This is a genomic window from Amycolatopsis sp. NPDC045836, from assembly GCF_056431745.1.
The window spans coordinates 112,850-160,475 of sequence record NZ_JBWKKF010000005.1 but is presented as its reverse complement, the minus strand read 5'-3'; the positions used below and the strand labels follow the sequence as shown (position 1 = coordinate 160,475).

General features: G+C 71.9%; 46 protein-coding genes (1 of these 46 only partly in view). 17 read left to right on the top strand and 29 right to left on the bottom strand.

The window, feature by feature from the left end; all coding sequences use genetic code 11:
* Positions 1 to 3,904, bottom strand: a 3,904-nt coding sequence (locus AC07EG_RS10470; RefSeq protein ID WP_478252769.1) for a sensor histidine kinase, incomplete at its 3' end; no start/stop codon positions are given.
* Between the two features lie 788 nt (positions 3,905 to 4,692).
* On the opposite strand from AC07EG_RS10470, the gene AC07EG_RS10465 reads away from it, so the two are divergent.
* The 5 genes from AC07EG_RS10465 to AC07EG_RS10445 are packed head-to-tail and all read left to right on the top strand — an operon-like array spanning position 4,693 to position 9,070.
* A complete protein-coding gene (locus tag AC07EG_RS10465) occupies positions 4,693 to 5,103 on the top strand; it encodes a DUF485 domain-containing protein (protein ID WP_478252768.1) in 411 nt (136 codons plus the stop codon).
* Positions 5,100 to 6,674 (top strand): solute symporter family protein, encoded by a 1,575-nt coding sequence (locus AC07EG_RS10460; protein WP_478252767.1) that lies wholly within the window; start codon positions 5,100 to 5,102, stop codon positions 6,672 to 6,674. Before AC07EG_RS10465 ends, AC07EG_RS10460 begins: the two co-directional genes overlap by 4 nt.
* 15 nt (positions 6,675 to 6,689) lie before the next feature.
* Positions 6,690 to 7,835 carry a type III PLP-dependent enzyme gene (locus AC07EG_RS10455; protein ID WP_478252766.1) on the top strand — a complete coding sequence of 382 codons (1,146 nt, stop codon included), beginning with the start codon at positions 6,690 to 6,692 and terminating at the stop codon, positions 7,833 to 7,835.
* Entirely contained in the window at positions 7,825 to 8,217 is a 393-nt protein-coding gene (gene speD, locus AC07EG_RS10450) for an adenosylmethionine decarboxylase (RefSeq protein ID WP_478252765.1), read from the top strand. The genes AC07EG_RS10455 and speD overlap by 11 nt, the downstream gene beginning before the upstream one ends.
* Position 8,218: 1 nt before the next feature.
* Positions 8,219 to 9,070 carry a spermidine synthase gene (locus tag AC07EG_RS10445; protein WP_478252764.1) on the top strand — a complete coding sequence of 284 codons (852 nt, stop codon included), beginning with the start codon at positions 8,219 to 8,221 and terminating at the stop codon, positions 9,068 to 9,070.
* Here AC07EG_RS10445 and AC07EG_RS10440 read toward each other — a convergent pair.
* Both AC07EG_RS10440 and AC07EG_RS10435 read right to left on the bottom strand, forming a co-directional pair.
* Positions 9,056 to 9,232, bottom strand: a complete 177-nt coding sequence (locus AC07EG_RS10440) for an SbtR family transcriptional regulator (RefSeq protein ID WP_478252763.1) — start codon at positions 9,230 to 9,232, stop codon at positions 9,056 to 9,058. The two genes, AC07EG_RS10445 and AC07EG_RS10440, sit on opposite strands and share 15 nt — an antisense overlap.
* A gap of 148 nt (positions 9,233 to 9,380) precedes the next feature.
* Complete coding sequence (locus tag AC07EG_RS10435) at positions 9,381 to 9,917, bottom strand: TetR/AcrR family transcriptional regulator (protein ID WP_478252762.1); 537 nt, start codon at positions 9,915 to 9,917, stop codon at positions 9,381 to 9,383.
* Between the two features lie 145 nt (positions 9,918 to 10,062).
* Here AC07EG_RS10435 and AC07EG_RS10430 point away from each other — a divergent pair, with 145 nt between their 5' ends.
* Positions 10,063 to 11,493 carry an MFS transporter gene (locus tag AC07EG_RS10430; protein WP_478252761.1) on the top strand — a complete coding sequence of 477 codons (1,431 nt, stop codon included), beginning with the start codon at positions 10,063 to 10,065 and terminating at the stop codon, positions 11,491 to 11,493.
* Here AC07EG_RS10430 and AC07EG_RS10425 read toward each other — a convergent pair.
* From AC07EG_RS10425 to AC07EG_RS10395, 7 genes are all read right to left on the bottom strand, one after another.
* Entirely contained in the window at positions 11,459 to 11,800 is a 342-nt protein-coding gene (locus AC07EG_RS10425) for a DUF3817 domain-containing protein (protein ID WP_478252760.1), read from the bottom strand. The genes AC07EG_RS10430 and AC07EG_RS10425 overlap by 35 nt on opposite strands.
* Positions 11,801 to 11,803: 3 nt before the next feature.
* Positions 11,804 to 12,187, bottom strand: a complete 384-nt coding sequence (locus AC07EG_RS10420; protein ID WP_478252759.1) for a hypothetical protein — start codon at positions 12,185 to 12,187, stop codon at positions 11,804 to 11,806.
* Between the two features lie 65 nt (positions 12,188 to 12,252).
* On the bottom strand, positions 12,253 to 13,077 hold the full coding sequence (locus AC07EG_RS10415) for a lytic transglycosylase domain-containing protein (protein ID WP_478252758.1): 825 nt from the start codon (positions 13,075 to 13,077) through the stop codon (positions 12,253 to 12,255).
* Positions 13,078 to 13,165: 88 nt separating this feature from the next.
* Positions 13,166 to 13,651 (bottom strand): helix-turn-helix transcriptional regulator, encoded by a 486-nt coding sequence (locus tag AC07EG_RS10410; protein WP_478252757.1) that lies wholly within the window; start codon positions 13,649 to 13,651, stop codon positions 13,166 to 13,168.
* Between the two features lie 331 nt (positions 13,652 to 13,982).
* The gene (locus tag AC07EG_RS10405) at positions 13,983 to 14,150 is read right to left on the bottom strand and encodes a hypothetical protein (RefSeq protein ID WP_206809537.1); all 168 of its coding nucleotides are present in this window, start codon (positions 14,148 to 14,150) and stop codon (positions 13,983 to 13,985) included.
* A 258-nt stretch (positions 14,151 to 14,408) separates the two neighbouring features.
* Positions 14,409 to 15,554 carry a CaiB/BaiF CoA transferase family protein gene (locus AC07EG_RS10400; protein ID WP_478252756.1) on the bottom strand — a complete coding sequence of 382 codons (1,146 nt, stop codon included), beginning with the start codon at positions 15,552 to 15,554 and terminating at the stop codon, positions 14,409 to 14,411.
* Position 15,555: 1 nt separating this feature from the next.
* Complete coding sequence (locus AC07EG_RS10395) at positions 15,556 to 16,704, bottom strand: acyl-CoA dehydrogenase family protein (protein ID WP_478252755.1); 1,149 nt, start codon at positions 16,702 to 16,704, stop codon at positions 15,556 to 15,558.
* Between the two features lie 106 nt (positions 16,705 to 16,810).
* Between AC07EG_RS10395 and AC07EG_RS10390 the strand changes: the two genes are divergently transcribed.
* The 3 genes from AC07EG_RS10390 to AC07EG_RS10380 all read left to right on the top strand — a co-directional run bounded on the left by AC07EG_RS10390 (position 16,811) and on the right by AC07EG_RS10380 (position 20,214).
* Positions 16,811 to 17,413, top strand: a complete 603-nt coding sequence (locus tag AC07EG_RS10390; protein ID WP_478252754.1) for a TetR/AcrR family transcriptional regulator — start codon at positions 16,811 to 16,813, stop codon at positions 17,411 to 17,413.
* Positions 17,414 to 17,506: 93 nt separating this feature from the next.
* Entirely contained in the window at positions 17,507 to 18,454 is a 948-nt protein-coding gene (locus AC07EG_RS10385; protein ID WP_478252753.1) for a hypothetical protein, read from the top strand.
* Between the two features lie 149 nt (positions 18,455 to 18,603).
* A complete protein-coding gene (locus AC07EG_RS10380; RefSeq protein ID WP_478252752.1) occupies positions 18,604 to 20,214 on the top strand; it encodes a succinic semialdehyde dehydrogenase in 1,611 nt (536 codons plus the stop codon).
* Positions 20,215 to 20,254: 40 nt separating this feature from the next.
* On the opposite strand, the gene AC07EG_RS10375 is transcribed toward AC07EG_RS10380, so the two are convergent.
* From AC07EG_RS10375 to pyk, 6 genes are all read right to left on the bottom strand, one after another.
* Positions 20,255 to 23,257 carry a helix-turn-helix transcriptional regulator gene (locus tag AC07EG_RS10375; RefSeq protein ID WP_478252751.1) on the bottom strand — a complete coding sequence of 1,001 codons (3,003 nt, stop codon included), beginning with the start codon at positions 23,255 to 23,257 and terminating at the stop codon, positions 20,255 to 20,257.
* A 70-nt stretch (positions 23,258 to 23,327) separates the two neighbouring features.
* On the bottom strand, positions 23,328 to 23,510 hold the full coding sequence (locus AC07EG_RS10370; RefSeq protein WP_478252750.1) for a hypothetical protein: 183 nt from the start codon (positions 23,508 to 23,510) through the stop codon (positions 23,328 to 23,330).
* Between the two features lie 159 nt (positions 23,511 to 23,669).
* A complete protein-coding gene (locus AC07EG_RS10365; RefSeq protein ID WP_478252749.1) occupies positions 23,670 to 23,876 on the bottom strand; it encodes a DUF397 domain-containing protein in 207 nt (68 codons plus the stop codon).
* A 12-nt stretch (positions 23,877 to 23,888) separates the two neighbouring features.
* Positions 23,889 to 24,752 (bottom strand): helix-turn-helix domain-containing protein, encoded by an 864-nt coding sequence (locus AC07EG_RS10360; RefSeq protein ID WP_478253081.1) that lies wholly within the window; start codon positions 24,750 to 24,752, stop codon positions 23,889 to 23,891.
* A 600-nt stretch (positions 24,753 to 25,352) separates the two neighbouring features.
* On the bottom strand, positions 25,353 to 26,258 hold the full coding sequence (gene tesB / locus AC07EG_RS10355; protein ID WP_478252748.1) for an acyl-CoA thioesterase II: 906 nt from the start codon (positions 26,256 to 26,258) through the stop codon (positions 25,353 to 25,355).
* 42 nt (positions 26,259 to 26,300) lie between these two features.
* Positions 26,301 to 27,725, bottom strand: coding sequence for a pyruvate kinase (gene pyk, locus AC07EG_RS10350; protein ID WP_478252747.1), 1,425 nt, complete (start codon positions 27,723 to 27,725; stop codon positions 26,301 to 26,303).
* Positions 27,726 to 27,835: 110 nt separating this feature from the next.
* On the opposite strand from pyk, the gene AC07EG_RS10345 reads away from it, so the two are divergent.
* Positions 27,836 to 28,912 (top strand): hypothetical protein, encoded by a 1,077-nt coding sequence (locus tag AC07EG_RS10345; RefSeq protein WP_478252746.1) that lies wholly within the window; start codon positions 27,836 to 27,838, stop codon positions 28,910 to 28,912.
* Here AC07EG_RS10345 and AC07EG_RS10340 read toward each other — a convergent pair.
* Positions 28,890 to 29,555, bottom strand: coding sequence for a DUF2461 domain-containing protein (locus tag AC07EG_RS10340; protein WP_478252745.1), 666 nt, complete (start codon positions 29,553 to 29,555; stop codon positions 28,890 to 28,892). The genes AC07EG_RS10345 and AC07EG_RS10340 overlap by 23 nt on opposite strands.
* Before the next feature lie 102 nt (positions 29,556 to 29,657).
* Positions 29,658 to 30,914: a glycoside hydrolase family 18 protein gene (locus AC07EG_RS10335; protein WP_478252744.1), complete on the bottom strand. Its 1,257-nt coding sequence runs from the start codon at positions 30,912 to 30,914 to the stop codon at positions 29,658 to 29,660.
* Positions 30,915 to 31,117: 203 nt separating this feature from the next.
* Here AC07EG_RS10335 and AC07EG_RS10330 point away from each other — a divergent pair, with 203 nt between their 5' ends.
* Entirely contained in the window at positions 31,118 to 32,560 is a 1,443-nt protein-coding gene (locus AC07EG_RS10330) for an aromatic amino acid ammonia-lyase (RefSeq protein ID WP_478252743.1), read from the top strand.
* A gap of 48 nt (positions 32,561 to 32,608) precedes the next feature.
* Here the strand turns inward: AC07EG_RS10330 and AC07EG_RS10325 are convergent, their stop codons facing one another.
* Complete coding sequence (locus AC07EG_RS10325; RefSeq protein ID WP_478252742.1) at positions 32,609 to 33,634, bottom strand: 6-phosphofructokinase; 1,026 nt, start codon at positions 33,632 to 33,634, stop codon at positions 32,609 to 32,611.
* A 100-nt stretch (positions 33,635 to 33,734) separates the two neighbouring features.
* Between AC07EG_RS10325 and AC07EG_RS10320 the strand changes: the two genes are divergently transcribed.
* Positions 33,735 to 34,058, top strand: a complete 324-nt coding sequence (locus AC07EG_RS10320) for a hypothetical protein (protein WP_478252741.1) — start codon at positions 33,735 to 33,737, stop codon at positions 34,056 to 34,058.
* 171 nt (positions 34,059 to 34,229) lie between these two features.
* Complete coding sequence (locus tag AC07EG_RS10315; protein WP_478252740.1) at positions 34,230 to 35,303, top strand: 3-deoxy-7-phosphoheptulonate synthase; 1,074 nt, start codon at positions 34,230 to 34,232, stop codon at positions 35,301 to 35,303.
* Positions 35,304 to 35,753: 450 nt separating this feature from the next.
* On the opposite strand, the gene AC07EG_RS10310 is transcribed toward AC07EG_RS10315, so the two are convergent.
* Both AC07EG_RS10310 and AC07EG_RS10305 read right to left on the bottom strand, forming a co-directional pair.
* Complete coding sequence (locus AC07EG_RS10310; RefSeq protein ID WP_478252739.1) at positions 35,754 to 36,254, bottom strand: polyadenylate-specific 3'-exoribonuclease AS; 501 nt, start codon at positions 36,252 to 36,254, stop codon at positions 35,754 to 35,756.
* Between the two features lie 32 nt (positions 36,255 to 36,286).
* On the bottom strand, positions 36,287 to 37,048 hold the full coding sequence (locus AC07EG_RS10305; protein WP_478253080.1) for a lysophospholipid acyltransferase family protein: 762 nt from the start codon (positions 37,046 to 37,048) through the stop codon (positions 36,287 to 36,289).
* A gap of 225 nt (positions 37,049 to 37,273) precedes the next feature.
* Here AC07EG_RS10305 and AC07EG_RS10300 point away from each other — a divergent pair, with 225 nt between their 5' ends.
* Genes AC07EG_RS10300 through AC07EG_RS10290 form a run of 3 tightly spaced genes read left to right on the top strand, consistent with a single transcriptional unit; the run spans position 37,274 to position 39,700 of the window.
* Positions 37,274 to 38,044 (top strand): alpha/beta hydrolase, encoded by a 771-nt coding sequence (locus AC07EG_RS10300; protein ID WP_478252738.1) that lies wholly within the window; start codon positions 37,274 to 37,276, stop codon positions 38,042 to 38,044.
* Entirely contained in the window at positions 38,041 to 38,538 is a 498-nt protein-coding gene (locus AC07EG_RS10295) for a hypothetical protein (RefSeq protein ID WP_478252737.1), read from the top strand. Before AC07EG_RS10300 ends, AC07EG_RS10295 begins: the two co-directional genes overlap by 4 nt.
* Positions 38,539 to 38,560: 22 nt before the next feature.
* Entirely contained in the window at positions 38,561 to 39,700 is a 1,140-nt protein-coding gene (locus AC07EG_RS10290; protein WP_478252736.1) for a glutamate--cysteine ligase, read from the top strand.
* A 455-nt stretch (positions 39,701 to 40,155) separates the two neighbouring features.
* Here the strand turns inward: AC07EG_RS10290 and AC07EG_RS10285 are convergent, their stop codons facing one another.
* From AC07EG_RS10285 to AC07EG_RS10255, 7 genes are all read right to left on the bottom strand, one after another.
* A complete protein-coding gene (locus AC07EG_RS10285) occupies positions 40,156 to 40,974 on the bottom strand; it encodes an NUDIX domain-containing protein (RefSeq protein WP_478252735.1) in 819 nt (272 codons plus the stop codon).
* Positions 40,975 to 41,044: 70 nt separating this feature from the next.
* On the bottom strand, positions 41,045 to 41,995 hold the full coding sequence (locus AC07EG_RS10280; protein WP_478253079.1) for an ROK family protein: 951 nt from the start codon (positions 41,993 to 41,995) through the stop codon (positions 41,045 to 41,047).
* A gap of 66 nt (positions 41,996 to 42,061) precedes the next feature.
* The gene (locus AC07EG_RS10275; protein ID WP_478252734.1) at positions 42,062 to 42,484 is read right to left on the bottom strand and encodes a hypothetical protein; all 423 of its coding nucleotides are present in this window, start codon (positions 42,482 to 42,484) and stop codon (positions 42,062 to 42,064) included.
* Positions 42,484 to 43,626: an ArsA family ATPase gene (locus AC07EG_RS10270; RefSeq protein ID WP_478252733.1), complete on the bottom strand. Its 1,143-nt coding sequence runs from the start codon at positions 43,624 to 43,626 to the stop codon at positions 42,484 to 42,486. The genes AC07EG_RS10275 and AC07EG_RS10270 overlap by 1 nt, the downstream gene beginning before the upstream one ends.
* Positions 43,627 to 43,628: 2 nt before the next feature.
* The gene (locus tag AC07EG_RS10265; protein WP_478252732.1) at positions 43,629 to 44,066 is read right to left on the bottom strand and encodes an SRPBCC family protein; all 438 of its coding nucleotides are present in this window, start codon (positions 44,064 to 44,066) and stop codon (positions 43,629 to 43,631) included.
* A 26-nt stretch (positions 44,067 to 44,092) separates the two neighbouring features.
* Positions 44,093 to 44,881 carry a metallophosphoesterase family protein gene (locus AC07EG_RS10260; RefSeq protein WP_478252731.1) on the bottom strand — a complete coding sequence of 263 codons (789 nt, stop codon included), beginning with the start codon at positions 44,879 to 44,881 and terminating at the stop codon, positions 44,093 to 44,095.
* 18 nt (positions 44,882 to 44,899) lie between these two features.
* Entirely contained in the window at positions 44,900 to 45,301 is a 402-nt protein-coding gene (locus AC07EG_RS10255; RefSeq protein ID WP_478252730.1) for a polyketide cyclase / dehydrase and lipid transport, read from the bottom strand.
* A 119-nt stretch (positions 45,302 to 45,420) separates the two neighbouring features.
* Here AC07EG_RS10255 and AC07EG_RS10250 point away from each other — a divergent pair, with 119 nt between their 5' ends.
* Entirely contained in the window at positions 45,421 to 47,217 is a 1,797-nt protein-coding gene (locus tag AC07EG_RS10250) for an AMP-dependent synthetase/ligase (protein WP_478252729.1), read from the top strand.
* Positions 47,218 to 47,221: 4 nt separating this feature from the next.
* On the opposite strand, the gene AC07EG_RS10245 is transcribed toward AC07EG_RS10250, so the two are convergent.
* Positions 47,222 to 47,626, bottom strand: the 3' portion of a protein-coding gene (locus tag AC07EG_RS10245; protein ID WP_478252728.1) for a TetR/AcrR family transcriptional regulator. It continues 306 nt past the right edge of the window; 405 of the gene's 711 nt are visible here — the last part of the coding sequence; the start codon falls outside the window, past its right edge; it ends in the stop codon at positions 47,222 to 47,224.

Genomic DNA, 47,626 nt, shown 5'->3' with positions numbered 1-47,626 from the left:
GGTCCGGCTCTGCCGTTGGCCCGGGTTTCGCGGTTCGGCCCGCCTCTGCAGTGGCCTCGGCTTTTGCGCTTCGGCTCGGCTCGGCGGTGGCCTCGGGTTTCGCGGCTCGGCCCAGCTCAGCGGTTGGCTTGAGCTCTGCGATCGACTCGGCCCCTGCACTTCGATCCAGCTCAGCGGTGGGCTCAGCTTTTGCGGTTCGGCCCGCCTCTGTAGTCGGCGCGGCTTTTGCCCTTCGGTTCCGCTCTGCGATGGCCTTGGGTTTCGCAGCTCGGCCCAGCTCAGCGGTTGGCTCCGGATTCAGGGCTCGGCCCGACTCTGCGGCTGGCGCGGCATTCAGGGCTCGGCCCGGCTCGGCGGTTGGCTTGAGAGCTGCGGTTGGCTCGGTCCCTGTGGTTCGGTCCAGCTCCGCGGTTTGGTCCAGCCCTGCGATCCGGCCCGACTTCGCGGTTCGGTCCGGCGTTGCGATGTGGTTGGCGCGGTCCGGTTTCGCGGTTTGAGCCGGGGTGGCTGGCTCCCCGGTCTGCTCGGGCTTCGCGGTTTGGGTCGATGTGGTCGGCTCCGTGGTTGGCTCAGGCTTCACGGCTGGCGCGGGCTCCGGCTTGGCGGGCTGCTCGGACTTCGCGGGCTCAGCGGACTCGGCGGGCCCGGCCTGACTCGGCTTTGCGGCCTGCTCGAGTTTCACGGCCTGCTCGGGTTGCGCGGCCTGCTCGAGTTTCGCAGCCTGCTCGGGTTTCGCAGCCTGCTCGAGTTTCGCAGTCTGCTCGGGTTTCACGGCCTGCTCGGGTTTCGCAGCCTGTTCCCGCTTCACAGCTTGGCCGGGCTTCGCCCGCTTGGGCAGCGCTGCTCGTTTCGGCTTCGCTGTCTGGCCGGGCACCGCGGCCTGACCGGTCGGCGTGGGCGACTCGGGCTGTGCGGCTGCCACAGGAAGTTCTGGCTTCGCGGCGGGCTTCGGCGTGGCGGCCTGGTCGGCTGGGGCGGTGCCATTCACCGGCGACTCGGGCTTCGAGGCCGCTGCCTGGCCGGGTTTCGTCCGCTTGGGCAGGGCGGCCGACGCGCCTGCCGCAGCCTGTTCCGGCTGAGCTTTCGGCTCGGTCCCGGGCTTCGCGGAGGCGCCGGGTTCCGGGGCGGGTGCCGGGCCGAGGGTGGACTGGACGGCGGCGGGCTCCCCCACCAGCCTCCCCGTTTCCTTCCGGCCCCGGTTCACGCCCTGCTGGAAGCTGCTCAACCGCCCGCGGATGTTCGCCGGGTCGCGGACCGGGAGGTCGGTGCCCTTGGCGACCGGCGCCGGCGCGGCCGCGGTCGCCGCGCTGCCCGGGAGCAGCTGCTCGCCCCGCCGCCGGCGCGGCAGGCCGGCCGCGGTGAAGCTCGACGGCTCCGATTTGGACACCGTCTCCACCGCCCGCCAGCTTTCGTCCGACGGGAAGTCCCAGTCCGGCTCCGACGCGGCTTCGGGCGCTTCCTCCGCCTCCGGCTCGCTCTTGCGGAACCAAGCCGAGAGCATCGCGTCGAAGATGGGGGTGTTTTCCGGCTCCGCCGGTTCGGGCTCCGGCGGCACCGCGGCGGACCACCAGTCGCTGAGCACGCCGCTGCTGCTGCCCACCTCAGAAGACGACACGAACAGCGCCTTCCCGGCGGGCAACGTCACTTCGGCCTCGCTCTCGGCGGGCTTCGGCTTCGAAGTCAGCGGAGCGGCAGGCGGTTCCGGCTCGGCGGTCGGCTCCTCGTACGGCGTGACCGGTTCGAACAACCCGGTCCCGGAAGACTCCTTCGGAGCGGGCACCTCCGCCCCGCTCAACCGCCGTTCCAGCGCACCGCCCTGGGCGGGCACGGACACCGGCAGCACCCCGGACCGGCTGACCCCGTTGGGCTTCCGCCGCGGCAGCGCCCCGGCCGGCTGGGTGGCCGGAGTGGACGTTGGCGCCAGCCGCGGCCGGGTGCCGGTGCCGGGCACCGCCTCCAGCACCAGTTCCGACGGCACGGTCACCGTCGCGCGCACCCCGACGATGTCGCGGCCGCCGTGCAGCAGCACGCCGATGCCGTGCCGCCCGGCCAGGCGCCCAACCACGAACAGGCCCATCCGCCGCGAAGTGGCCAGGTCGATCGAACCGGCTTCGGTCAGCCGCGTGTTGGCCTCGGCGACCTCGGCCTCGTTCATCCCGATGCCCTTGTCCAGGATGTCCACCGAGAGCACGCGGTCCTCCGACAACCGGGTCGCCACGGTCACCTGGGTTTCCGGCGCGGAGAACGCGGTGGCGTTGTCGAGCAGTTCGGCGATCAGGCGCATCAGGTCGCTGGCCGCGTACCCGACCACCCTGGCCGGTGGCGGCGGCTGCACGACCACCCGCTGGTACTGCTCGATCTCCGAGACCGCCGCACGCAGCATGTCCGCTGTGGACACCGGCTGCCCGGACCGCCGCGCGGGCTCGGCACCGGAGAGCACCATCAGGTTCTCGTTGTTGCGGCGCATCCGGGTGGCGAGGTGGTCGAGCTGGAACAGCGTGGCCAGCTGGTCGGCGTCCTCCTCGTCGCGCTCCAGCCGTTCGATCAGCTGCAGCTGCCGCTGCACCAGGCTCTGGCTGCGCCGCGACAGGTTGACGAAGACGCTGCTGTACCCGGTGCGCATCGCCGCCTGCTCGACCGCGAGCCGCAACGCCTGGCTGTGCACCGCGTCGAACGCGCGGGCGACCTCACCCACCTCGTCCTCGGCCGTCACCGGCACGGGCTGCACGTCGGTGCTCTGCGGACGGCCCTCCTGGATGTTCTCCACCGCCGCGGGCAGCTGCTTCTCGGCGATGTCCAGCGCACTGGCCCGCAGCACCCGCAGCGACCGCAGCAGCTGCCGGGTGATCAGGAACACCACCGCCGCGGCCAGCACCAGCGCGGCGAACAGCAGCACGGTGAGCACCCCGGCGCCGGTGCTGGCCCGGTCGGCCAGGGTCGCCGAGACCGAGCTCAGCCGGTCACCGAGCCTGCCGCTGACCTCGGAAAGCCTGCTGCCGACGGCGGTCGAACTGTCCGCCCACTGCTGTGCCGAGGTCTCGCGCAGCGCTTCCTCCGGCGACCGGCCCTGGTCCCCGAGCGCGGTGCGGACCAGGGTGTCCCTGGTCTCGAAACTGGGCCCGGCCACCGTGGTGTCGAAGTCCTGCCGCTGCTCCTGCGACGCCGCCGCGCGGAAGTCGGCCAGCCGGTCGGTCAGGCGCACCTCGGTGGTGCGCAACTGGTTCAGCTCGGCAGGCGAGAGCGTGCGCCGGGCGATGCCGTAGCCGACCAGCGCCTGCGCCTGCGACACCTGCTCCTTGGCCACCAGCAGGTCGTGCAGCGCGCTCGGGGTGCCGCCGACGGCGTCGTCGCTGATGCTCGCGGTCAGCGCGGTGTGCAGCTTGAGCAACCCCGTGGCCACGGCGGTGTACTCGGTGATCGCCTGCGCCGGTTCCAGGCCGCCGTCGTCCACCTGCTCGCGGATCTGGCCCAGCCGGGACAGCTGGTCGTCGGCCTCCCGCGCCGGGCTGACCACACCCTGGTCCAGCGCGGTGGCCCGCTCCACGGCGGCGTCCAGGCCGGGCAGCGCGCCGTCGGTGCGGGCCCGCAGGTCGGCCAGCTCCGGCGAGCCCGCCGCGGTGGTCTGCACCAGCAACTCGGCCGTGCGCACCCGCTCGGCCTGCAACTGTTCCAGCGTGGTGCGGAGCTGCCCGCCCAGCGCGACCAGCCGGTCCATCCGCTGGTAGCTGCTCGACCGCTCGACCTGGCTGCCGATGGTCAGCACGCCGAGCACGATGGCGAGCAGGATCGGCACCAGGGTCACCGCGGCCAGCTTCACCGGGAGGTTCCAGTCGCGCCACCGGGTCAGCGAACGCCACCTCGACGGCCGCCGGGGCGGCCTGCCGAGCAGCTTTCCAACAGGCACTTGGCCTTCTCCTGCACCGGTCACGAAAGTGACTCCCTGTTCGGCGTCGTCGCTGCTGTGGCGCGTGCATCGCCCCGCGCGGATGCACGGCACGACGCAACATGCCATCTGCACGTGCACGGGGACAACAGCAGCACCCAATCGATCACAAAGTCAGCGTGGTGCCGGAATCGTACACCAATAGTGTGATTGTTCGAACGCGTCAGCAAACACCTACTGACCTGCAAAAATGGTGCTCGTCGGGGGCCGGCGGCCAGGACGGGCGCACCCGGACGGGCGGCAGCGCCAATTCCGGTTACAGTCCTCGTCCTTTCCCCGAACGCCATGTCACCCACATAGCCCATCACCCGCCGTCACCGCCGGCAAACTCATACCTACCGTGCCACTGGAACCGGACTTGAGCTGCAATTTGTCCCCGAAGATGTGGTGTTGATCCTGGTTCAACGGAGATCGGGACCTTCTTTCCACCCACTGTCGCAAATGGAGAATCATTCCCTGCGGCCGTGCGGTAGCACCGGCGCCGCGGTACACACAACCACCATCACCTGTGGTGATCCAGCCGGGTGACACTTATCCGGAACAGCGCACAGATGCCGCAACGCGCCTCGAAGAATGGAACAGCCCGTCACCGGCGGACTCACTATTTCGTGTGACGAAGGCCATTCTTCTGCGCTTTCCCCGTCCGTAAAGATCGTTTCTCCGCTGCCTCGATTCAGCCCCGGTCGCTTTCCGGCCGCCGATTCGGCGTGGCTACGATGACCGCCGCCCCCGCTCGTGTAGGAGGAACGATGCCGGCCAACGAGCCCGATCCGAGGAACGCGCTGGAGGAGACCGGGCAGCTGCCGCTGATGTTCGGCGGGCCGGGGTCCTCGGCGGCGGCCGGTGCGCCCCGGCAGGCCGGCCCGGACTACCAGGCCATCCAGCGCAGCCCCGAGTTCACCGCGCTGCGCTCGCGGCTGCGGCGGTTCGTCTTCCCGATGAGCCTGCTCTTCTTCACCTGGTACCTGGGCTACGTGCTGCTCGCCGCCTACGCCCACGAGTTCATGAGCACCCCGGTCTTCGGCGCGGTGAACGTGGCCATGCTGCTCGGTCTGGCCCAGTTCGCCTCGACCGTACTGATCACCGCCGCCTACCTGCGCTTCGCCAGCCGGCGGGTGGACCCGCAGGTGGCCGCGCTGCGGCGGGGCCTCGGCCGGTGAACGCGCCCACCGAGAGCGACCCGGTGGTCAACATCGCGGTGTTCGCCCTGTTCGTCGCCATCACCCTGTTCGTGGTCTACCGCGCCAGCAGCCGCTCCTCGTCCACTTCGGACTACTACGCCGCGGGCAGCGCGTTCACCGGGCGGCAGAACGGGATCGCTCTTTCGGGTGACTTCCTGTCCGCCGCCTCGTTCCTCGGCATCGCCGGGGCCATCGCGATCCACGGCTACGACGGCTTCCTCTACTCGATCGGCTTCCTCGTCGCCTGGCTGGTCGACCTGCTGCTGATCGCCGAACTGCTGCGCAACACCGGCCGGTTCACCCTGGGCGACGTGCTCAGCTTCCGGATGCGCCAGCGCCCGGTGCGGGCCGCCGCGGCCACCTCCACGCTGGTCATCTCGCTGTTCTACATGCTGGCGCAGATGGCGGGCGCCGGCGGGCTGATCGCGTTGCTGCTGGACATCGACAGCGGCTTCGGCCAGGCGCTGGTGATCGGCGTGGTCGGCCTGGTGATGGTGCTCTACGTGCTGGTCGGCGGCATGAAGGGGACCACGTGGGTGCAGATCATCAAGGCGGCCGTGCTGATCCTGACCGTGGCGCTGATGACGGTGTTCCTGTTCGGCAAGTTCGGCTTCAGCTTCTCGGACCTGCTCTCCGCGGCCGCGGACAACAGCCCGCTCGGCGACCGGCTGCTCGAACCGGGTGGGCTCTACGGCGCCACCGGGACCAGCAAGCTCGACTTCGTCTCGCTCTCGGTCGCGCTGATCCTCGGCGCCGCCGCGCTGCCCCACGTGCTGATGCGCTTCTACACCGTGCCGAACTCGGCCGAGGCGCGCCGGTCGGTGGTCTGGGCGACCGGCTGCATGCTGGTCTTCTACCTGTGCACGCTGGTGCTCGGCTTCGGCGCGGCGGCGCTGGTCGACGCGGACGAGATCCTCGGCTCCCCCGGCGGCGAGAACTCGGCGGCGCCGCTGCTGGCCCTGCACATCGGCGGCACGCTGCTGCTCGGCGTGGTGGCCGCGGTGGCGTTCGCCACCATCCTCGCCGTGGTCGCCGGGCTGACCATCACCGCGTCGGCCTCGTTCGCGCACGACGTCTACGCCAACATCTTCAAGCGCGGCCGGGCCGAGCCCGCCGAGGAGGTGCGGGTGGCGCGGATCACCGCGGTGGTGATCGGCGCGCTGGCCATCGCCGGCGGCATCCTGGCCAACGGGCAGAACGTGGCCTTCCTGGTCGCGCTGGCCTTCGCGGTGGCGGCCTCGGCGAACCTGTCCACGCTGCTGTACTCGTTGTTCTGGAAGCGGTTCAACACCACCGGCACGCTGTGGGGCATCTACGGCGGGCTCGGCGCCTGCCTGGTGCTCGTGCTGTTCTCGCCGGTGGTCTCCGGCGCGCCGGACTCGCTGTTCCCGGGGGTGGACTTCAGCTGGTTCCCGCTGCGGAACCCGGGTCTGGTGTCCATTCCGTTCTCCTTCCTCTGCGGGTTCGCCGGTGCGCTGGCCGGTCGCCGGGAGGACCCGCGCAAGCAGGCCGAGATGGAGGTCCGCTCGATCACCGGCATCGGGGCCTGACCTACCCTCGATCGGGTGAGCGCTGAGCGGATCCGGGAGTTCCTGGCGCGGGTGGACCCGCCGACGCCGTGCCTGGTGGTCGACGTCGACGTGGTGCGGGCCCGCTATGACGAGCTGTCCGCCCTGTTCGACGGTGTCGCGCTGTACTACGCGGTCAAGGCGAACCCCGAGCCCGCCGTGGTCCGGGCGCTCGTCGCGGCCGGGTCGCGGTTCGACGTGGCCAGTCCCGCCGAGATCGAGCTGTGCCTGGCCTGCGGGGCGGCGCCGGGAGCACTGTCCTACGGCAACACGATCAAGAAGCCCGCCGACATCGCGAGCGCGTACGCGGCCGGTGTCCGGGACTACGTCTTCGACGCCGAAGAGGACCTCGAGAACCTGGCCGGGCACGCACCGGGAGCGTCGGTGTCGGTGCGGATCCTGGTGGACGGCCCGGCCTCGGTCACCCCGTTCGGCCGGAAGTTCGGCTGCGCTCCGGAACTGGCGCTCGTCCTGCTGCAACGGGCGGCCGAGCTGGGGCTCGACGCGGCCGGGGTGGCCTTCCACGTCGGCTCGCAGCAACTGGACCCGGATGCCTGGGACGCCGGGATCGCGGCGGCGGCGAAGATCGCGGCCGAGGTGCCGTTGCGGCGGCTCAACCTGGGCGGCGGCCTCGGCACCACCTATCGCGACGGGGCTCCGGCGCCCGCCGCGTACGCCGCCGCCATCTCCGGCTCGCTGCGGCGGCACTTCCCGGCCGGGGTGCCGGAGCTGCTGATGGAGCCGGGCCGGGCGCTGGTGGCCACCGCCGGGCTGATCCGGGCCGAGGTGGTGCTGACCGCCCGCAAGTCCACTGTGGATGCCCACCGCTGGGTCTACCTCGACGTGGGCCGGTACAACGGCCTCGCCGAGACGGAGAACGAGGCCATCGCCTACCGGTTCGAACCGGTGGGCGAGCACTCGGCGGAAACCGGGCCGGTGATCCTGGCCGGGCCGACCTGCGACGGCGACGACGTGCTCTACCAGCGCACGCCGTACGAGCTGCCGCTGTCGCTGCGCGGCGGTGACCGGCTGGACATCCTCGACGCCGGTGCGTACACCGCGAGCTACTCTTCGGTGGCCTTCAACGGGATCCCGCCGCTGCGCACGTATTGTCTCCGGACGGGGGTGGAGGATGACGGCTGAAGTCGGTTTGTTCGCGGGCAGGCACGTGCTCGCCGAACTGCACGGGGTGGCTCCGGCGCTGCTGGACGACGCGGCGTTCCTGCGGGCCACGCTGCGCGAGGTGATGGAGTCGGCGGGGGCGACGGTGGTCGGGCTGCAGGACCACCGGTTCGAACCGCAGGGTGTGACCGTGCTGGCCATGCTCGCCGAGTCCCACGCCTCCGTGCACACCTACCCGGAACTCGGCGCGGTGTTCGTCGACGTGTTCACCTGCGGGGAGCGCGCCGACCCGGAACTGGCCGTCCAACTGCTGGCCGAGGCGCTGGGCACGCGGTCGGTCATCTCGTCCACCGTCGACCGCGGGCACCGCGTGGTGCTGCCGCACAACAACTCCGGGAGCTGAAGTGCCGAGCATCGTCGAGCCGGTGGGGGCCGGGCTGAGCAGGGTGTGGGAGCTGGACGAGGTGCTGCTCGACACCCGCACCGACTACCAGCACCTGGTGATCGCGCGCACCGCGCAGGGCGTGTCCCTGTTCTGCGACGACGAACGGCAGAGCACGGAAGCCAGCCAGCTCGTCTACCACGAAGCGCTGATGGTGCCGCCGCTGCTGCTCGCGGACGGCCGGTCACGCGTGCTGGTGGTCGGGTCCAGCGAGGGGGTCGCCACGCAGATCGCGGTGGCCGCCGGTGCGTTCGTCGACCACGTCGACATCGACACCGAGGCCGTGCGCGCCTGCGCCGAGCACCTGCCCTACGGCTACTCCCCCGCCGAACTCACCGCGGCCGAGCGCGGCAGCGAGACCACGCGCGTGTGGTATCGGGACGGCTGGTCGTTCCTGGCCGAGACCGAGCACCGCTACGACCTGGTGGTGATCGACCTGCCGGACGAGAACACCGACCCGTCGGCCCAGCACAACCGCTTGTACAGCACGGATTTCCTGCGCCGGTGCACCAGGGTGCTCGCGCCCGGCGGGGTGGTCTGCTGCCAGGCGGGCTGCCCGACGCTGTGGCGCAACGAGACCCTGCTGGCGCTGCACCACCGGTTCACCGAGGTCTTCGGCACCACCGTCTACTTCGGATCCGACGAGCACGAGTGGGCGTTCCTGTCCGGGCGCGCGGACGTGCTCCCCGACCCGGAGGCGACGATGACCGCCCGGCTGGCCACCTTGGCCTACCGCCCGTCCTCCATGGACGAGGAGACGCTGCGCGGGGGCACCGTGCCGCCGTACTCGGTGCGCCACTCAGACCGGGCGTAACCCACTGACCAGGATCTCCAGCAAGCGCTCCGCCTCCTCCGGAGTCGCGCGCTCGGTCGCCACGCACAAACCGTGCCCCAGGCGCAGCAGGTCGATCCTGGTGACCTCGAGCCGGACCTGCCGTGCCGCCGCGGCGGCACCGCGCCGCCGTACTCGGTGCACGGGCGTAACCCACTGACCATGACCTCCAGTAGCCGCTCCGCCTCCTCGCCAGCGGCTCGCTTGGCCACGCACAAACCGCGCCCGGCGCAGCACACCCACATTGATGACCTCAGGGCGGACGTGCGGGACCGCGTACTCGGTGCGCCACTCAGACCGGGCGTAACCCACTGACCACGATCTCCAGCAAGCGCTCCGCCTCCTCCGGAGTCGCGCGCTCGGTCGCCACGCACAAACCGTGCCCCAGGCGCAGCAGGTCGATCCTGGTGACCTCGGGCCGCACGTGCGCCCCGGCCGCGGCCAGCACCTCGTCGGCGACCTCGTGCAGCACCGCGTGCGCCCACGAGAACACCTCGCACTCCTGGTCGAGCGACGCCTTGAGCGCCACCACCAGGCCCTTCTTGCGGGTGAGGAAGCGGACCTGCTCACGCAGCCAGAGCGGGATGACCTCACCGGGCGCCGCTTCCGCCGAGATCCGGCGGCCGTGGTCGGCCAGCGCCCCGATCTCCTCGCGGTAGACCGCTTCGACCAGCGAGTCCCGGTTCGGGAAGTGCCGGTAGAGCGTGCCCGCGCCGACCTCGGCCCGTCTGACCACCTCGTCGAGCGGTACCTCGGTGCCCTTCTCCGCGAACAGCTCCCGCGCGACGGCGACGATCCGCTCGTAGTTGCGGCGTGCGTCGGCGCGCATCGCGACCTCCTCGTCGAGCTAAGCGGACAGGTTCTCCGGTTGGACTTGCGTAACCGGAGACACTCTCCCTATGCTAACCCGCAGCTAACCGGACAATCTCTCCGCTTAGCCGTCCTGGGGTTCCCGCTGCTTTGGAGACAACTTCGTGTCCGCAACCACGCTTCCCGCACCACCTTCGGCCAGGCCGGGCCTGGCACTGGCCGCCGTGCTCACCGCCCAGCTCATGCTCGTCCTCGACGTCACCGTGATGAACGTGGCGCTGCCCGGCATCCAGGCCGAACTCGGCTTCACCCCGACCGGCCTGTCCTGGGTGATCACCGCCTACAGCCTGGTCTTCGGCGGCCTGCTGCTGCTCGGCGGCCGGGCGGGTGACCTGTTCGGCAGGCGGCGGCTGTTCCTGTCCGGCGTCGCCGTGTTCACCTTCGCCTCCCTGCTCGGCGGCCTCGCCGACTCGGCGTTCTGGCTGGTCGCGGCCAGGGTGCTGCAGGGCGTGGGGGCCGCGGCCGCCGGGCCGGGCACGCTGGCGCTGATCACCACCACCTTCCCCGAACCGGCCGCCCGCACCAGGGCGCTGGCCCTGTTCACCAGCGTGTCCAGCGGCGGGTTCGCGCTCGGCCTGCTGGTCGGCGGCCTGCTCACCGACTGGTTCTCCTGGCGGGCCACGTTGTTCATCAACGTGCCGTTCGGCATCGCGGTGTGCCTGCTCGCCAAGCGGTTCGTCGCCGAACCACCGCGTCACCGCGCCCGGCTGGACCTGCCAGGCGCGCTGCTGGCCACGATCGGCATCGCGGCGCTGGTCTACGGCTTCAACCACGCCGCGTCCGACGGCTGGGCCACCGCCGTCACCGTGCTCAGCCTGGCGGGCGGGGTGGTGCTGCTGGCGGTGTTCGCGGTGGTCGAACTGCGCACGCGCCAGCCGCTGATGCCGTTGACCCTGTTCGCCGACCGGAACCGCGCCGCGGCCTACCTCAACTTCTTCTTCGGGCCGATGGCGATGATGTCGATGTTCTACTTCCTCACCCAGTTCATGCAGGAGGTCGGCGGGTTCGGGCCGCTGGCCACCGGGGTCGCCTTCCTGCCGATGGCCGGCGCGGTTTTCGGGCTGAGCAGGCTGGTGCCGCGGCTGCTGCCCCGGTTCGGGCCGAAGGCGCTGGCGGTCACCGGGTGCCTGCTGATGGTGGCCGGGCTCGCCTGGCTCACCCAGCTGACCCCGGACACCGCCTACTTCCCCGGCCTGTTCGGCCCGATGCTGCTGATGGGGCTGGGCGCGGGAACCGCGTTCACCCCGCTCAACGTGATCATCATGGGCAGCGTGCACCCGCGGGACGCCGGGGCGGCGGGCGGGGTGCTGCAGACCATGCAGCAACTCGGAGCCACGGTGGGACTGGCCGTGCTGGTCACCGTGTTCGGCGTGGTGTCACGGGAGACGAGCGGGGAACCGGCCCGGGTGCTGACGGCGGGCATGACCGCGGCGTTCACCGCGGCGGCGGTCATCGCCGCCGGCACGCTGCTGGTGGCGCTGAGCTTCCGCGGCCGGGCGGCTACAGCCGCTCGCCCGCCTGCACCTTCGCGGTGACCTTGCGCTCGACCAGGAAGGAGACGAACGGGATGCACCCGGCCAGCAGCACCCCGGCCACCGCCTTCCACGACCAGCGGGCCTTGATCGCCAGGTCGATGGTGAGCGCGGCGTAGACCATGAAGACGACACCGTGGATCGGCGAGTACACCGCCGACGGGCCGGGGTTGTCGAAGACGTAGCGCCAGATCATCACCACGACCAGGCCCAGCAGGCCGACGCCGGTGACGTAGGCGGCCACGCGGAACCGGGTCAGCGGCCCGCTCAGGTTCGCGACGCGCTCTGTGCCGTCCTGGGTGCCCACCATCTGCTACTTCCTGCTTTCTTCGTCACGTGCCGCGAGTTCGGCGAGGTACGCGTTGTACGCCGCCAGCTCGGCGTCCTCGGGTTCGACCGGCACTTCCCTCGACACCCTCGGCGCGGGGAGCCGGAGCGGTTCCGGGACCGGCTCCCCGGCGGGTGCGGTTTCCGCCTGTGCCTCGGCGTTGAGCCGCAGGCGGCGGATGCGCCAGAACATGAAGGCCGGGAACAGGCCGAACAGCGGCCACTGCAGCACGTAACCGAGGTTCTGGAAGGTGCCGTTCGCCGAGGAGAACTTCTCCCACTGCCACCAGGCCAGGCCGCAGCAGAGCAGCAGGCTCAGCAAGCACACCCCGGCGATCGCCAGGCGCCGGACGACGGGGGACGTGGCCATGCCCCCGACGCTAGCACCCCCGCCCGGGTGATCCGTCTCCCACCCGAAATGCCCGGTTCCCCGGGTCAGCTGTCGCTCATCGTCCTGGCGGCCTTGGCGTAGCCGTCGGCCAGGCCGAAGACCTTCTGCGCGTACTCGATCGAGTTGTTGTACGACATGATCCCGGCCCACCACCCCTGCGCGGCGGCCATGTCCCGCGAACCGGCGCACAGGTAGCGGCCGGCGGCCAGTGCGGCGTCGTCGATCTGCTGGGGGTCGCCGATGCCGTCACCGTTGCCGTCGGAGTTGTACCTCGCCCAGGTGCCCGGGATGAACTGCATCGGGCCGACGGCGCGGTCGTGCGTGGAATCGCCGTCGAACCGGCCGCCGTCGGTGTCGCCGATGGCCTTCACCCCGGGTGAACCGTCCAGCGGCACCCCGATGATCGGCTTGGACGGCAGGCCGTCGGCACCCAGCGCCGCCCCGCCGTACCGGCCGTGGTTGGACTCGATCCGCCCGATTCCCGCCAGCGTCGCCCACGAGAGCTTGCAGCCGGGGATCTCCGCCCGCACCGCCAGTTCGGCGTGCCCGTACGCCTGCAGCGCCCGTGCCGGCACACCGACCACCGGCTCGGCCCGCTGCGCCCAGCCCGCCAGCAACTCCCGGGTGGACCGCTGCTGCTGCGGCTGGCCCTGCTGCTGCGCCCCGCCGACCGAGGCGCCCACCGGCGCCTGCGTGCCCGGCTCCACCGCCGCCGCCTGGATCTGCAACGCGGGGACTTCGGTGGTGATCGGACCGGCCTCGGGCACGCTGGCCGTGGCGACCACCCACACCCCCGCACCGGCCACCGCGAGCACCGCGGTCACGATTCCGGCTCGCCCGGCGACACCCGCGGCTCGGCCCTTGGTCAACTCGCGCACCCTCTCACCCGCACCGACTCCGTCAGGCTAACGACCCGGCGCGGGCCAGCGTTACGCGTCCCGGTTGGCGGAAGGGCGGTCAGCCCGCGTCGCGGCGCTGGCGGGCGAGCCGGGCCACGCACCACGCGGGCGCGCTGCCGCGGCGCAGGTGCTGCAGCACGGTCATCGGGCCGAGCCGCTTGCCGAGGTCGGCCGGGGTGAGCCCGGCCGCGCGGTAGTCGAGGGCGCGCTGGTCGAGCGGGCTGAGCCCGGCGTCCCACCACTTCTCCGCCTCGGCCACCGGGCCGATCATCTGCCACCAGCCGGCGGCCGCGCTGAGCAGGTCCACCGGCACGTCCGGCAGGCGGTCGCGCATGGCCTCCACGTAACCGGGGTCGGCCGCCTCCAGCGGCGCCCAGCCGGTCGAGCCGGTCCGCGCCCGCTGCCCGGGAATCCCCGGCGGGGCCTGTGGCATGTCGGCGAGCCACGCGGACGCGATCCGGTCCGCTTCGCGCTCCTCGGCGCTCTGCTCGCGCTCGGCCGCCCACTGCTGGATCAACGCGTCCACTCGGGGATCCCCGGTCATCCCTGCCTCCTTACCCATGCGCCGCGTTGGGTTCAGCCCGAGTCGAACAGCGAGGGGCTTTGTTCGAAACGAGGAACCGGACGCGGGTCCATGAGAACCAGACGATCACGCAATGTGAGCACCGTAGGGGGCCCGGGCCCGCTTACGCCAGTGTTTGCCGCGGATGAATCCGTCTACCAGTGCATTGAACGTCGATATCCACCCGGATGGTCGAGCGCCCCGCCCGGAATTTGGGAAAGGTGACTATGCGTGATTCGCCCGAATTCGGACACGCTCGCGGCCGGCCCCACCGGCACGGGCCGGGGCCGGCCGAAGTGGACGGTGCCGCCGATCAGGCGAACAGGCTCTTCACGAAGGTGACCAGGGCTTCCGCGCCGTCGCGGAGCCAGCCGAGGGCGGTCTGCACCGCCTCCGCGGACTGCGTTGGCTGGGTGATCAGCAGGAACAACACGAGCGCGACGACGCCGACGAGCAGAATCTTCTTGATTTGCGGCGACATGGCTCCATCCTGAAGTGCCCGGCGGCCACGCGCGGGGCGTCGCCGTAGTCGAAATCCAGCCTCGACCGTCATCCTGCACCCGCCCACCCGTTTCGAACAGGCTTTCACGCCAATGCGCGTAGCCGTGCACACCGAGTAGGTGACGATCTCCTACGCAGTGTAGAAGTCGGGGGCTCGATTACCCGGTCGGACACGCCCGGCACTCGATGGTGAACCGAGCTGACCGAGCGTGTTCCGAGCACGGAGGGTTACCGTACGTTAACTAATGGCTCCAGCGCTCCGAAGCCGGTCGACTTCCGCGCCGGCCAAGCCGAACTCGGCCAGCACCTCGTTCGTGTCCGCCCCTTTCTCGTGCGGCGGCTCCGGGGTGCCCGGCGGCGTCCGGTCGAACCGGGGGGCCGGCGCGGGCTGCACCACCCCGCCGATCTCGACGAAGGTGCCGCGGGCCCGGTTGTGCGGGTGCTCGGCCGCCTCCCACGGCGAAAGCACCGGGGTCAGGCAGGCGTCGGTGCCCTCGGCCATGGCCACCAGCTCGTCCCTGGTGTGCTTGCCGATGGCCTCGGTGAGGATCTCGCGCAGCCGCGGCCATTCGTTCTTGTCCAGGTGCACCGGCAGCTCCGCCGGGTCGAGGCCGAGCACCCGGACCAGATCCGCCCAGAAGCGCATCTCGATCGCGCCGACCGCGACGTACTTGCCGTCGGCGGTCTCGTAGGTGTCGTAGAACGGCGCGCCGCCGTCGAGCAGGTTCTCACCGCGTGCACCCGGCCACACCCCCGCCGCCCGCAGGCCGTGCAGGTGCGTGGTGAGCAGGGCCGCGCCGTCCACCATCGAGGCGTCGACCACCTGACCGCGCCCCGAGGACGTCCGCTCGTGCAACGCGGCCAGCACGCCCATCGCCAGCAGCAGGCCACCGCCGCCGAAGTCGCCGACCAGGTTCAGCGGCGGCACCGGCCGCTCACCGGCCCGGCCGATCGGCTCCAGCGCCCCGGCCAGGCCGACGTAGTTGATGTCGTGCCCGGCCGCCGGGGCCAGCGGGCCGTCCTGGCCCCAGCCGGTCATCCGGCCGTAGACCAGGCGCGCGTTGCGGGCGTGCACCCGCTCCGGGCCGAGACCCATGCGCTCGGCCACGCCCGGCCGGAAGCCCTCGATCAGCACGTCGGCGCGTTCGGCCAGCTTGAGCACCAGTTCCACGCCTTCGGGCGTTTTGGTGTTCACGCCGATCGAGCGCCTGCCGCGCATCAGCGGGTCGTACGCGAAGCCCAGCACGTCCTCGCCGGGCTTGGCGCGGTCCACCCGGATCACGTCGGCGCCGAGGTCGGCCAGGACCGTGCAGGCGAACGGGGCGGGCGCGAGCCCGGCCAGTTCGATCACCTTGAGCCCGGCGAGCGGGCCGGTTCCAGCCATGTCAGAGCGTCCTCGAGATGATTTCCTTCATGATCTCGCTGGTCCCGCCGAAGATCCGGGAGATCCGGATGTCCGCCCAGGCCCGCGCGATCGGGTACTCGGTCATGTAGCCGTATCCGCCGAAGAGCTGCAGGCAGTCGTCGACCACCCGGTTGATCCGCTCGGTGGTCCACAGCTTCGCCATCGCCGCGCCCTGCACGTCCAGCTCGCCCTTGAGGTGGCGCTCGATGCACTGGTCGAGGAAGGCACGGGCGACCGCGGCCTCGGTGGCCGCCTCGGCCAGCTTGAACTTGGTGTTCTGGAAGCCGAAGATCGGCCTGCCGAAGGCGGTGCGGTCCTTGGTGTAGGCGATGGTCTGGTCGATCGCCGCCTCCATGCCCGCCACCGCGGTCACCGCGATGATCAGCCGCTCCTGCGGCAGCTGCTGCATCAGCTGGATGAAGCCGTGCCCCTCTTCGCCGAGCAGGTTCGCCGCGGGCACGCGCACGTCGTCGAAGAACAGCTCGGCGGTGTCCTGGCCCTTCAGCCCCACCTTGTCCAGCACCCGGCCGCGCCGGAAGCCCGGCGTGCCGGTTTCCACCGCGATCAGCGAGACGCCCTGCGCACCGGCGTCGGGATCGGTCTTGCAGGCGACCACCACCAGGTCGGCGTGGTAGCCGTTGGTGATGAAGGTCTTGGCGCCGTTGAGCACGTACTCGTCGCCGTCGCGCACCGCGCGGGTCTTGATGTTCTGCAGGTCGGAGCCGGTGCCCGGCTCGGTCATCGCGACCGCGCCGACGAACTCGCCGGAGGCGAACTTCGGCAGCCACTCCCGCTTGCGCTCCTCGGTGGCGTAGTGGAGCAGGTAGTGCGCGACGATGCCGTTGTGCACCGTCACCCCCCAGGCGCCGTCCCCGCAGCGGGCCTGCTCCTCGTAGAGCACGGCCTCGTGGGCGAAGGTGCCGCCACCACCGCCGTACTCCTCCGGGATCGACAGCGCGAGCAGGCCGACCTCACCGGCCTTGGTCCACAGCTCGCGGTCGACCTTCTTCTCCGCCATCCAGCGTTCCTGGTTGGGCACCAGCTCCTTCTGGCAGAAGGTGCGGGCGAGGTCGCGGAAGTCCTCGAGATCGGGGTTGCTCCATGAGCTCTTCTGGATTTGCAGTGGCACGGCGGACCCTCCGGACTGGAAAACATGCCAATCGGAATGTAAGTTCTGCTCGGAATGTACATCTGGGGCCCAGGTCGGGTAAAGCCCACCGGAACGGGGTTTCGCTGTGACCGGCACAACACACCGCACCCAGGCGGAGCGGCGGGCGCACACGCGGGCCGCGCTGCTCGACGCGACCATCGACTGCCTGGTCGACCTCGGTTACGCCCGCACCTCGGTGCAGGAGATCTGCGCCCGCGCGGGGGTGTCGAAGGGCGCCGTGCAACACCACTTCTCGGCGAAGGCGGAGCTGATGGCCGCCGCCGTCGAGCACCTGACGAACCGGCTCAAGTCGGAACTGGCCGCCTCGCTGGAACGGCTGCCCTCCGGCGCGGACGGCATCCCCGCCGCGATCGACCTGCTCTGGGAGGGCTACTCCGGCACGCTGGCCACGGCCGTCACCGAGCTGTGGGTGGCCGCCCGCACCGACGACGAGCTGCGGGCGGCGATCCGGCCGGTCGACCGGGCGCTGGGCCGCTCCACCCTGGAGCAGATCTCGGTGGTGGCCGGTGAACTGCCGCGCGACCGCGCCGAAGTGCTGTTCTGGCTGACCGTCAACCTCACCCGCGGGCTGGCACTGGACGCCGAACTGGGCGGGGATCCCAAGCGGCGCAAGCAGTTGCTCGACGAGTGGAAGCGGATCGCGGTACTGCTCTACGGGCACGGTTAGGTCTCGAAGGTTGCGGTCCGGCTACGAACCGGGCCGGTTCCCGCGATGGTCAGGGCGTCCCCTTCCGGGCTGTGCACCGACAGGAGTCCTCCGATGACCGCAGGCGCGATGCCGCCGCCGCAGTTCCAGCCGTACCCGCAGCCCCTGCCCCCGCCGCCGCGGCGCGCCGGCGTGCACGGGTTCGCGGTGGCGGCCGCCGTGCTCGCCCTGGTGGCGGCCGGGCTGCTCATCTTCGGCAGTTTCCTGCCCTACACCGAGTACCTGGTGGTCTCCGACGGTGAGCAGAACTTCTCCCAGCAGACCACCGGCTGGGAATGGCTCGTCGAGGAGCAGGACGGCGACGGCCCGGCGTTCTTCGAGAACGAGGGCGCGCACCCGCCGCGGTACGGCATCGTGCTCACCGTCGCCGCGGCCGCGCTGCTGATCGGCGCGTTCGTCACCGCGGCGTCGGCCGGCAGGCAGACCGGCGCGGGCGTGCGCTCGACCTCGCGGCTGCTGCTGAGCACGGCCACCGCGGCCGCCGTGATCGCGGTGTGGATGGTGGTGCTCAACGCGTCGAGCGCGCAGAGCCTGGCCACGCCGGAGGATGCCGACGGGTACTCGTTCCGCACCGTGTACCACCTCGGCACCGGGTTGTGGGTGCTGGTCTGCGGTGGCGGGGTGGCGCTGCTCGGGTTGCTGGTCGCCTGGCTGCCCACGCCGCGGGCCACGGCGGTGCCGGGGCCGGGCGTGCAGGTGTACCTGGATCCGCGCACACCGGTACACGGGTTCCCGGTCCAGCACCAGCCGGTTCCGCCGCCCGCTCCCCCGGCGCCCGAGCCGTACATCTCGCCGTTCACCCAGGTCGCCACGACGGACTCGCTCACGGCGCGGCCCGAGGCGGAACCAGCGAAGACCGAGCCGGAACCAGAAGCGGAAACCGAGCAGAAGGCCGGACAGGAACCCGAGGCGAAGGCCGAGGGGAAGACCGAGCAGGAAGCCGGCGCGAAGGCCGAAGAGTCCGCCGAGCAGCTCGCGAAGAAGGAAGAACCACCGAAGTGACCCTCGCTGCCATGAACGGTCCCGGGGCGGACCGTTCATGGCACCCGCCGTTCAGGGTAACGTGAGCGGCTTTCGCATTGTATCCGCTGTTCGCGTACCGCCGGTATGCTGTACTGGCCGGTAACCTCGCGTTCAGAACGGAGCCGCTCATGACCAGCACCACCCCCGCGCAAACAGGCCAGCAGTTCTCCCGGCCGAGCACGGTGGGCGGGGTGGTCGGCGCACCGTCGGCCGCGCGGGCCGCCCAGCTGGTCCGCCGGGCCACCGGCGGGGCCGACCGCGCACCCGCCGAGATCACCTCGCCGTTCACCGGCCTGCCCACCGCCCACCTCCCCCAGGCAGGCGACGCCGAGGCCAGGGCCGCGTTCGCCGCGGCGCGGGAAGCACAGCGGGCGTGGGCGGCGGTGCCGGTGACCGAACGGCAGCGGATCCTGATCCGCCTGCACGACCTGCTGCTCGACCGCCAGGACGAGGTGCTCGACCTGGTCCAGGTCGAAGCGGGCAAGGCGAGGCTGGACGCCTTCGACGAGGTCAGCGGGTCCGCGCTGGTCGCCGCCTACTACGGCAGGCACAGCGCCCGCATCCTCGCGCCGCGCCGGGCCGCCGGGGTGATCCCGGTGCTGACCAGGGCCGGGGAGATCCGCCACCCGAAGGGCGTGATCGGCGTGATCACCCCGTGGAACTACCCGCTGGCGCTGACCGCGATGGACGTGCTGCCCGCGCTGGCGGCGGGCAACGCGGTGGTGCAGAAGCCGGACAACCAGACCGCGCTGTCCGCGCTGTGGCTGCACGAACTGGCCGAGGAAGCCGGGCTGCCCGCCGGGGTGTGGCAGGTGGTGCTCGGCCGCGGCTCGGCGATCGGGAACGCGCTGGCCGAGGAATCGGACTACCTCTGCTTCACCGGGTCCACGCCGACCGGCAAGCGGCTCGCCGAGCAGGTGGCAGGCCGGCTCACCGGGTACTCGCTCGAACTCGGCGGCAAGAACCCGATGATCGTGCTGCCGGACGCGAACCCGGCCAAGGCCGCCGCCGGTGCGGTCACCGCCTGCTTCTCCTCGGCGGGCCAGCTGTGCGTTTCGGTGGAGCGGATCTACGTCCACGAAAGCATTCGCGAGGAGTTCACCAGGGCCTTCGTGGCGAAGACGGAGGCGCTGCGGCTGGGCGCCAAGCTCGACCACTCCGCCGACATGGGCTCGCTGACCTCGGAGAGCCAGCTGGCGAACGTGTCGGCCCACGTCGACGACGCCCGGGAACACGGCGCGACCGTGCTCACCGGCGGGCACCCGCGACCCGACCTCGGGCCGCTGTTCTACGCCCCGACCGTGCTCACCGATGTTCCCCCGGCCGCGAAGGTGTTCGCCGAGGAGACCTTCGGCCCGGTGGTGTCGATCTACGGTTACACCGAGATCGACGACGCGGTGGCACGGGCGAACGACACCGAATACGGCCTCAACGCCAGCGTCTGGTGCCGCGACACCCGAGCCGGGGCCGCGGTCGCCGCGCGGCTGAAAGCGGGCACGGTCAACGTGAACGAGGGATACGCGGCCACGTTCGGCAGCGTCGGCGTGCCGATGGGTGGTATGAAGGAATCCGGCGTCGGCCGCCGCAACGGCGCCGAGGGCCTGCTGAAGTACACCGAAGCACAGGCGATCGCGGTGCAGCGCGGATTGAAGCTGCGCCCCTTCCGCGGCCTGCCGCCACGGCTCTGGGTGAAGGGCATGACCTCCAGCATGAAGGCCCTACGCCGCCTGCCGAGGTGATCCCCGGAGGAAACCCCGCCCCGACGCGGGGTTTCCTCCACTAGGCGGTCAGCAGACCGCGGTCCTTGGCGATCGCCACGGCTTCGGCGCGGCGGCTGGCGCCGAGCTTCGCCATCACCCGGGACAGGTGCACGCTCACCGTCTTCTCGCTGATGTACAGCTCTTCGCCGACCTGCCGGTTCGTCCGGCCCAGCGCCACCCGTTCCAGCACCGCGCGTTCGCGCTCGGTCAGCGGGTCCACCACGTCGCGCCGCGGCTGCTGGCCGGGCAGGTCGATGCGCGCGCGGTGCGCCAGGTCGCGAACGGCGTCGCCGAGCGGTTTCGCGCCGAGCCGCTCGGCCACCTCGTGCGCCCGCCGCAGTTCCGCCGCGGCGAGTTCGGCGTCGGCGGGCTCACCGGTGCCGAGCAACGCGGCTGCGTGCCGCTGGCGCGCGACGGCTTGCTCGTAAACCGCGCCATAACCGAACGCGTCCACGGTTTCCGCCCAGGTGGCCGGGTCGAACCCGCCGTGCAGCTCGGTGGCTTCGGCCGCCAGCCGCGCCTGCCACGCCCGGCCCTCCGGCCCCAGCGTGCCCGAACGCGGTTTCCCGTGTTCCAGGCAGGCCCGGCCGTGTGCCAGCAGCTCCTCGCCCTTGGCCACCGCCTCGGCCTCGGCTGCGGCGTCCCCGCGCACCCTGGCCGCCCTCGCCATCGCCGTGCACGAACGCAGGCCGAGCGCGACCATCCGGACCCCGCCGAGCAACCACCGCTCGAACTTCTCCAGCCGCTGGATCACCTCGTCGGTCCGGCGCACCGCTTCGGCGTGGTCCCCGCCCCAGTACGCCACCTCGATGCCGACCGCACCGGCGGCGATCGCGATCAGGATGTCCGCGCCCCATTCCGACCGCAGGCTCGCGACCATCTTCTCGGCCTCGGCGAGCCGCCCCCTGGCCGCCACGATGTACACCCACGACGCGGTCATCCTCGCCGCCACCGCACTGGACACCCCGCGCTGCGGGCGCCCGTCCTCGGTCGGCCAGTCCCCGCTGACGTAACGCAGGTACAGGTGCCGCGCCCGGGCTTCCAGCCCGAACGCGCTCCAGGTGAGCCCGTTCTCCTTGGCGTAGTGGGTGCTGTCCCGGTAGGCGGCGAGCGCGGAGTCCAGTTCGGACAGTTCCTCGTAACTGGAGGCGAGGAAGTACCTGGCCCGCAGCCCGACGTTCAGCGCACCCGCCTGCTCCGCCTTGAGCTGGGCCTGGCGCAGCAGGTCGTGGGACTCCTCGATGTTCCCGCCGGTCTCGGCGAGGACCGCCAGCGTGACCAGCGCGTCGGCCTCGGCCCCGTCGGCCCCCACCGCGCGGGCGTCGGCCACCGCGCTCCGCGCGCTCCACAGCGCTTCCTCGAGCTTGTCGTCACCGCGCTGGATGATCGCCCTGGTGGACAGCACCCAGGCCCGGGTGCGGGAGGCTTCGGCGTGCTCGACCAGTTCCCACGCCTTGGCGATCGCCCCCGCCGACTCGTCCCACGTGTCGTCCATCGCCCCGAGCGCCTGCGCCAGCCGCCGCCACAACGTCGCCGCGCGCTCGGCCGAGACGCCGTCGTGGATGGCCTTGACCGCACTGCGTGCGTAGGCGATCGCGCGTTCCGGCTCACCCGAGGTCCCGGCGAAGTAGGACGCCTCGCTGAGCAGCTTGATCTCGTCGACCCCTTCGGGCCGCTCGTTCTCCGGTACCGCGTCCCAGATCGCCAGCGCCTGCTCGATGTGCTTGAGCGCGGACGCCGGGGCGCCGATGCGCTCGGCCTCGGCCGCCGCGCGCTTGGACGCCGCCAGCGCGGTGGGCAGGTCGTTGCTCTCCAGGCTGTGGTAGGCCAGCAGCGCGTGCCCGCCGCGGGTTTCCGGGTTGTGCCGCAACCGGTCCGCGTACTTGGCGTGGGTCCTGGTGCGCTCGCCCGGCAGCAGGTCGCCGTAGACCGCCTCACGCAGCAGCGCGTGCCGGAACAGGTGGAAACCGTTGTCCACCACCAGGACGTGGTGCTGCACGGCTTCGCGCAACGCCTCGTCGAGCGCGAGTTCGTCCAATCCGGACAGGTCGTTCAGCACGGCGTGCGAGACACCGCCGTTGGCCACCGAGATCAGCCGCAGCACCCGCTGCGCGTCGGCGGAGAGCCGCTCCACCCTGGACAGCAGCACCTCGGCCAGCCCGGTCGGCAGGTCCGAGCCGTCGGTGCAGGAGGCGAGCAGCTCCTCCAGGAAGAACGGGTTGCCCTGCGACCGCTCGATCAGCCCGGTCAGCACCTCGGGGGCGAGCGCGGCGTCGGACAGCGCGGCGACGAACTGGCGGGCGTCGGCCTCGCCGAACGGCGGCAGGTCGATCCGCTCCACGCTGGCCAGCCGCACCAGCTCGGACAGCAGCGGCCGCAGCGGGTGCCGCCGGTGCACGTCCTCCTCGCGGTAGGTGGCCACCACCAGCAGGCGCTGGGCCCGCAGCCGGGACAGCAGGAAGGAGAACAGGTTCCTGGTGGAGCCGTCGGCCCAGTGCAGGTCCTCCAGCAGCAGCACCACCGGCGTGCGCTCGGACAGCTCGGTGAGCAGGCCGAGCACCGCGTCGAACAGCTGCAGCTGCCCCAGGTCCCGCTCGGCGCGCACCGGGCCCATCGCTTCGTGGTCGCTGGCGGTCACCGGGGTGTACTCCACGCTCGGCGGCACCACCGTGCCCAGCTGCGGCAGCAGCCGTCCGAGCGCGTGGCGCACCCGGACCGCGTCGGCCACCGCGCTGTCCCCGGAGCTGGCCAGCGGGGTCAGCGCCTCGGCGAACGGCAGGTACGGCAAACCGCCCTCCCGCACGTCGAGGCAGCGGCCGGTGAGCACCAGCGCACCGCGGCCCGCGGCGTGCTCGGCCAGCTCGGTCAGCACGCGGGTCTTGCCGACGCCGGCGTCCCCCGACAGCAGCACGGCGCCGGCTTCGCTGCGCTCGGCACGGGCGAGCGCGGCGCGAAGCCGGCGCATTTCACTGGTCCGCGCGACGAGCGGGATTCCGGATCCGAGACGGGGCACGGTTGGCATTGTGTCCTACCGGTGGCCTCGGAGCGGGGTGGTTTTCGCCCGTGGCGTGACGCCTGTGGTGCGGCCCACCTCAGGCGGCCGCGTCGTGCGACCCCCGGCGTTGCTCGGGTATGTGCACCTGCGGCTTGGTGCGCATCCAGCGGAACGGCCTGCTGCTGCGCACCACCCTGGTCAGCCTGCCCGCCCGCCGCAGTTCCTCGTTGCGGTAGGCGACCTCGGCCTGCACGGCGTCCCACATCCAGTCGGTCCTCATGGTCTGCTCCTGATCGTCTCGGTCCGTCGTTGCCGAGTCTCAGATTCGTCCTGAGGGGTGGGCCGGGACATCGGGCGATCACGCAGTCCGGGCGTGCGAAGGCCCCTTACCCCCGCCTTGCCCCTGCGCGGCGGGTGTAAGGGGCCCGGTTCGGCGTGCTCAGCTGGGGTCGAGGCGGCCGGCGCGCGTGGCGTCGAGCAGCCCCTGCCATCCCCGGGAAGTGAAGGAGAGCAGACCGCCCTCGACGTCCTTCGAGTCGCGGACGGCCGCGCCGTCACGGGTGAATGCGATTTCGACGCAGTCATTGCCGCCACCACTGTGGCTGCTCTTGCGCCAACCGGTCAGGAAAACGAGGTTCGCGGACATGGTCCCCACTCCTTACTTTGCGTGCTCCGCACCCAGCCGCGCGGCCGACTCGGCGATGAGTTCGACCGAGTCATCCGGTTTCAAGGCAGTGGCGCGCAGGTGATCGAACATGAGCGTATAGCGGCGCACATCATCCGGCATCTCCAGGTAAAGGCCGCTGGAAGTGCTGTCTACGTAAACCACGTCCGGATCTGCCTGCTCCGGAAAACCGAGGATCAGAAACGGTCCTTCCATTCCCGGATGAGCACCCGCGCCGAACGGCACGACCTGGAGCGTCACGTGCGGCATCGCCGCGACCTCGATCAGCCGGGAAACCTGTTCCACCATCACCTCGTGCCCGCCGACCCGCCGGTGCAGCACGGCTTCGTCGATCACCGCCCAGTACTCGGGCGGCGCGGGGTCGGTGAGCAGTTCCTGACGGGCCATCCGCGCCGCGACGCGCCGCTGCAGCTCGCTCTCGTCGGCGTCCGGGCGCAGCGCGCGGATCACCGTGCGCGCGTAGCGCTCGGTCTGCAGCAGGCCGGGGACCAGCAGGGCCTGGTAGGCGCGCAGCGAACTGGCATCGGCTTCCAGGCCGACGAAGGTGCCGGTGAACACCTCGTTGTAGGCGTGCCACCAGCCGCGCTTGCGGGCCTCCCTGGCCAGCTGGACCAGCGCCTCGCGCTCGTCGCCGACCAGGCCGTAGAGCTCGAGCATGTCCCGGACGTCACGCGGGGTGACCCCGACGTGCCCGGTTTCGATCCGGCTGATCTTCGACGCGGAGCACTCGAGCTTCTCGCCCACCTCGTCGATGGTCAGCTCGGCGGCCTCCCGGAGCCGGCGCAGCTCACCGGCCAGCCGCCGACGGCGCACCGTCGGGCCGTGCCCACGCGCCACCGCGCCACCTCCGCCGCGTTCCTCGCCTGCCGATGTCCCTGCCGTCATATCTAACCAGCCGCCCAGACTCGCCGTGATGAATTGACTACGTCGATTTCGCCCGCGTCCCCAGAAGGTGGACTGCAAATTGCACATCGCCGTTGTACGCTCGCAGTCTGCTCCATTTTCCGGCGCGGAGCCAGTGCATCCGGCGAATTTCGGGGCGACTACTTCGGTGGGGGAGCCCGCTTGTGCACGGGTCACCCTGAGCTGAACCCAATAGCCGCCATTGTGGAGTGGCGCCCGGCCCGGCTCACCCGTTCGGCGGGCACGGCGAACGCCGACTCGCCGCGTCGGTAGCACGCCGGAGAGCCAGGATCCGGCCCCGCCACGGCGTACCGCGTGCACGGCGGTCCGTGGCGGGCCCGCACGCGGGGCCGCCGCTCGGTCGTGCCTTCCACCGAAATCACCCGACCGGTGCAGCGCCGGCCGGGTGGGTAAGGGCTCCCGGACGCGAAACTCGGCCCGCCGGACGCAGAACTCGATCACCTCGACGCGGAACTCCGTCGTCCAGGCGCGAAACCCAGTCCCCTATGGACGCCCCGGGTCCACAGGAGACCGTCACAGGACCCGCAGCAGGCCCTCCTGCACCACGGTGGCGATGAGCGTGCCGTCGGCGGCGAAGAAGCGGCCGGTGGCCAGCGCGCGGGCGTTCGAGGCCGACGGCGACTCGGTGTCGTAGAGGAACCACTCGTCGGCCCGGAACGGCCGGTGGAACCACATCGCGTGGTCGAGGCTGGCGCCGAGCACCTTGTCCAGCTCCCAGTAGGCGCCGTGGCGGGCCAGCGGGGAGTCCAGCAGGGTCATGTCCGACGCGTAGGCCAGCACGCACACGTGCAGCAGCTGGTCGTCGGGCAGCTCGCCGTCCGCGCGCATCCACACCTGGTTGCGGGTGGCCGGGTTGCCGGTGCCGCGGGTCACCCACGGCGGGTCGTTGACGTAGCGGAGGTCGATCGGCCGCGGCCTGCTGTGCAGGCTGGCCAGGTCGGGGTAGCCCTCGATCCGCTCCTGCACCGTCGGCAGCGTCTCCGGCGCGGGCACGTCGGGCATCTCCTCGGCGTGCTCGATGCCCGCCTCCGCCTTCTGGAAGGAGGCGGACAACGCGAAGATGGCCTTGCCGTGCTGCACCGCGACCACCCGGCGGGTGGTGAACGAGCGGCCGTCGCGGATGCGGTCGACCTCGTAGACGATCGGCACCCGCGGGTCGCCGCCGCGGATGAAGTAGGCGTGCAGCGAGTGCACGGTGCGCTCCGGCGGCACCGTGCGCCCGGCGGCGACCAGCGCCTGCCCGGCGACCTGCCCGCCGAACACCCGCACCGGCGAGTGCGGCGGGCTGACGCCGCGGAAGATGTTCTCCTCGATCCGCTCCAGGTCGAGCAGCGCGACCAGGCGATCGAGCACCACCTGCCCGCTGCGGCCCGCGTCCGCGTCCAGTTCGGTGGCGGCGGCTCTGGCGACCTCTGTCATGCCGGAAACCCTATCCCGGCGGAGCGCACGACCGTGCTGTGCTCAGGCGTGATCGTCTTCACCGAGGCGGTGCACGCGGATCAGGTTGGTCGAGCCGACGGTGCCCGGCGGGGAGCCCGCCACGATCACCACCAGGTCGCCCTCCTGGTAGCGGTCCATCTCCACCATGGCGTGGTCGACCTGCTGGATCATCTGGTCGGTGGAGTCCACCTTCGGCACGATCCGGGTGGCGGTGCCCCAGGTCAGCGCGAGCTGGCTGCGCACGCTCTCCTCCGGGGTGAAGGCCAGCAGCGGCAGCCGGGTGTGCAGCCGGGCCAGCCGCCGCACGGTGTCACCGGACTGGGTGAAGGCGACCAGCGCCTTGGCGTTGAGCCGCTCGCCGATGTCGCGGGCGGCGTAGGAGATCACCCCGCGCTTGGTCCGCGGCACGTGGCTCAGCGGCGGGACCTGCGGGGAGTCGGTCTCCACCGCCTGGATGATCTTGGCCATGGTGGCCACCGACTCGACCGGGTAGCGGCCGACGCTGGTCTCCCCGGACAGCATCACCGCGTCGGTGCCGTCGAGCACGGCGTTGGCCACGTCCGAGGCCTCGGCGCGGGTGGGCCGGGAGTTGCTGATCATCGAGTCGAGCATCTGGGTGGCCACGATCACCGGCTTGGCGTTCTCGCGGGCGATCTGGATGGCCCGCTTCTGCACCAGCGGCACCTGCTCCAGCGGCAGCTCCACACCCAGGTCACCGCGGGCGACCATGATGCCGTCGAAGGCCAGCACGATGGCCTCGAGGTTGTAGACCGCCTCCGGCTTCTCCAGCTTGGCGATCACCGGCACCCGGCCCTTGCCGACCCGGTCCATCACCTGGTGCACCAGGTCGATGTCGGCGGGCGAGCGGACGAACGACAGCGCCACGAAGTCCACGCCGAGTTCCATGGCGAACTCGAGGTCCTCGACGTCCTTCTCGGACATGGCGGGCACGGAGACGTCCATGCCGGGCAGCGAGACGCCCTTGTTGTTGCTGACCGGGCCGCCCTCGGTGACCTCGCAGACCACGTCCGGGCCGTCGACCTCCTGCACCACCAGGCCGACCTTGCCGTCGTCGACCAGCAGGCGGTCACCCGGCTTGGCGTCGTTGGCCAGGCCCTTGTAGGTGGTGGAGACGCGTTCGTGGGTGCCGGCCACGTCCTCCACGGTGATGCGCACGATGTCGCCGTTGCGCCACTCGACCGGTCCGTTGGCGAAGGTGCCGAGGCGGATCTTCGGGCCCTGCAGGTCGGCGAGGATGCCGACGGCGCGCCCGGTCTCCGCCGCCGCCGCGCGGACGACGTCGTAGACCTCCTTGTGGTCGCCGTGGCTTCCGTGGCTGAAGTTCATCCTCGCCACGTCCATCCCGGCGTCGACGAGGGCCCGCACCTTCTCCGCGCTGGCGGTGGCGGGGCCAAGGGTACAAACGATCTTCGCGCGTCGGCTCACGTTCAGACAGCGTAGCCCCTCGGGGCGGCTACGTCTTTACCGATCCCGAGACCGATTCGACCTGTTTCTTTCCGTGTTCGCTCCGTAGTAACCGTCGGTATGCTTCCCGGGTGCGCAAGCCGGTGGCCGCCCTGCTGGCCACCGCGCTGGTGGCCTGCACCCCCGCCCCCGGCCCGTGGCTCGAACTGGGTACCCCGGCGCCGGGCGCCCGTCTCCTCGGTTTCGCCCGATCAGGTGAGGAGATCCTGCTCACGGGCTCCGTTCCCGGGCCTGATGGCCGCGCCCCGGCGGCGTGGCTCGGCACCCCGGACACCGGCTGGCGGACCCTGCCGGTGCACACCGGCGGCGGTTACGGCGCCAAGGCCGAGCTGATCGAGCCGTCCGCGGGTGGTGGCAGGCTGCTCGCGCTCGGCCGCGCCTTCGGCGGTGCGCACGGCAACGCCCGGTGGACCCTCTGGTCGGGCGATCCGCTCGGGCTGACCGAGTTCCCCCAGCCGTTCGAACTGCTCGGCGGCCCGCGGGCGATGGGCGTGAACGGCACCGCGACCGGGCCCTCGGGCTCGGTGCTGTCCGGGCAGTGGGAGCACCCCACCGGGGCGGGCGCCGCCCTCTGGACCTCCCCCGACGGCCGGACCTGGTCGCGCCTGGACGGCGAACCGGCGCCGTCCGGCGGGCAGACCCGCGCGCTCGGCGTCGCGGCGAGCGGTACCGGGTTCACCGCCGTCGGCGACGTGCGGGCGGGTCGCCGGTTCGACCCGCTGGTCTGGACCTCGGCGGACGGCCGCGCCTGGCAGCGGGCCGCGCTGCCCCGGCCACCCGGCTCCACGGACGTCACCGCCGACCGGATCGCCTGCTCGGCGACGGCCTGCGCGGTGGCCGGCCTGTCCAGGTCGGACGCCGGACCGCAGCGGCTCGCCTGCTGGCGCTCGGCGCCCGGCGGCTGGGCGCTGACCAGCGGGCCCGACCTCGATCCCGCTCAACTGCCCGCGGTCACCGGGGTGGCCTTCGACGGCAACCGCGTGGTGGTCGCCGGGGAACTGGGTGGCCGCGCCCGGTTGTGGCCGGACTGCGGCACCGAACTGGCGCTGCCGGAGGACAGCGGGCGAGCCACCGCCCTGCTCTGGAACGCCCGCGTCCTGGTGTCCACCGGCGAAAGGCTGTGGCTCAGCGCCGCGGCAGCTGGCTGAGGCCGACGTGGTCGCGGGCCCATTCGTTGAACGCCCGCACCTGCCGCCACGACCGGCGGACCCGGTCGAGGCACCCGCGTTCGTGCAGGGTGTCGTCCGGCTCCCAGAGCTTCACCGCGTACAGCGACTTGTGCCGCAGCAGGTCGATGCGCGGGTGATCGGCGTCATAACCGCGGGGCTTGGTCTTCAGCGCCTCACCCTTGATCTCCCAGCCCTGCTTGCGCAGCTTCGCCAGGATGCGCTCCAGCTCCGGGCCGTGCGGTTCGGTGTCCACCGCGCGCCGGAAGTTCGCCAGCTGGTCGGCGGCCAGGTGGAAGCAGCCGCCGCCGACCCGCAGCCCGGCCGAGCTGACCTCCACGTAGTACGCGCCCCCGCCGCGGCCCTGCTCGATCACCCCGCCGCAGTGCGTCTTGTACGGGCGCTTGTCCTTGGCGAAGCGCACGTCGCGGTGCGGCCGGAACACCTTGCCCTTGCCGAAGCCGTCGGAGAACTCCGCGTCCAGTTCGGTGAGCAGCGCCTCCATCGGCGCGCGCACGTCCTCGCGGTAGGTGCGGAGGTTGTCCTCCCAGTACGGCTTCGAGTTGTCGACCACCAGGCCGTCGTAGAAGTCGATGGCGTATTCGCCGAAGCCCTTGAACGTCACCCGCGCACGATAAACGGTGCCCACGACAGAAAGCGGGCGGGGAACTCGGTTTCCCCGCCCGCTCCTCGGCTACCGCCACTGCTAGCCGTCTGTGGGAGCCGCTCAGCCGCTCTGGATGGCGCTGATCAGCTCGCCGTTGGTGGTGTCACCGGACAGCTCCCAGAAGAAGGTGCCGCCGAGACCCTGCGCCCGGGCGTAGCCGACCTTGCCCTTGATCGTCGCCGGGGTGTCGTAGCTCCACCACTGGTTGCCGCACTTGGCGTAGGCGGTCCCGGCGATGGTGCCGGTGGCCGGGCACTTGCCCTTGAGCACCTTGTAGTCCTCGATGCCCTGCTCGTAGGTGCCGGGCGCGGGTCCGGTGGCCGTGCCACCGGGTGCGTCCTGCGTCACACCGGTCCAGCCGCGGCCGTAGAAACCCAGCCCGAGCAGCAGTTTGCTGGCCGGAACGCCCTTGCCCTTGAGCTTCTGGATGACCGCGTCGGAGGTGAACCCGGCGTTCGGGATGCCGTTGTAGCCGGTCAGCGGCGAGTGCGGCGCCGTCGGCCCCTGCGCGGCCCAGGCCCCGAAGTAGTCGTAGGTCATCACGTTGTACCAGTCGAAGTACTGCGCCGCGCCGCCGTAGTCGGCCGCGTCGACCTTGCCGCCGGCCGAGCCGTCACCGGTGATGGCCGCGGTGACCAGCTTCGAGCCGAACTTGGCGCGCAACGCCGCCGCCAGGTTCTTCAACGCGGCGGGACCGCTGGTGTCGCAGGTCAGGCCGCAGGCGTTGGGGTACTCCCAGTCGATGTCGATGCCGTCGAACACGCCGGCCCAGCGCGGGTCGTTCAGCAGGTTGTAGCAGGAGTTCGCGAACGCCGCCGGGTTCTTCGCGGCCTGGCCGAAGCCACCGGACCAGGTCCAGCCGCCGAAGGAGAACAGCACCTTGATGTTGGGGTACATCTTCTTCAGCCGCTTCAGCTGGCCGAAGTTGCCCCGCAGCGCGCCGTTGTCCCAGGTGTCGGACACCCCGTCGACGCTCTCGCCGGCGCCGTAGAACCGGTCGTAGTCGGCGTAGGTGTCACCCAGCACGCACTGGCCGTTGACCACGTTGCCGAAGGCGTAGTTGATGTGGGTCAGCTTGGCCGCCGACCCCGAGGTGTGGATGTTCTTGACGTGGTAGTTCCGGCCGTAGACGCCCCACTGGGCGAAGTAGCCGAGGGTCTTGCCGTGCGCGGTGACGCCGGCTTCGGCGGCCGGTGCGGCCTGTGCGCTCTCGGCCGGTGCTTTGGCCGAGGCCGGAGCCACGACCGCGACCGCCATCAGCGCGGCGGCCAGCACGCCGCCCGCACCCAGCCATCTCCGTCTGTGTGAAGAGAACATCGGTGTCCTCCGTGAGCCCGGCGGTGCCACGGTGCACCGCTCCGATCCACTCACGCTAAATGGGTCTAGACCAATCCGTCAATGGTTCAGACCACGGTTCGCTGAGTTGCCGGGACCGGCTACCGGGGGTCACCGGGCGGCCCGCCGGGGGCACTGGATCGGCCTAGCGGCACCCTGGGGCGAACGGCGGAGAGGAGATCGGTTTGGTCCGGGTCGACGGGCGGACGCTGCGCTGCGGTGACGTGCGAACGGTGGCGGGTGGCGAGGGACCGCTGGAGGTGGACGTCGAGCCGGGCGCGCTCGCGGCGGCCGGGCGCGCGTGGGAACTGGCCGAGGAGCTGAGCACGCGGCGCGTGGTCTACGGCCGCACCACCGGCGTCGGCGCGAACAAGGACGACGCGGTGACCGGGGAGCACTCCACCGACCACGGCCTGCGCCTGCTGCGCAGCCACGCCGGTGGCAGCGGTGAGCTGATGCCGGACGGCCAGGTGCGCGCGATGCTGCTGATCCGGCTCAACCAGCTGCTGGCCGGGCGGTCGGGGATCAGCCCCGGCCTGATCGAAGCGCTGGCGGGCGCGTTGCGGGCGGGTGCGCTGCCGGTGGTGCACCGGCTGGGCGCGATCGGCACCGGCGACCTGGCGCCCCTGGCCGAAACCGGGCTCGCGCTGGCCGGGGAACGGCCGTGGCGCCGCGGTGGTGTGCCGCCGGTGGCGGTGCAGGCGGGAGACGCGCTGGCGTTCATGAGCAGCAACGCCGCCACGCTCGCCGAAGCGGTGCTGGCGGCGCTCGAACTGGAAACGCTGGCCAAGGCCAGCCACGCGGTCACCGCCCTGACCTACGTCGCGCTCGACGGCAATCCCGAGGCGTACGCGACGGCGGTGCACGAGGCCCGGCCGCACCCCGGGCAGCTCGCCTGCGCCGCGGACCTCCGGCGGCTGCTCGGCATGGAGGGCACCCCGGCGCCCGGCCGCCGCATCCAGGACCCGTTCGGGCTGCGTGCCTTCCCGCAGGTGCAGGGGCCGGCGCTGGACGCGCTGCACCACCTGCGGGACGTGCTGGCGATCGAGATCAACGCGGGCACCGAGAACCCGATGATCTGCGTGCCCGAAGGCGACGCCTACCACCACGCGCACTTCCACACCGCGTACGTCTCGTCGGCGCTGGACCAGGCGCGGGCGACCGTGCACCAGGTGGCCGAACTGTCCGCGGCGCGCCTCGGCGACCTGGTCGAACCGGACTTCACCGGGTTGCGGCCGTTCCTGGCGGACGGGCCGTCCGGCAGCTCGGGCGTGATGATCCTGGAGTACGTCGCCCACGACGCGCTGACCGAACTGCGGCAGGCGGCGCTTCCGGTGACGCTGGGCAGCGCCGTGGTCTCACGGGGCCTGGAGGACCACGCGAGCTTCTCCACCCAGGCCGCCAGGGCGACCACGGCGGCGTGCCGGGCCTACCGGCAACTGCTGGCCTGCGAACTGGTGGCCGCCGTGCGGGCCCTGCGCATGCGGCGCGCCGACCTGGTGGACATCCCGGTGCGGGCCGCCTTCGAGCAGGCGGGGGCCGTGCTGGACCCGAGCACCGCGGACCGCCCGCTCACCGGCGACATCGCCGGTGCCGCGGCCGTCCTCGACTCGCTGGCCCTGGTCTGACCGGCGGGCCAGGAGTGGGCGCGGTGCCCCCACTCCTGGCCACCGGGCTCAGCCGAAGAAGACCTCGGCCTCTTCGTACCGCGAAGCGGGCACGGTCTTCAGCTCGGCGGTGGCCTCCGCCAGCTTCACGCGCACGATGTCGGTGCCCTTCAGCGCCACCATCACGCCGAAGTCGCCGTCGGCCACGGCGTCCACGGCCTGCAGGCCGAAGCGCGTGGCCAGCACGCGGTCGTAGGCGGTCGGGATGCCACCGCGCTGGGTGTGGCCGAGCACCACGGCCCGCGACTCCTTGCCGGTCCGCTGCGCGATCTCCTCCGCCAGCCAGGTGCCGACCCCGCCGAGCCGCACGTGCCCGAACGCGTCCTTCTCCCCCGAGTGCAGCACCTCGGCCCCGCCCTCGGGCACGGCGCCCTCGGCGACCACGATGATCGGCGCGTACTGGCGCTCGAACCGCCGCTCCACCCACTCGACGACCTTCTCCACCGAGAACGGCCGCTCCGGCACCAGGATCACGTTCGCGCCACCGGCCAGGCCGGAGTGCAGCGCGATCCAGCCCGCGTGCCGCCCCATCACCTCGACCACCAGCGCGCGGTGGTGCGACTCCGCCGTGGTGCGCAGGCGGTCGATCGACTCGGTGGCGATGTGCACCGCGGTGTCGAAGCCGAAGGTGTAGTCGGTGGCGCCCAGGTCGTTGTCGATGGTCTTGGGCACGCCGACCACGCCGATGCCGTCGTCGGTCAGCTTCTTCGCCACGCCGAGGGTGTCCTCGCCGCCGATCGCGATCAGCGCGTCCACGCCCTGGTCGGCGAGCACACCGCGGATCTGCTCGACGCCGCCCTCGGACTTGTACGGGTTGGTCCGCGAGGACCCGAGGATGGTGCCGCCCCTGGTCAGGATCTCCTCGACGTCCGCGAGGCCCAGCGGCCTGCTGTCGCCGGTCATCGGGCCCCGCCAGCCGCTCCGGAAACCGACGACCTCCCAGCCATGGACCTCGATGCCCTTGCGGACCACCGCCCGGATCACCGCGTTCAGCCCGGGGCAGTCGCCGCCCCCGGTCAGCACACCGACTCGCATCAGACTCAGACCTCCGCTTGCCTGCTTTGTCTTGGGTCACACATCCGGCGTCAGCGTAGCGGTATCCGACTTGATCGGTGCAGCAGCTATGGTCTAGACCATGTCGGCACCCCGGCCGGGCTGGCCCGCCCTGCTCGCCGCGAGCGCCGCCGCCGGCGCCGTCACCGGCCTCGCCGGTCCGTTCGTCGTGCTGATGGGGCAGGTGCTCGCCGGTGAGCTGGGCCTGGCCGAGCGCGACCCCGCGCTGACCGACGACGGGCTCGGCGTCCCCCTGGGTTTCGGCATCGTCGGCCTGCTGTTCACCGCGGCGTCGATCGCCGCGCTCACCCCCTTGGTCCGCCGCGCCCCGCGGCGGCTCCCGGCCGCGCTCGCCGCGGGGGTACCGGTCGCGGCCGTGGTGGCGTGGCTGTTCGTCGGGCGGTGACCGGGGCTGTGCTAGCTTCGTGGCGTGCAGCGCTCGTATTTTTGGTTTGGCAGGCCGGCCCCGGGTGGGCCGGTCGGCGACGCCGTGCGCTGACCTTCCACCTCCGAGCCGGTTTCCCAGCCGGCTCGGGCGAGGTGCGATCGGGGCGGCTGGGTCGAAAGGACCCCCGCCATGACGATCACCTTCGACCCCACCCTCGCGCTGGACGACCAGCGCACCACCAGCATCAGCCCGCTGATCCCGCCCGCGTTGCTGCGCGAGGAGCTGCCGGTCGGCGAAGCCGTGGCCCGAACCGTCCATAAAGGACGAACAGGCGCGGTCGGCGTGCTCGACGGCACCGACGACCGCCTGCTGGTCGTGGTCGGCCCGTGCTCGGTGCACGACACCGCCGCCGCCCTCGACTACGCCCAGCGCCTCGCCGCGCACGCCGAGGGCCTCAGCGAGCAGCTGCACGTGGTGATGCGCGTGTACTTCGAGAAGCCGCGCACCACGCTCGGCTGGAAGGGCCTGATCAACGACCCCGGCCTGGACGGCAGCTTCGCGGTCAACCGGGGCCTGCGGCTGGCGCGGCGGCTGCTGCTCGACGTGTCCGCGCTCGGCCTGCCGGTCGGCTGCGAGTTCCTCGACCCGATCACCCCGCAGTTCATCGCCGACATCGTCACCTGGGGTTCGATCGGCGCGCGGACCGCGGCCAGCCAGGTGCACCGCCAGCTGTGCAGCGCGCTGTCCATGCCGGTCGGCATCAAGAACTCCACCGAGGGTGACGTGCAGGTGGCGGTGGACGCCACCCGCGCCGCGGCGGCCGGGCACGTGTTCGCCGGGATCAACGCCGACGGCCTCGCCGCGCTGCTGACCACCTCCGGCAACCCGGACTGCCACGTGATCCTGCGCGGCAGCGCGACCGGGCCGAACCACGACGCCGCCACCGTGGCGGACACCCTGGACCGCCTGCGCCGCGCGGGCCTCCCCGAACGCCTCCTGGTCGACGCCAGCCACGGCAACAGCGGCAAGGACCACGTGCGCCAGGCGGAGGTCGTCGGGGAACTGGCCGACCGGATCGAACGGGGTGAGCGGGGCCTGCGCGGCGTGATGCTGGAGAGCTTCCTGGCCGCCGGTCGCCAGGACCTGACGCTGGGCCGGGCGGGCGAACTGACCCACGGCCAGAGCATCACCGACGCCTGCCTGGACTGGCCGACCACGGCCCGCCTGCTGGACCGCCTCGCCGAAGCGGTGCGCGCCCGCTGATCGGCTGGGTGGCTCCAGCTCACCGAGGCGGTGGGGGCGCACCGAGGCCGGACTCGGCGGGCACCGAGCTGGTGCCCGCCGGGCAGTCGCGGCGCCGCTCTCCGGCTGGGCACCGCCGGGACGGGCTCGATGGTGCCCGCCGGAGCGTGCCCCAGCCGGAGCGGGCCCAGCCAGACCGGTACGTGCCCAGCCGAGCCGGAGTGCGTTGGCCAAGCCGGAGTGCGCCCAGCCGAGCAGGTCTTGCTCAGCCAGCCGGAGCGCACTCAGGCGGGCGGAGCGCAGTCAGCCAAGCTGGAGAGCACCCCAGTCCAGTCAGAGCACCCAGCCGAGCCGGAGCACTGCCAGTCAAGCCGGAGCGAGCCCAGCCGAGCCGGAGCGAGCCCAGCCAAGCTGGTACGTGCCCAGCCGAGCCGGAGCACACCCGGCCTAAGCCCGAGTGGGCGCCCCGACTCAGCCGGACAGGCCCCGGCGGCGCCACTCCTCTTCGATCGCTCGCCACCGCACCAGGTTGTGCCGGGCGTCGGCGAGGGCGTCGTGGGCGTTGGCGGGGGCGGCGGGCAGTTTCGGCTTGCCCACGTCCTCCCAGCGCTGCCGCAGGTCCCGGGTGAACCGGGGCAGTTGCCGCGGGAGGGCGGGCATCGGGCCCCACAGCTGCGCCAGCGCCACGTGGTCGTAGGCGGCGAACCAGGCCCACAGCTCGATCCCGCCGGACGGCTTGCCGAAGAACTCCAGCAGGTCGTTGCGGATGCGCTCGCGGCCGCGCCAGGCCCGGTCGGCGGGCGAGGGCAGCTTCGGGAGCACGTTGTCCCGCACCCACGGGCCCGCCTTGTCCGGATCGAACTCCGTCGAAACCGCGTAGAACTCCCGGCCGTCCTCGTCCACGACACCGATCGACACCAGGTCGATCGTCACGCCGTCCTCGATGAACTCGGTGTCGTAGAAAAATCGCACCGGGCCACCCTAGTGGTCGGCTTCCGGGCCGATCAGGAAGCCTTGGTCTGCGGCACGCGGTCGGCGTCGGCACCCGACGGCTGCTTCGGCACGTCGGGGCGCACCCCGGCGGCCTCGGCGGCAGCCAGTTCCTTGGCCTTGGCCGCGTAGATGTCCACGTACTCCTGGCCGGACAGCTCCATCAGCGCGTACATGATCTCGTCGGTGATCGACCGCTCGATGAAGCGGTCGCCGGCGAGGCCCTCGTAGCGGGAGAAGTCCAGCGGCTTGCCGAAGCGGACCTCGAGCCGCCGCGGCCACCACATCTTCGAGCCGATCGGGTTGACCTTGTCGGTGCCGATGGTGACCACCGGGACCACCGGCACCCCGGCCTGCAGCGCGATCCTGGCGACGCCGGTCTTGCCCTTGTACAGCCTGCCGTCCGGCGAGCGGGTGCCCTCGGGGTAGATGCCGAGCAGGTGCCCTTCGCGCAGCACCCGGATCGCGGTGTCGAGCGCGGCCTGGGCGGCCGAGCCACCGGAACGGTCGATCGGGATCTGCCCGAGGCCGCTGAAGAACCACTTCTTCAGCCTGCCCTTGAGCCCCTTTTCGGTGAAGTACTCCGACTTGGCCGGGAAGGTCACCTTGCGCCGGACGTAGAGCGGCATGAAGAAGGAGTCGGCGACGGCGAGGTGGTTGCCCGCGAGGATCGCGCCACCGGTGGCCGGGATGTTCTCCGCCCCGGAGACCTTGGTCGGCCACAGCAGCCGCAGCAGCGGGCCGAGCAGCACGTACTTCATCAACCGGTACAGCACCTTGCTCAAGTCCTCCTAGCGGGCAGCGCGGTGGCCGACGGCCCGATCCGATCAGCAAGACTACGAACTCGTCCGTACCCGGCACAACGCCTGACCCCCGGTTGCCGGTGCCCAGCGATCGATGTCACATCCGGCCGCGTCACCTTCAGTCCCCGGCATCGTCCCACGGGTGGCCGAACCCGTGCGAACATGGAGGTCTCGAACCCCGGAGAGGAAGGCGAGAGCATGCCCGTGCTCGCCGGTGCGGAACCCTTCGCGCACACCGGCTCCACCGAGGCCGGGGCGCTGCTGTGCCACGGGTTCACCGGAACACCAGCCAGCATGCGGCCGTGGGGCGAGCACCTGGCCGGGGCCGGGTTCACCGTGCGCGGGCCGCGGCTGCCCGGGCACGGCACCACCTGGCAGGAGATGAACCGGACGAACTGGACCGACTGGTACGGCTGCGTCCGCGCCGAGCTGCTGGAGCTGTTCGACACCTGCGAGACGGTCTTCGTCTGCGGCCAGTCGATGGGCGGCACGCTGGCGCTGCGGCTGGCGCAGGAGTTCGGCGACCGGATCGCCGGGCTGGCGCTGGTCAACCCGTCGGTGACCACGCTGCGCTGGGACGCCAGGCTGCTGCCGTTGCTGGCCAGGGTGCTGCCGTCGGTGCCGGGCGTGGCCGGGGACATCAAGAAGCCGGGCGCGGTGGAACTGGCGTACTCGCGGCTGCCGGTGCGCGCGGCGGCCAGCCTGAGCAGGCTGTGGGCGCTGGTCCGCGCCGACCTCGGCAAGGTGACCCAGCCGCTGCTCCTGCTGCACTCGGCCGTCGACCACGTGGTGGAGCCGGTGAACGCCCGCATCGTGGCCGACGGCGTGCGGAGTTCCCGGCTGGTCGACGTCGAGCTGACCGACAGCTACCACGTGGCCACCCTGGACAACGACGCCCAGCTGATCTTCGAGCGCAGCGTCGACTTCTTCCGATCGATCGCACACAGCGGGCAGGTGGACCCGAGATGAGCCGTTCGAACTCCGCTGACGGCCCGGAGGACATCGACGCCACGTTCGCCGAGATCGTGGCCGATCTCCGGGCCGAGGGCATCGGCACCACGCTCTCGGAGCTCTCCGAGCCGGTGAAGCCGGACGAGGAGCCCACGCCCCCGGCTCCACCGCCCAGCCCGCCGGAGCAGACCGTGGCGGCGGCGGGCTGGCGCGGCTCCGAACGGGAGTGGGAGGCCACCGTCTTCGGCGACGACCCGGCCGCCGACGACGAGCACTACGTGCCACCGGAGCCACCGCCCCTGCCGCGGCCCCGCAAGGGTGCGCTGGTGGTGCTGCTGTTCTTCGTGCTGGGCCTGCTGCTGCTGATCGCGCCGGGCGTGATCGGGCTGAGCAGCACCCTCGGCACCCCGATCGGGTTGCTGGTGCTGGCGGTGGGCATCGGCCTGCTGCTGCTCCGCGTCCGGCAGGGCCCGCCGGACGGTGCCGACCCCGACAGTGGCGCGCAGGTCTGAGCGTTCCGCCGTAGGGTTGGTCATGCGCATCGACTTCCACCCGTCCCGCCGCTCGACCGTCGGCGCCGAATGGGAGCTGGCGCTGGTCGACCGCCGCAGCGGGGAGCTGACCTCGGTGGCGCAGCGCATCCTCGACGAGGTGCGCCCCGATGGCAGCGAGGAGCACCCCAAGATCAAGCAGGAGCTCCTGCTCAACACCATCGAGATCATCACCGACGTGTGCGAAACGGTCGCCGAGGTCGGCGAGGACCTCGCCGGTTCGCTGGACGAGCTGCGCGAGCACACCGACCCGCTCGGGGTGGAGCTGTTCTCGGCGGGCACGCACCCGTTCTCGACCTGGTACCAGCAGAAGGTCACCGACAAGGAGCGCTACGCCAAGCTGATCGACCGCACCCAGTGGTGGGGGCGGCAGATGCTGATCTACGGCGTGCACGTGCACGTGGGGCTCGACCACCGGGACAAGGCGCTGCCGGTGCTCAACGCGCTGCTGAACTACGCGCCGCACCTGCAGGCGCTGTCGGCTTCGTCGCCGTACTGGGGCGGGGAGGACACCGGGTACGCGTCGAACCGGGCGCTGATGTTCCAGCAGCTGCCGACGGCGGGCCTGCCGTTCCAGTTCACCGACTGGGGTGAGCTGGAAAGCTACGTGGACGACATGTTCGTCACCGGGGTGATCGACCACTTCTCGGAGATCCGCTGGGACGTCCGGCCGGCGCCGCACTTCGGCACGGTCGAAATGCGCGTCTGCGACGGCCTGCCGACGCTCGAGGAGGTCACCACGATCGCCGCGTTCACCCAGTGCCTGGTCGACGACTTCAGCGCGCGGCTCGACCGGGGCGAGACGCTGCCGACCATGCCGCCGTGGCACGTGCAGGAGAACAAGTGGCGGGCCGCGCGGTACGGCATGGACGCCATTGTCATCCTGGACGCGGCGGGCAACGAACGGCTGGTCACCGAGGACCTGGACGAGGTGCTGGAGCGCCTGGAGCCGGTCGCGAAGCAACTCGACTGCGAGCATGAGCTGCGGGGCGTGGAGAAGATCCTGCGCTGCGGCGCCAGCTACCAGCGGCAACGAGCGGTGGCGCGGGAACACAACGGAAGCCTGAAAGCCGTGGTCGCCTCCCTGATCGCCGAAATGCGAAACGGCATCGCCGAGGGGTGAGCCGACCGGCGGGGAGCCCGGGCACCCAACCAGCACCCGGGCACCTCAACAGCACCACCACCCCGAGCACCCGCTGAAAGCCCGGGGCACCCACAGAAGCCCCCCGGGCACCCAACCAGCACCCGGCCTCCCCCGCAGGAGCACCACCCCGAGCACCCGCTGAAAACCCGGGCCACCCACAGAAGCACACCCCACCAGCACCCGCCCCCAGCAGGAGCACCACCCCGCCGAGCACCCGCTAAAAGCCCGAGCACCCACAGAAGCACACCCCCGGGCACCCAACCGGCGCCCGGCCTCCCCAGCAGGAGCACCGCCCAGACCCCCACCCCGCCCCGGTCCACCGCCAAAAACACGGCTCCGGTCTCGATGTCAAGGCATCTTTCCCGCCTTGACATCGAGACCGGAGCCGTAGTCACAATGAAAAACCGGGGCGGCTGCAAGCACCACCCAAACCCTCAAACGAGCAGATCCAGCAACGAACGAGGCCCCAGCACCCCCGCCCCCTCCGCCTCCACCCGTCCTCGCAGTTCCCGATCCGCCGTCACCACCACGACGTGGTCCTGAACCCGGCACCCGCGCACCACCGAGACGATCTCCGAATCGCCATCACGCGCCGCCGCCACGACCTCGACCCCCTCGACGGCGGGCACACCACGGGCCTTGCCCTCCACCACCAGCACGATCCGCGGCCACCAGCACCAGTCCGGCAGCATCGGCGCGGTCATGCCCGACTCGGCCAGTGGGGCGAGCTGGTCCCGCAGGCGGGCCGCGGCGCCCGCCCGGTCGCGCCACCAGCCGTCGGGGCGCGTGCCCATCACGTTCGCGGCGTCGACCACCAGCACCAGTTCCCGGCCCACCTGCGCCCGCAGCCCCGGCCAGGCCAGTTCGAAGTCCCGGTGCAGCCGGTAGCCGCCGACCTCGTCGACCGGGACCCAGCGCAGCTCGGTGCTCTCCCGGTTCCGCACCCGCTCGTGCACCTCGCCGCGGACCTCGGCCAGCACCGTGGTGTACCCCCAGCCACCGTGGTCCACTGTGGACGCGGCGAGCGGGCGCACCGCGCCGGGCGGCACGGCGGCCTCCTCGTCGGCTTCCCGGGTGGCCGCCTCCGCCGGGGACTCCTCGGGGCGCCGGGCACCGCCCGGCAGCGCCCAGGTCCGGCCGTGGTGCGTCCACCACGCGCGGCGCTGCAGCAGCACCCCGCGCGCCGGATCGGTGAGCAGCAGCCCGGCCGCGCCGTACCGGCCCCAGTGCCGGTGCCCCTGGGCACAGGTCACGAACGTGTCCTCGGCGAACAACCACCCTCCCGCCGCCGGTCACGAAGCGCCCCGTGCGCCCCTGCTTCCCTTACCCTGGCACACCCACCCGCGTCACCGCCGCCTCACGGGCCAGGGTCGCCGCGCCGACGATGGCGGTGTCGTCGCCGAGGTGGGCGGTGCGGATGCGGGCCAGCGGCCGGTGCCCCGCCCCGGTGATCGCCGTGGCGTAGTGCTCGCGGGCCTCGTCCAGGAACAGCGGCGCCGACTCCGACACCCCGCCCCCGATCACCATGATCTCCGGGTCGAACACGTCGGCCACCAGCGCGAGCCCCTCGCCGAGCCACTTCGCCAGCTCGGCCATCGCGCGCTGGGCGACCGGGTCGCCGTCACGCGCGGCCCCGGCCACCCGCCGCCCGGTCACCGAGCCGGGGTCACCCGCGGTCTCCCTGGCCAGCACGGTCGACCGCCCCGGGTTGCGGGCCAGCAGCTCGACCGCCGTCGCCGCCAGCGCGGTGCCGCTGCAGTAGCGCTCCCAGCAGCCGTACTTCCCGCACGGGCAGGGCCGCCCGCCCGGCACCACGGTCAGGTGCCCCAGCTCCGGGCCGACGCCGTGCGCGCCGCGGTAGATCTGCCCGTCGAGCAGCAGGCCGGCCCCGATCCCGGTGCCCAGTGCGATCAGCGCCGCCACCTTCGCGCCCCGCGCCGCGCCGAACCGGTGCTCGGCCAGCGTGGCCGAGTTCGCGTCGTGCTCCAGGGTGACCGGCAGCCCGACCCGCTCGGCGATCCGGTCGGCCACCGGCGCCGCCCGCCAGGCCAGGTGCGGGGCGAACATCACCGACCGGCGGTCGGTAGTGACGAACCCGGCCACCGCCAGGCCCACCGCGGTCACCTCGTGCCGGTTGCGCAGCTCCTCGACCACCCCGGAGATGGCGTCCTCGAGCGCGCCTTCGCCGCCGGGCGTGCCGACCCGGGTGGTGTCCAGCAGCGACCCCTGGTCGTCCACCACCCCGGCCCGCACGCTGGTGCCGCCGACGTCCACCCCGATCGCCAGCTCCGGACGGCGGAACGTGCGCTTGAGCGTCTTCTTCAACCCACGAGAACCCATCTATCGGCCGGTATCCCAGTCTTCGCGGCGCCGCACCGGCACGTGCTGCACCCGGTTCGCCCCGGGCTCGGCCCGCGGTTCCCGGCGCGGCGGCGGGGTGAACCCCGGCATGTGCACGCCCTCCTCGGGCGCCCAGCGATCGGCCAGCACCGCCCGCAGCAACGCGACCAGCTGCGCGGCCTGCTCCAGCACCCGAGCGACGAGCTCCGGGCGTTCCCCGCGCGCCAGCGCGACCACCGCGCACAGCGGGCACCAGCCGCAGCCGCCGGACGACTGGTCGTGGTGCCCCAGCGCGGACTCGCGGTGCCCGGCCGCGACCAGCCCGTCCAGCCAGGGTGCGGCTCGTTCGGCCACCAGCTCGATGAGCAGCCGCAGCTCCTCGGCCAGCGAATGCGCGCCGGTGGCCGGCTCCGCGTCGGGCATCAGGCACCTCCGGCAGGCACGAGCTGGACCACCAGCCCGGCGGCATCGGCTTCCGCGCCGGTGATCCGGCACGGGCGCAGCAGTTCGGGCAGGGCGATCACCCGGCGGAACCCGTCCACCGTGATCGCCAGGTCGTCGCCGACCCTGGCCAGGTCCACCTTCGCCGTGCGGGTCAGCGGCACCGCCACCCGCAGCTCGTGCCCACCGTCCACAGTGGAACTCTCGGCCACCGAGAGCAGCGGCGCCACCGGGCGGGCCGACCGGTCCAGCGGGTCCGCCCCGCCGTAGAGCTCGGCGGCGATCTCCAGCAGCGCGGGCAGCCCGACCGGCTCGACCGCGCGGTGCTCCACCCGGCGCAGCGCCCCCGGCGGCAGCCCGGTCGAGGTCAGCTCGGTGAGCACGGCGTCCTGGTGGGCGCGGCGGGTACGCAGCCACGCCGCCGCCGAACCCGGCAGGCGGCCGGGGGACGGCATCAGCCGGTTGACGATCAGCCCGTCGACGGCGATGCCGCGCAGCGCGAGCGAGCTGAGCGTGCGGCGCGTCTCGGCGACCACCAGCCGTTCCGGGGTGAGCACCAGCCGCACCGCGGTCGCCGACGGATCGGTGAGCAGCGTGCGCAGCCCGGCCAGGTGGGTGGCGAAGCGCCGGGCGGACCGGCCGAGGCCACCGCGCCCGCGCAACCGGCCGAGGTAGCCCGAGATCGCTTCGGGCAGCGAGAGCAGGCGCAGCGTTTCCGCGGTCGGCCCGCAGTCGACCACCACGTTCTCCCAGGGCCCGGTCTCGGCGAGCCGGCGCACCTCGGTCAGCGCCAGCAGCTCGTCCACGCCCGGCACCACGGTCAGTTCCTCGGCGTCCAGCGCGTCGACCCCGGCACCGGCGAGCAGGCCGCGCAGCTGCCCGCGCAGCTCGGACCAGGCGTCGTCGACCAGCGCCCGCGAGTCGATCTGCGCCGCGTGCAGCGAACCGTCCACTTCAGACGGCTCACCGGTCAGCCCGGTGCCGAAGGCGTCGCCGAGCGAGTGGGCCGGGTCGGTGGAGACCACCAGCGTCTTCCTGCCCCGCCCGGCGAGCGAGGCAGCCGTGGCGGCCGCCAGCGTGGTTTTGCCGACACCCCCCTTGCCGGTGAACAGCAGGATGCGCACGATCAGCCCTCAGCTCGGCGCTTCAGCTCCTTCAGCGCGGTATCCATGATCATCTTCTCCGCCTTGCGGCGCAGCAGCCCGATCATCGGCAGGGCCAGCTCCACCGAGAGCGTGTAGGTGACCTTGGTGCGCCCGCCGCCCAGCGGTTCGAGCAGGTACCGGCCGTCCTGCGCCTTCTGCATCTGGCCCTTGACCAGGTGCCAGCGGACCGAGAGCCCGTCGGGCGCCCAGTCGTACTCCAGGGTGTAGACGTCCTTGACCGGACCGGCGTCGAGGGTCATCTTGACCTGCTTGGCCCGGCCGCCTCCGGCCTCGGCCAGCACTTCGGTCTCGCGGACGGCCTTGGTCCACTCCGGGTAGGCCGGGAAGTCCGCGATCACCTCCATGATCCGTTCCGGCGACGCGTCGACCTCGATGGACTGCGTGGACTGCTCGGCCATGGGCAAAGGCTACCGTCCCGTAAGGACTACCAGCGCAGCACGTACGGCTGGGTCGTCTCCTTGAAGTGACCGACGTTACGGCACTCGGTCCGCCCCAGGCGCGCACGCGGTGACAGCGGCTGGTGCACATGGCCGAACAGCGACCAGCGCGGCTGCCCGGATCGGATGAGTTCGAGCAGGGCGGCCGAGCCGAACTCGTGCCGGCGCGCCACCACGTCGTAGGTCAGCTGCGGCACCGCGGGCGGGATGTGGGTGCACAGCACGTCGATGTCGGTCAGCTTGCCCACCGAGGCGTCGAACTCCTCACGCGGGCGGAGGTAGGGCCGCCAGACCGGGTTCGGCCGCGGCTCGACCCCGTCCGGCAGCAGCGCGCCGCCGACGAAGCCGAACCGGAGGCCGCCGATCTCGGCCACCTCGCCGTCCAGGATCTGAGCGCCCCGGCCAGCGAATTCAGGCCACAACGCGGGCGTGTCGACGTTGCCGGGGGTCAGGTAGACCGGGGCGGTCAGCGCGGCGAACAGCGTCTCGTACTGGGCGCGGATGGCTTCGTCGACGGCCGCGCCCGGGTCTTCCAGGCTGCCCCAGAGCGAGCGCGCGAAGGCGACCGTCTCGTCGCGGGTGCCCTCGCGGCGCAGCCGGGCGAACTCCCCCACCTTCTCCTCGCCGAACAGCGTGCCGAGGATGCCGTTGCCGTGCCGCCGGTAGTCGACGAAGTCCAGCAGGTCCCCGAGCACCACCAGGGCGTCGGCCCCCTCGCCGGCGCGTGCCAGCGCCTCGGCGTTGCCGTGCACGTCCGACACCACGTGTACCCGCATTCCCCCTGCTCCCCCGCCTCAGCCGGCCACCGGGGGCACCCCGGGTGCCCGCCCGTCTTCCAGGATCTCCTTCAGCTCCAGCGCGATGGCCTTCGCCGCCCTGGCCCGCCGGTCGAACTCCCGCCGGAGCTCACGCTGGGTGACCTCGCGGGTCGGCGTGGCCCGCAGGAAGTAGTGCAGCAGCGTGCCGTCGAGCACCGGTTCCAGCCACACCTCCATGGTGCCCACCAGCGCACCGCGCACGGTCCAGCGCAGCCCCCGTTCCCCGCGGTCGGTGTAGACCTCGAGCACCAGGTCCGGCCAGTACCCGGTCCACGACCGGGGATCGGCGAAGGCGGCGGCGACGGTGGACGGGGGCACCGCGAGGAAGGTCTCGTCGACGATGTCGAGCGCGGGCGGCGCCTGGTTCGAAGCGGACACGGAGTGCAGAATGTCATGTCAGCGTAACGGCCGTGCGCCCACCGTGGCCAAGGCGCATTGCGCAAGCTAGGTTAACCGGCGAGTAACACCAAAGCCGGTGGTCGATTCGGAGGTCCCACGTGCGCGAATTCAGCGCTCCCGCTGCCCGGAAGGTTTCCGAAGAGGAGAGCCTCGCCGACGTCGTCTGGTCCAACGCCGAGCGCTTCGGCGAGGTGATCAGCTTCCGGCGCCTGGTCGACGGGTCCTGGCTCGACGTGACCGCCCGCGAGTTCGCCGCCGAGGTGCTCGCCGCGGCGAAGGGCATGGTGGCCGCCGGTATCCAGCCGGGTGACCGGGTGGGGCTGATGTCCAAGACCCGGTACGAGTGGACGCTGCTCGACTTCGCCATCTGGGCGGCGGGCGCGGTGACCGTGCCGATCTACGACACCTCCGCCGCCGAGCAGGTGCACTGGATCCTTTCCGACGCCGGGGCCAAGGCCGTGTTCGTGGAGACCGCCGAGCACCGGGCCACGCTGGAAGGGGTGCGCTCGCGGCTCGACTCGCTGGAGCACACCTGGCAGATCGAAGGCGCCACGCCCGCGCTCGACGAGCTGGGCGAGCTGGGTGCCGGGATCAGCGACGACGACCTGCACGCGCGCCGCCGCTCGGTCAAGTCCACCGACACCGCCACCATCGTCTACACCTCGGGCACCACCGGCAGGCCGAAGGGCGTGGAGCTGACGCACCACAACCTGCTCTCGGAGATCCAAGGCGCGATCCAGGCGTTCCCGCAGCTGATGGAGCAGGGCAACTCGCTGCTGGTGTTCCTGCCGCTGGCGCACGTGCTGGCCAGGGCGCTGGCGCTGACCGGGGTGACCGCGCGGGTGACGCTGGGCCACACCTCCGACGTGAAGAACCTGGTCGCCGACCTCGGCACCTTCCGGCCGACCTTCGTCGTCGCCGTGCCGCGGGTGTTCGAGAAGGTCTACAACGGCGCGAAGCAGAAGGCGCACGGCGACGGCAAGGGCAAGATCTTCGACGCCGCCGAGGCCACCGCGGTGGCCTACAGCCAGGCCAAGGACACCGGCGGGCTGGGCCTCGGCCTGCGGGTCAAGCACGCGGTGTTCGACAAGCTGGTCTACTCGAAGCTGCGGGCGGCGCTGGGCAGCCGGTGCATCGCGGCGGTCTCCGGCGGGGCGCCGCTGGGCGCGCGGCTGGCGCACTTCTTCCGCGGCATCGGCGTGCCGGTGTTCGAGGGCTACGGGCTGACCGAGACCTCCGCGGCGTCCAACGTCAACACCGAGGCCGCCTTCCGGGTCGGCACCGTGGGCAAGCCGCTCGCCGGCACCTCGGTGCGGATCGCCGAGGACGGCGAGGTGCTGCTCTCCGGTGAGGTGGTCTTCACCGGGTACTGGAACAACCCGCAGGCCACCGCCGAATCGCTCAAGGACGGCTGGTTCCACACCGGCGACCTCGGCGAACTGGACGACGACGGCTTCCTCAAGATCACCGGCCGCAAGAAGGAGATCATCGTCACCGCCGGCGGCAAGAACGTGGCGCCGTCCGGGCTGGAGGACAGCCTCAAGGCCCACCCGGTGATCAGCCAGGCGATGGTGGTCGGCGACCAGCGGCCGTACATCAGCGCGCTGATCACCATCGACGAGGAGTACTTCCCGTCGTGGAAGTCGCAGCACGGCAAGCCGGAGCACGCCACGGTGGCCGACCTCGCCGACGACGCCGAGCTGCGCGCCGAGGTGCAGGCGGCGGTCGACGAGGCGAACCGGCTGGTCTCGCACGCGGAGTCGATCAAGAAGTTCGCCATCCTGCCGCAGGACTTCACCGAGGCCGGTGGTGAGGTCACGCCGAGCATGAAGCTCAAGCGCAACGTGGTGACCAAGAACTACGCCACCGACATCGACTCGCTGTACGCGAAGTAACCCTTCACGGCAGGTTCGCTTCGATCCCGTCCAGGATCAGCTTCAGGGCGGTTTCGAAGCGCTCCTCCGGATCGCGGAACCGGGCTTCGCGCACGGTCCGCTCGAAGTACGGGTACGCGCCGCTGCCGACCACCTGCTCCACGTACGGCGCGATCGCCGCGTGCGCGGCGTCCCGGTCGGCCCCGGAACGGCGGCGTGCCTCGCGCTCGGCCAGTTCGGCGTCGGTGGAACCGGAGACCCACGCCGCGAGCACCAGGAAGGTCTCCAGCACCTGCCCGGTGTCCAGCCCCAGGCCGTCCAGGATGGACATCCCGAATTCCATGCGCCGCAGCATGTTCGGCCCGGCGCTGGACCGGCTGACGGTCATCCGGCTGAGCCAGGGGTGGCGCAGCAGGGTGGCCCGGTGCCC

What these genes read in the sequence shown, in the direction of transcription:
- AC07EG_RS10465 (WP_478252768.1), top strand. Translation starts at nt 4,693, where the DNA reads ATGCCGGCCAACGAGCCCGATCCGAGGAACGCGCTGGAGGAGACCGGG.
- speD (WP_478252765.1), top strand. Translation starts at nt 7,825, where the DNA reads ATGACGGCTGAAGTCGGTTTGTTCGCGGGCAGGCACGTGCTCGCCGAA.
- AC07EG_RS10435 (WP_478252762.1), bottom strand. Translation starts at nt 9,917, where the DNA reads ATGCGCGCCGACGCACGCCGCAACTACGAGCGGATCGTCGCCGTCGCG.
- AC07EG_RS10425 (WP_478252760.1), bottom strand. Translation starts at nt 11,800, where the DNA reads ATGGTGGGCACCCAGGACGGCACAGAGCGCGTCGCGAACCTGAGCGGG.
- AC07EG_RS10420 (WP_478252759.1), bottom strand. Translation starts at nt 12,187, where the DNA reads ATGGCCACGTCCCCCGTCGTCCGGCGCCTGGCGATCGCCGGGGTGTGC.
- AC07EG_RS10410 (WP_478252757.1), bottom strand. Translation starts at nt 13,651, where the DNA reads ATGACCGGGGATCCCCGAGTGGACGCGTTGATCCAGCAGTGGGCGGCC.
- AC07EG_RS10405 (WP_206809537.1), bottom strand. Translation starts at nt 14,150, where the DNA reads ATGTCGCCGCAAATCAAGAAGATTCTGCTCGTCGGCGTCGTCGCGCTC.
- AC07EG_RS10400 (WP_478252756.1), bottom strand. Translation starts at nt 15,554, where the DNA reads ATGGCTGGAACCGGCCCGCTCGCCGGGCTCAAGGTGATCGAACTGGCC.
- AC07EG_RS10385 (WP_478252753.1), top strand. Translation starts at nt 17,507, where the DNA reads ATGACCGCAGGCGCGATGCCGCCGCCGCAGTTCCAGCCGTACCCGCAG.
- AC07EG_RS10380 (WP_478252752.1), top strand. Translation starts at nt 18,604, where the DNA reads ATGACCAGCACCACCCCCGCGCAAACAGGCCAGCAGTTCTCCCGGCCG.
- AC07EG_RS10375 (WP_478252751.1), bottom strand. Translation starts at nt 23,257, where the DNA reads ATGCCAACCGTGCCCCGTCTCGGATCCGGAATCCCGCTCGTCGCGCGG.
- AC07EG_RS10370 (WP_478252750.1), bottom strand. Translation starts at nt 23,510, where the DNA reads ATGAGGACCGACTGGATGTGGGACGCCGTGCAGGCCGAGGTCGCCTAC.
- AC07EG_RS10365 (WP_478252749.1), bottom strand. Translation starts at nt 23,876, where the DNA reads ATGTCCGCGAACCTCGTTTTCCTGACCGGTTGGCGCAAGAGCAGCCAC.
- tesB (WP_478252748.1), bottom strand. Translation starts at nt 26,258, where the DNA reads ATGACAGAGGTCGCCAGAGCCGCCGCCACCGAACTGGACGCGGACGCG.
- AC07EG_RS10335 (WP_478252744.1), bottom strand. Translation starts at nt 30,914, where the DNA reads ATGTTCTCTTCACACAGACGGAGATGGCTGGGTGCGGGCGGCGTGCTG.
- AC07EG_RS10325 (WP_478252742.1), bottom strand. Translation starts at nt 33,634, where the DNA reads ATGCGAGTCGGTGTGCTGACCGGGGGCGGCGACTGCCCCGGGCTGAAC.
- AC07EG_RS10320 (WP_478252741.1), top strand. Translation starts at nt 33,735, where the DNA reads ATGTCGGCACCCCGGCCGGGCTGGCCCGCCCTGCTCGCCGCGAGCGCC.
- AC07EG_RS10315 (WP_478252740.1), top strand. Translation starts at nt 34,230, where the DNA reads ATGACGATCACCTTCGACCCCACCCTCGCGCTGGACGACCAGCGCACC.
- AC07EG_RS10300 (WP_478252738.1), top strand. Translation starts at nt 37,274, where the DNA reads ATGCCCGTGCTCGCCGGTGCGGAACCCTTCGCGCACACCGGCTCCACC.
- AC07EG_RS10295 (WP_478252737.1), top strand. Translation starts at nt 38,041, where the DNA reads ATGAGCCGTTCGAACTCCGCTGACGGCCCGGAGGACATCGACGCCACG.
- AC07EG_RS10290 (WP_478252736.1), top strand. Translation starts at nt 38,561, where the DNA reads ATGCGCATCGACTTCCACCCGTCCCGCCGCTCGACCGTCGGCGCCGAA.
- AC07EG_RS10275 (WP_478252734.1), bottom strand. Translation starts at nt 42,484, where the DNA reads ATGCCCGACGCGGAGCCGGCCACCGGCGCGCATTCGCTGGCCGAGGAG.
- AC07EG_RS10265 (WP_478252732.1), bottom strand. Translation starts at nt 44,066, where the DNA reads ATGGCCGAGCAGTCCACGCAGTCCATCGAGGTCGACGCGTCGCCGGAA.
- AC07EG_RS10260 (WP_478252731.1), bottom strand. Translation starts at nt 44,881, where the DNA reads ATGCGGGTACACGTGGTGTCGGACGTGCACGGCAACGCCGAGGCGCTG.